54 protein-coding genes and 1 tRNA gene (2 of these 55 only partly in view) are annotated in these 55,754 nt (G+C 71.2%); 31 read left to right on the top strand and 24 right to left on the bottom strand.

Annotation, left to right across the window (positions count from 1 at the left end):
• On the bottom strand, positions 1–511 hold the start of the coding sequence (locus G3I54_RS29385) for a histidine kinase (protein ID WP_164618830.1). 809 nt of this gene lie to the left of the window's left edge; 511 of the gene's 1,320 nt are visible here — the first part of the coding sequence; the start codon lies at positions 509–511; the stop codon falls past the left edge of the window.
• A gap of 264 nt (positions 512–775) precedes the next feature.
• Here G3I54_RS29385 and G3I54_RS29380 point away from each other — a divergent pair.
• The 6 genes from G3I54_RS29380 (at position 776) to G3I54_RS29355 (ending at position 5,638) form a co-directional block, all read left to right on the top strand.
• Positions 776–846 (top strand) — tRNA-Gln (locus tag G3I54_RS29380).
• A 108-nt stretch (positions 847–954) separates the two neighbouring features.
• Complete coding sequence (glmU, locus tag G3I54_RS29375; RefSeq protein ID WP_164618828.1) at positions 955–2,403, top strand: bifunctional UDP-N-acetylglucosamine diphosphorylase/glucosamine-1-phosphate N-acetyltransferase GlmU; 1,449 nt, start codon at positions 955–957, stop codon at positions 2,401–2,403.
• Between the two features lie 119 nt (positions 2,404–2,522).
• Positions 2,523–3,500 carry a ribose-phosphate diphosphokinase gene (locus tag G3I54_RS29370; RefSeq protein ID WP_007455203.1) on the top strand — a complete coding sequence of 326 codons (978 nt, stop codon included), beginning with the start codon at positions 2,523–2,525 and terminating at the stop codon, positions 3,498–3,500.
• A gap of 207 nt (positions 3,501–3,707) precedes the next feature.
• Positions 3,708–4,298, top strand: a complete 591-nt coding sequence (locus tag G3I54_RS29365; RefSeq protein WP_164618826.1) for a 50S ribosomal protein L25/general stress protein Ctc — start codon at positions 3,708–3,710, stop codon at positions 4,296–4,298.
• 146 nt (positions 4,299–4,444) lie between these two features.
• The gene (pth, locus tag G3I54_RS29360; RefSeq protein WP_164618823.1) at positions 4,445–5,038 is read left to right on the top strand and encodes an aminoacyl-tRNA hydrolase; all 594 of its coding nucleotides are present in this window, start codon (positions 4,445–4,447) and stop codon (positions 5,036–5,038) included.
• Between the two features lie 129 nt (positions 5,039–5,167).
• Positions 5,168–5,638 carry a hypothetical protein gene (locus G3I54_RS29355; protein ID WP_164618821.1) on the top strand — a complete coding sequence of 157 codons (471 nt, stop codon included), beginning with the start codon at positions 5,168–5,170 and terminating at the stop codon, positions 5,636–5,638.
• A 28-nt stretch (positions 5,639–5,666) separates the two neighbouring features.
• Here G3I54_RS29355 and ppc read toward each other — a convergent pair whose 3' ends face one another.
• Entirely contained in the window at positions 5,667–8,396 is a 2,730-nt protein-coding gene (gene ppc, locus G3I54_RS29350; protein ID WP_030086285.1) for a phosphoenolpyruvate carboxylase, read from the bottom strand.
• Positions 8,397–8,796: 400 nt separating this feature from the next.
• Here ppc and G3I54_RS29345 point away from each other — a divergent pair, with 400 nt between their 5' ends.
• From G3I54_RS29345 to G3I54_RS29335, 3 genes are all read left to right on the top strand, one after another.
• A complete protein-coding gene (locus tag G3I54_RS29345) occupies positions 8,797–9,792 on the top strand; it encodes a fatty acid desaturase (protein ID WP_164618819.1) in 996 nt (331 codons plus the stop codon).
• Positions 9,789–10,475: a TetR/AcrR family transcriptional regulator gene (locus G3I54_RS29340; RefSeq protein ID WP_030086289.1), complete on the top strand. Its 687-nt coding sequence runs from the start codon at positions 9,789–9,791 to the stop codon at positions 10,473–10,475. Before G3I54_RS29345 ends, G3I54_RS29340 begins: the two co-directional genes overlap by 4 nt.
• Before the next feature lie 103 nt (positions 10,476–10,578).
• A complete protein-coding gene (locus tag G3I54_RS29335; RefSeq protein ID WP_164618869.1) occupies positions 10,579–11,181 on the top strand; it encodes a Uma2 family endonuclease in 603 nt (200 codons plus the stop codon).
• An 11-nt stretch (positions 11,182–11,192) separates the two neighbouring features.
• On the opposite strand, the gene G3I54_RS29330 is transcribed toward G3I54_RS29335, so the two are convergent.
• On the bottom strand, positions 11,193–11,576 hold the full coding sequence (locus G3I54_RS29330) for a VOC family protein (RefSeq protein ID WP_164618817.1): 384 nt from the start codon (positions 11,574–11,576) through the stop codon (positions 11,193–11,195).
• Entirely contained in the window at positions 11,576–12,385 is an 810-nt protein-coding gene (locus G3I54_RS29325) for a trans-aconitate 2-methyltransferase (protein WP_164618815.1), read from the bottom strand. Before G3I54_RS29325 ends, G3I54_RS29330 begins: the two co-directional genes overlap by 1 nt.
• Before the next feature lie 89 nt (positions 12,386–12,474).
• Here G3I54_RS29325 and G3I54_RS29320 point away from each other — a divergent pair, with 89 nt between their 5' ends.
• Complete coding sequence (locus G3I54_RS29320) at positions 12,475–12,972, top strand: MarR family transcriptional regulator (protein ID WP_164618813.1); 498 nt, start codon at positions 12,475–12,477, stop codon at positions 12,970–12,972.
• On the opposite strand, the gene G3I54_RS29315 is transcribed toward G3I54_RS29320, so the two are convergent.
• Positions 12,928–13,713, bottom strand: a complete 786-nt coding sequence (locus G3I54_RS29315; protein ID WP_164618810.1) for a response regulator transcription factor — start codon at positions 13,711–13,713, stop codon at positions 12,928–12,930. The two genes, G3I54_RS29320 and G3I54_RS29315, sit on opposite strands and share 45 nt — an antisense overlap.
• A gap of 246 nt (positions 13,714–13,959) precedes the next feature.
• Here G3I54_RS29315 and G3I54_RS29310 point away from each other — a divergent pair, with 246 nt between their 5' ends.
• Entirely contained in the window at positions 13,960–14,400 is a 441-nt protein-coding gene (locus G3I54_RS29310) for a GNAT family N-acetyltransferase (RefSeq protein ID WP_164618808.1), read from the top strand.
• 36 nt (positions 14,401–14,436) lie between these two features.
• Here the strand turns inward: G3I54_RS29310 and galK are convergent, their stop codons facing one another.
• Genes galK through galT form a run of 3 tightly spaced genes read right to left on the bottom strand, consistent with a single transcriptional unit; the run spans position 14,437 to position 17,650 of the window.
• The gene (gene galK / locus G3I54_RS29305; RefSeq protein WP_164618806.1) at positions 14,437–15,618 is read right to left on the bottom strand and encodes a galactokinase; all 1,182 of its coding nucleotides are present in this window, start codon (positions 15,616–15,618) and stop codon (positions 14,437–14,439) included.
• Entirely contained in the window at positions 15,615–16,592 is a 978-nt protein-coding gene (gene galE, locus G3I54_RS29300) for a UDP-glucose 4-epimerase GalE (protein WP_164618867.1), read from the bottom strand. The genes galK and galE overlap by 4 nt, the downstream gene beginning before the upstream one ends.
• A 14-nt stretch (positions 16,593–16,606) precedes the next feature.
• Entirely contained in the window at positions 16,607–17,650 is a 1,044-nt protein-coding gene (galT, locus tag G3I54_RS29295) for a galactose-1-phosphate uridylyltransferase (protein WP_164618804.1), read from the bottom strand.
• A gap of 235 nt (positions 17,651–17,885) precedes the next feature.
• Here galT and G3I54_RS29290 point away from each other — a divergent pair, with 235 nt between their 5' ends.
• Both G3I54_RS29290 and G3I54_RS29285 read left to right on the top strand, forming a co-directional pair.
• Positions 17,886–19,556: a sodium:solute symporter family protein gene (locus tag G3I54_RS29290; protein ID WP_164618802.1), complete on the top strand. Its 1,671-nt coding sequence runs from the start codon at positions 17,886–17,888 to the stop codon at positions 19,554–19,556.
• 15 nt (positions 19,557–19,571) lie between these two features.
• On the top strand, positions 19,572–19,880 hold the full coding sequence (locus G3I54_RS29285) for a hypothetical protein (RefSeq protein ID WP_164618800.1): 309 nt from the start codon (positions 19,572–19,574) through the stop codon (positions 19,878–19,880).
• A gap of 42 nt (positions 19,881–19,922) precedes the next feature.
• Here the strand turns inward: G3I54_RS29285 and G3I54_RS29280 are convergent, their stop codons facing one another.
• The 5 genes from G3I54_RS29280 to G3I54_RS29260 all read right to left on the bottom strand — a co-directional run bounded on the left by G3I54_RS29280 (position 19,923) and on the right by G3I54_RS29260 (position 28,741).
• Positions 19,923–20,642 (bottom strand): LuxR C-terminal-related transcriptional regulator, encoded by a 720-nt coding sequence (locus tag G3I54_RS29280; RefSeq protein ID WP_164618799.1) that lies wholly within the window; start codon positions 20,640–20,642, stop codon positions 19,923–19,925.
• 250 nt (positions 20,643–20,892) lie between these two features.
• Positions 20,893–22,809, bottom strand: a complete 1,917-nt coding sequence (locus G3I54_RS29275) for a PQQ-binding-like beta-propeller repeat protein (protein ID WP_164618797.1) — start codon at positions 22,807–22,809, stop codon at positions 20,893–20,895.
• A 130-nt stretch (positions 22,810–22,939) separates the two neighbouring features.
• Positions 22,940–24,868 (bottom strand): PQQ-binding-like beta-propeller repeat protein, encoded by a 1,929-nt coding sequence (locus G3I54_RS29270; RefSeq protein ID WP_164618795.1) that lies wholly within the window; start codon positions 24,866–24,868, stop codon positions 22,940–22,942.
• A gap of 236 nt (positions 24,869–25,104) precedes the next feature.
• On the bottom strand, positions 25,105–26,841 hold the full coding sequence (locus G3I54_RS29265; protein WP_164618793.1) for a PQQ-binding-like beta-propeller repeat protein: 1,737 nt from the start codon (positions 26,839–26,841) through the stop codon (positions 25,105–25,107).
• 76 nt (positions 26,842–26,917) lie between these two features.
• The gene (locus G3I54_RS29260) at positions 26,918–28,741 is read right to left on the bottom strand and encodes an ABC-F family ATP-binding cassette domain-containing protein (RefSeq protein ID WP_164618791.1); all 1,824 of its coding nucleotides are present in this window, start codon (positions 28,739–28,741) and stop codon (positions 26,918–26,920) included.
• Positions 28,742–28,939: 198 nt separating this feature from the next.
• Between G3I54_RS29260 and G3I54_RS29255 the strand changes: the two genes are divergently transcribed.
• From G3I54_RS29255 to G3I54_RS29235, 5 genes are all read left to right on the top strand, one after another.
• A complete protein-coding gene (locus G3I54_RS29255) occupies positions 28,940–29,275 on the top strand; it encodes a hypothetical protein (RefSeq protein WP_343240458.1) in 336 nt (111 codons plus the stop codon).
• A 127-nt stretch (positions 29,276–29,402) separates the two neighbouring features.
• Entirely contained in the window at positions 29,403–30,503 is a 1,101-nt protein-coding gene (locus G3I54_RS29250) for a hypothetical protein (protein ID WP_343240457.1), read from the top strand.
• Positions 30,500–31,582 (top strand): hypothetical protein, encoded by a 1,083-nt coding sequence (locus G3I54_RS29245; RefSeq protein ID WP_164618785.1) that lies wholly within the window; start codon positions 30,500–30,502, stop codon positions 31,580–31,582. Before G3I54_RS29250 ends, G3I54_RS29245 begins: the two co-directional genes overlap by 4 nt.
• Before the next feature lie 104 nt (positions 31,583–31,686).
• Positions 31,687–31,938 (top strand): type II toxin-antitoxin system prevent-host-death family antitoxin, encoded by a 252-nt coding sequence (locus tag G3I54_RS29240; RefSeq protein ID WP_006125193.1) that lies wholly within the window; start codon positions 31,687–31,689, stop codon positions 31,936–31,938.
• Complete coding sequence (locus G3I54_RS29235; RefSeq protein ID WP_164618783.1) at positions 31,935–32,195, top strand: Txe/YoeB family addiction module toxin; 261 nt, start codon at positions 31,935–31,937, stop codon at positions 32,193–32,195. Before G3I54_RS29240 ends, G3I54_RS29235 begins: the two co-directional genes overlap by 4 nt.
• A gap of 3 nt (positions 32,196–32,198) precedes the next feature.
• Here the strand turns inward: G3I54_RS29235 and G3I54_RS29230 are convergent, their stop codons facing one another.
• On the bottom strand, positions 32,199–33,536 hold the full coding sequence (locus G3I54_RS29230; RefSeq protein ID WP_164618780.1) for an acyltransferase: 1,338 nt from the start codon (positions 33,534–33,536) through the stop codon (positions 32,199–32,201).
• A 335-nt stretch (positions 33,537–33,871) separates the two neighbouring features.
• On the opposite strand from G3I54_RS29230, the gene G3I54_RS29225 reads away from it, so the two are divergent.
• On the top strand, positions 33,872–34,603 hold the full coding sequence (locus G3I54_RS29225; protein ID WP_164618778.1) for a hypothetical protein: 732 nt from the start codon (positions 33,872–33,874) through the stop codon (positions 34,601–34,603).
• A gap of 19 nt (positions 34,604–34,622) precedes the next feature.
• On the opposite strand, the gene G3I54_RS29220 is transcribed toward G3I54_RS29225, so the two are convergent.
• From G3I54_RS29220 to G3I54_RS29200, 5 genes are all read right to left on the bottom strand, one after another.
• Positions 34,623–35,519, bottom strand: a complete 897-nt coding sequence (locus tag G3I54_RS29220; RefSeq protein WP_164618776.1) for a 4-(cytidine 5'-diphospho)-2-C-methyl-D-erythritol kinase — start codon at positions 35,517–35,519, stop codon at positions 34,623–34,625.
• A complete protein-coding gene (rsmA, locus tag G3I54_RS29215) occupies positions 35,516–36,406 on the bottom strand; it encodes a 16S rRNA (adenine(1518)-N(6)/adenine(1519)-N(6))-dimethyltransferase RsmA (protein ID WP_164618774.1) in 891 nt (296 codons plus the stop codon). Before rsmA ends, G3I54_RS29220 begins: the two co-directional genes overlap by 4 nt.
• Positions 36,403–37,701 carry a resuscitation-promoting factor gene (locus G3I54_RS29210; protein WP_164618772.1) on the bottom strand — a complete coding sequence of 433 codons (1,299 nt, stop codon included), beginning with the start codon at positions 37,699–37,701 and terminating at the stop codon, positions 36,403–36,405. Before G3I54_RS29210 ends, rsmA begins: the two co-directional genes overlap by 4 nt.
• Positions 37,702–37,876: 175 nt before the next feature.
• A complete protein-coding gene (locus G3I54_RS29205) occupies positions 37,877–38,743 on the bottom strand; it encodes a TatD family hydrolase (RefSeq protein WP_164618770.1) in 867 nt (288 codons plus the stop codon).
• A 102-nt stretch (positions 38,744–38,845) separates the two neighbouring features.
• Positions 38,846–39,217 (bottom strand): hypothetical protein, encoded by a 372-nt coding sequence (locus tag G3I54_RS29200; RefSeq protein ID WP_164618768.1) that lies wholly within the window; start codon positions 39,215–39,217, stop codon positions 38,846–38,848.
• Between the two features lie 452 nt (positions 39,218–39,669).
• On the opposite strand from G3I54_RS29200, the gene G3I54_RS39105 reads away from it, so the two are divergent.
• From G3I54_RS39105 to G3I54_RS29180, 5 genes are all read left to right on the top strand, one after another.
• Positions 39,670–39,846: a hypothetical protein gene (locus tag G3I54_RS39105; RefSeq protein ID WP_007455151.1), complete on the top strand. Its 177-nt coding sequence runs from the start codon at positions 39,670–39,672 to the stop codon at positions 39,844–39,846.
• A 10-nt stretch (positions 39,847–39,856) separates the two neighbouring features.
• Positions 39,857–40,633 (top strand): hypothetical protein, encoded by a 777-nt coding sequence (locus G3I54_RS29195; RefSeq protein ID WP_164618766.1) that lies wholly within the window; start codon positions 39,857–39,859, stop codon positions 40,631–40,633.
• 101 nt (positions 40,634–40,734) lie between these two features.
• Positions 40,735–41,670 (top strand): hypothetical protein, encoded by a 936-nt coding sequence (locus G3I54_RS29190; protein WP_203687343.1) that lies wholly within the window; start codon positions 40,735–40,737, stop codon positions 41,668–41,670.
• Positions 41,667–42,596 (top strand): hypothetical protein, encoded by a 930-nt coding sequence (locus G3I54_RS29185; RefSeq protein WP_164618762.1) that lies wholly within the window; start codon positions 41,667–41,669, stop codon positions 42,594–42,596. Before G3I54_RS29190 ends, G3I54_RS29185 begins: the two co-directional genes overlap by 4 nt.
• Positions 42,593–43,666, top strand: coding sequence for a serine hydrolase domain-containing protein (locus G3I54_RS29180; RefSeq protein ID WP_164618760.1), 1,074 nt, complete (start codon positions 42,593–42,595; stop codon positions 43,664–43,666). Before G3I54_RS29185 ends, G3I54_RS29180 begins: the two co-directional genes overlap by 4 nt.
• A gap of 14 nt (positions 43,667–43,680) precedes the next feature.
• Here the strand turns inward: G3I54_RS29180 and rsmI are convergent, their stop codons facing one another.
• Entirely contained in the window at positions 43,681–44,562 is an 882-nt protein-coding gene (rsmI, locus tag G3I54_RS29175) for a 16S rRNA (cytidine(1402)-2'-O)-methyltransferase (RefSeq protein ID WP_203687326.1), read from the bottom strand.
• A 53-nt stretch (positions 44,563–44,615) separates the two neighbouring features.
• Between rsmI and G3I54_RS29170 the strand changes: the two genes are divergently transcribed.
• Positions 44,616–46,382: a phospholipid carrier-dependent glycosyltransferase gene (locus G3I54_RS29170; protein ID WP_164618755.1), complete on the top strand. Its 1,767-nt coding sequence runs from the start codon at positions 44,616–44,618 to the stop codon at positions 46,380–46,382.
• 67 nt (positions 46,383–46,449) lie between these two features.
• Positions 46,450–47,295, top strand: a complete 846-nt coding sequence (locus G3I54_RS29165; protein ID WP_164618744.1) for a hypothetical protein — start codon at positions 46,450–46,452, stop codon at positions 47,293–47,295.
• Positions 47,296–47,381: 86 nt separating this feature from the next.
• Here G3I54_RS29165 and G3I54_RS29160 read toward each other — a convergent pair whose 3' ends face one another.
• A complete protein-coding gene (locus G3I54_RS29160; protein ID WP_164618742.1) occupies positions 47,382–48,782 on the bottom strand; it encodes a hypothetical protein in 1,401 nt (466 codons plus the stop codon).
• Positions 48,783–49,021: 239 nt separating this feature from the next.
• On the opposite strand from G3I54_RS29160, the gene G3I54_RS29155 reads away from it, so the two are divergent.
• The 3 genes from G3I54_RS29155 to G3I54_RS29145 all read left to right on the top strand — a co-directional run bounded on the left by G3I54_RS29155 (position 49,022) and on the right by G3I54_RS29145 (position 52,464).
• Positions 49,022–50,659, top strand: a complete 1,638-nt coding sequence (locus G3I54_RS29155) for a penicillin-binding transpeptidase domain-containing protein (protein ID WP_164618740.1) — start codon at positions 49,022–49,024, stop codon at positions 50,657–50,659.
• A 342-nt stretch (positions 50,660–51,001) separates the two neighbouring features.
• A complete protein-coding gene (locus G3I54_RS29150) occupies positions 51,002–51,493 on the top strand; it encodes a hypothetical protein (RefSeq protein ID WP_164618738.1) in 492 nt (163 codons plus the stop codon).
• A 2-nt stretch (positions 51,494–51,495) separates the two neighbouring features.
• Positions 51,496–52,464, top strand: a complete 969-nt coding sequence (locus tag G3I54_RS29145) for a hypothetical protein (protein ID WP_164618736.1) — start codon at positions 51,496–51,498, stop codon at positions 52,462–52,464.
• On the opposite strand, the gene G3I54_RS29140 is transcribed toward G3I54_RS29145, so the two are convergent.
• Positions 52,424–53,071 carry a 3'-5' exonuclease gene (locus G3I54_RS29140; protein WP_239144635.1) on the bottom strand — a complete coding sequence of 216 codons (648 nt, stop codon included), beginning with the start codon at positions 53,069–53,071 and terminating at the stop codon, positions 52,424–52,426. The genes G3I54_RS29145 and G3I54_RS29140 overlap by 41 nt on opposite strands.
• Positions 53,072–53,123: 52 nt before the next feature.
• On the bottom strand, positions 53,124–53,585 hold the full coding sequence (locus G3I54_RS29135) for a LuxR C-terminal-related transcriptional regulator (protein WP_203687325.1): 462 nt from the start codon (positions 53,583–53,585) through the stop codon (positions 53,124–53,126).
• A gap of 500 nt (positions 53,586–54,085) precedes the next feature.
• Here G3I54_RS29135 and G3I54_RS29130 point away from each other — a divergent pair, with 500 nt between their 5' ends.
• Positions 54,086–54,250 (top strand): hypothetical protein, encoded by a 165-nt coding sequence (locus G3I54_RS29130; RefSeq protein ID WP_164618734.1) that lies wholly within the window; start codon positions 54,086–54,088, stop codon positions 54,248–54,250.
• Positions 54,247–54,795, top strand: a complete 549-nt coding sequence (locus tag G3I54_RS29125) for a hypothetical protein (RefSeq protein WP_164618732.1) — start codon at positions 54,247–54,249, stop codon at positions 54,793–54,795. Before G3I54_RS29130 ends, G3I54_RS29125 begins: the two co-directional genes overlap by 4 nt.
• Positions 54,796–54,850: 55 nt before the next feature.
• On the opposite strand, the gene G3I54_RS29120 is transcribed toward G3I54_RS29125, so the two are convergent.
• Positions 54,851–55,754 carry the 3' portion of an MFS transporter gene (locus G3I54_RS29120; RefSeq protein WP_164618730.1) on the bottom strand. It continues 299 nt past the right edge of the window, so 904 of the gene's 1,203 nt are visible here — the last part of the coding sequence; the start codon falls outside the window, past its right edge; it ends in the stop codon at positions 54,851–54,853.

The raw sequence follows: 55,754 nt of genomic DNA, 5'->3' as shown, positions 1-55,754 counted from the left end.
AGAGGCCGAACAGCACGGACGGGGCCGTCAGCCCCACCGCCATGAAGACGGACATCAGCGGGACATACCAGTCCCCCGGCCCGAAGTCGGCCTGCTCGGCCACGCTCTGCCGCAGCCGTACGTACGTGACGATGAACGTCCCCACCAGCGCCATCCCCGCCAGGACGACGGTGATCCGGCGCGGCACCTCGGACGCGGCCAGCGTGTAGAGGCCCACGAGGGCCATCAGGAAGCCCATCTCGGCGGGCGTCATCGCGATGGTCACGAGCACCACGGCGATCGGCCACCGCCGACGTACCAGCAGCACCGAACCCGCCAACAGCCCGAACACCACGCCCACCGGCACCGGCACCCCGGTGTTCCGGGCGAACTCCACCCCCTCCAGGCCACACTCCAGCGCCGACACCAGCGCCAGTCCCACGTCCAGGGCGACACTGCGTCGCCGCTCCCACCACCAGTAGCCGCGGGTGGTCGATCCCGCCGCTTCCCGGTCTGCCCCCGTTGCGGTCATGGCATCCAGCCTACGGGCGGACGCATCTCAATTTCGGGTGACCGGCAACAGCACGTTCCGCGTTCGAACAAGCACGAAACGCATGCCGATCGCGGCAGCGGAGCAGCACTGGATCACTCTCACCGGGCGCCGCCCCCCACGGCGTTCGGCAAGACGTCCCTCAAAGGTGCCGACCTGTACCGTCGCGTCGAGGGCTCCTGGTGCGGCATAGTAGGGGCTGCAAAACGAGCCGATCAAGAGAATCGGACATAAACGGCGATACTATCCCGGGTCGTCTAATGGCAGGACAAATGGTTTTGGTCCATTGAATGAGGGTTCGATTCCTTCCCCGGGAGCAGCGCATGCGGGCCCCGACCACACCGGTCGGGGCCCGCCCCCGTTTCCACCGGAAACACCCCCGGTATCCTGCGGATGACCACCACCCGAAGCCGAAGGGCACATCCGTGAGCGCAACCAGCCCGGCAGCCGTCGTCGTCCTCGCAGCGGGTGAGGGCACCCGCATGAAGTCGAAGACTCCCAAGGTTCTGCACGAGATCTCCGGGCGCTCGCTCGTCGGACATGTCGTCGCCGCCGCCCGTGAGCTGGACCCCCAGCACCTCGTCGTGGTCGTCGGACACGCCAGTGAGCAGGTCACCGCGCATCTGAACGCCGGCGACGCCCCCGTGCGCACCGCCTTCCAGGCCGAGCAGAACGGCACCGGGCACGCCGTCCGCATGGGGCTCGAAGAGCTCGGCGGGGGCGTCGACGGCACCGTGATCGTCGTCTGCGGCGACACCCCGCTGCTGTCCGGCGAGACGCTCGGCGCGCTCGCCGCCACCCATGCCGCCGACGCCAACGCGGTCACCGTCCTGAGCGCCGAGGTCCCGGACTCCACCGGTTACGGGCGCATCGTGCGCGACCCCGCCACCGGTGCGGTCACCGAGATCGTCGAGCACAAGGACGCCACCGACGAGCAGCGGGCGATCTCAGAGATCAACTCCGGGGTGTTCGCGTTCGACGGGCGGCTGCTGGGCGACGCGCTGGGCAAGGTGCGTACCGACAACAGCCAGGGCGAGGAGTACCTCACCGATGTGCTCTCCATCCTGCGCGAGGCCGGGCACCGGGTCGGGGCGTCCGTGGCGGGCGACCACCGCGAGATCCTCGGCATCAACAACCGGCTCCAGCTGGCCGAGGCGCGCCGGCTGCTGAACGAGCGGCTGTTGGAGCGGGCGATGCTCGCGGGCGTGACGATCGTCGACCCGGCGTCCACGCTGATCGACGCGACCGTCACGTACGAGCGGGACGCGATCGTGCACCCGGGGACCCAGCTGCTGGGGACCACGCATCTCGCGGAGGACAGCGAGGTGGGACCGAACTCGCGGATCGAGGACACCGTCGTCGGCGCCGGCGCCCGGGTGGACAACTCCGTGACGCTCTCGGCCGAGGTCGGGCCCGGGGCGTCGGTCGGGCCGTACGCCTACCTGCGGCCGGGCACCCGGCTGGGCACGAAGGCCAAGGCCGGTACGTACGTGGAGATGAAGAACGCGACGATCGGAGAAGGGACGAAGGTCCCGCACCTCAGCTACGTCGGTGACGCGACGATCGGCGATCACACCAACATCGGCGCGGCGAGCGTCTTCGTGAACTACGACGGCGTCGCCAAGCACCACACGACGATCGGTTCTCACTGCCGTACCGGTTCCGACAATATGTTTGTGGCGCCTGTCACGGTCGGGGACGGGGTCTACACCGCCGCCGGGTCGGTCATCACGAAGGACGTGCCCGCCGGTTCGCTGGCCGTGGCGCGGGGCCAGCAGCGGAATATCGAGGGTTGGGTGGCCCGGAAGCGTCCGGGCAGCGCCGCCGCTCAGGCCGCTCAGGCCTCCTCGCAGGAGACCGACGGCCAAAGCTGACCGGAAACAGGTGCGCCGGTGACGGCGTACCGTGATAGATGCTCACCCATTTCGGCTGGCTCGTTGCACATCGGGACCTATGCGTGCAGCGCCAGATACACGTCTGAGGAGACTGTGCTGTGACCGGGATCAAGACGACCGGCGAGAAGAAACTGATGCTCTTCTCCGGCCGCGCCCACCCCGAGCTGGCCGAGGAGGTCGCACATCAACTGGGTGTCGGCCTCGTGCCGACGAAGGCCTTCGATTTCGCCAACGGTGAGATCTACGTGCGCTTCCAGGAGTCGGCACGTGGCGCGGACTGCTTCCTGATCCAGAGCCACACGGCTCCGATCAACAAGTGGATCATGGAGCAGCTGATCATGCTGGACGCGCTGAAGCGCGCTTCGGCCCGTTCCATCACGGTGATCGTGCCGTTCTACGGGTACGCCCGCCAGGACAAGAAGCACCGTGGCCGTGAGCCGATCTCGGCCCGTCTGGTGGCGGACCTGATGAAGACGGCGGGTGCGGACCGGATCCTCACCGTCGATCTGCACACGGACCAGATCCAGGGCTTCTTCGACGGCCCGGTGGACCACCTGTTCGCGCTGCCGATCCTGGCGGACTACGTCGGCGCGAAGGTCGACCGTTCCAAGCTGACGATCGTGTCGCCGGACGCGGGCCGTGTGCGGGTCGCCGACCGCTGGTGCGACCGGCTGGACGCGCCGCTGGCGATCGTGCACAAGCGCCGTGACAAGGACGTTCCGAACCAGGTCTCCGTCCACGAGGTCGTCGGCAACGTCGAGGGCCGCGTCTGTGTGCTGGTCGACGACATGATCGACACCGGTGGCACGATCTGCGCCGCGGCGGACGCCCTGTTCGCGCACGGTGCGGAGGACGTCATCGTGACGGCGACGCACGGTGTGCTGTCGGGTCCGGCGGCGGACCGGCTGAAGAACTCGAAGGTGAGCGAGTTCGTGTTCACGGACACGCTGCCGACCCCGGGTGAGCTGGAGCTGGACAAGATCACGGTGCTCTCGATCGCGCCGACGATCGCGCGTGCGGTGCGTGAGGTGTTCGAGGACGGTTCGGTGACGAGCCTCTTCGAGGAGCAGGGCTGACAGCGGTGCTGATCACCGCCTGGTGATCCACTTTGGGGTGCGGCCTCCCCGCCGGGTAGACTCAGCGAGTTGCTCGGCGAGGGAGGCCGTACCTGTGTGTACGGCGGTCCGTTATCGACGCGCTCTTCGTAGCAGGCCTGTCGTGGGCCGGGTGACCGTTCGTGTTCCGTCTCCCGACGGCTCACCCACCTGACGAGGAGTGCAACCATGGCTGAGATCAAGCTCGCCACCGAGGTCCGTACCGAGTTCGGCAAGGGCGCCGCCCGCCGTGTGCGTCGTGCCAACCGTGTTCCCGCGGTCGTCTACGGCCACGGCGCCGAGCCGGTCCACGTCACGCTGCCGGGTCACGACCTGCTGCTCGCGCTGCGTACGGCCAACGTGCTGATCGGTCTGGAGATCGACGGCAAGGACGCGCTGGTCATCCCGAAGGCCGTGCAGCGTCACCCCCTCAAGGGCACCATCGAGCACGTCGACCTGCTGACCGTGAAGCGCGGCGAGAAGGTCAACGTCGAGATCGCGGTGCACGCCGAGGGCGACCTGGCGCCGGGCGCCAACCTGCTCGAGTTCGTGCTGAACACGCTGCTCGTCGAGGCCGAGGCCACCCACATCCCCGAGTCCGTGACGGTCTCCGTCGCGGGCCTGGACGCCGGTGACTCGATCCTGGCGAAGGACATCGCGCTGCCGAAGGGCTCCGTGCTCGCCGGTGACGAGGACGCCATCGTGATCCAGGTCGTCGCCGCGCAGGCCGAGGAGCCGTCCGCGGACGAGGCTGCCGAGACCGCCGCCGCCGAGGCCTGAGCCTCACCGCTCACGGTTTCACCCGCACAACCCGCATCACTTGTTCCACCTGCTTGACTGACGGGGTGGTGGTTCCCTTCCGGGAGCCACCGCCCCGTTTGCCTGTGCCGCAAGCCGCAAGCCGTACGTGAGGAGACCGAGCGCTGATGTCCGACGCCACCGACCCCTGGCTCATCGTGGGCCTGGGCAATCCGGGTCCCGACTATGCGGCGAACCGGCACAATGTCGGGTTCATGGTCGCCGATCTGCTGGCGACACGGATCGGCGCGAAGTTCAAGCGGGCGCAGAAGGCGCAGGCGCAGGTCCTGGAGGGGCGGATCGGTCCGCCGGGGCCGGCGAGCCGTCGGGTGGTCCTGGCGAAGCCGATGTCGTACATGAATCTGTCGGGCGGTCCGGTGACGGCGCTGCGGGACTTCTACAAGGTGCCGACGGATCATGTGGTGGCGGTCCATGACGAGCTGGACGTCGACTACGGGGCGCTGCGGCTGAAGCTGGGCGGCGGGGACAACGGGCACAACGGGCTGAAGTCGATGACGAAGGCGATGGGTCCGGACTATCACCGGGTGCGGTTCGGGATCGGGCGGCCGCCGGGGCGGATGCAGGTCGCGGATTTCGTGTTGAAGGACTTCTCGTCGACCGAGCGCAAGGAGCTGGCGTTCCTGGTGGACCGGTCGGCGGACGCGGTGGAGTGTCTGCTGGCGGAGGGTCTGGAGCGGGCGCAGAGCGCGTACAACTCCTGAGGGCCTGTGAGCTGTCGCGTGTGCGTACCCCGTCCCGCCGCGTACAACTCCTGACATTCCTGGTGCTGGTGGGGCGTTTTTCGGCCATAGGTTGACCGGGGGTGCGGGTCTGGCCAAGGATCGGCCCCCATGAAGCGGAGCTCTTCCCAGCGTGCGGCGGTCGCGGGGCGTCGGGCGGCCATGGGGCTGGTCGTCCTGGTGCTGCTGGTCGCGGGTGCCTGGTCGTCGTGGAACACCGCGCACCACATCGTTCTGGCCAAGGGCCGCGAGCACGGGACCGTGACGGTGACGGGGTGCGGCGAGGACACGTGCACCGGGTCGTACGAGCCGGACTCGGTGTCGCGGGAGCGTCCGCGGGTGACGCTGGACGCGTCCGTCGCGGCGCGGAAGGGGGATCGTTTCCCCGTGGTGGTGAAGCCCGGTACCGATGCGGTGGTCCGCACGGGGCTGCCGGGCTTTCTGCATGCCTGGGTGCCGTTGGGCGGGGCGCTGGTGCTGGCCGCGTTCGTGATCGGCGGCGGGCTGCGGCTGACGCGTACGGCGTGGGGTGCGGGAACGGCGGGGGCGGCCCTGCTGGTGGCGACGTTCGTCGCGCTGTAGCAGGACCGCCCCGGGGTCTTCCGTACGGTCAGCCGGTGTTGCGCAGGCCTGCCGCTACGCCGTTGACGGTGAGCAGCAGGGCGCGGGAGAGCAGCGGGTCGGGTTCCTCGCCGCGTTCGGCGGCCTGGCGCTGGCGGGCCAGCAGCGAGACCTGGAGGTAGGAGATCGGGTCCAGGTAGGCGTCGCGGATGGCGAAGGTCTGCTGGAGCACCGGGCTGGTGCCGAGCAGTTCGGTGGAGCCGGTGACCTTGAGGACTTCGCTCACGGTCAGCGCGTGCTCGGCCTCGATGGCGTCGAAGACGTGCTTCAGCTCGTCGGGGACGAGCGTGTCGACGTAGTGCCGGGCGATGCGCAGGTCGGTCTTGGCGAGCGTCATCTCCACGTTGGAGAGGAAGTTCCGGAAGAAGTGCCAGTGCTCGTGCATCTCTTCGAGGACGGTGTCGAGTCCGGCTTCGCGCAGGGCCTTGAGGCCGGAGCCGACGCCGTACCAGCCGGGCACGATCTGGCGGGACTGGGTCCAGCCGAAGACCCACGGGATGGCGCGGAGTCCGTCGAGCGAGACGCCCGAGCCGGGGCGGCGGGAGGGCCGCGAGCCCAGGTGCAGGTCGGCGAGCTGGTCCACCGGGGTGGAGGCGAGGAAGTACGCGGGCAGGTCCGGGTCCTCGACGAGCTTGCGGTAGGCGCCGTGGGCCGCGTCGGAGACGGTGTCCATGGCCGCGTCCCAGCGGGCGAGGGCCTCGTCGGACTGGCGGGGTGCGGTGTGCAGGGCGGAGGCCTGGAGGGTGGCCGCGACGGTCAGTTCCAGGTTCTCGCGGGCGAGGGCGGGGATGAGGTACTTGTCGGAGATGACCTCGCCCTGCTCGGTCACCTTGATCTCGCCCTCCAGCGTGCCCCAGGGCTGGGCGAGGATCGCGTCGTGGGAGGGGCCGCCGCCGCGGCCGACGGTGCCGCCGCGGCCGTGGAAGAGGCGCAGGCGTACGCCGTAGCGGTGGGCGACGTCGCGGAGGCGTCGCTGGGCGCGGTGGATCTCCCACTGGGAGGTGGTGATGCCGCCGAACTTGGAGGAGTCGCTGTAGCCGAGCATGACCTCCTGGACGTCGCCGCGCAGTGAGACGAGGCGGCGGTAGGAGGGGTCGGCGAGCATCGCGTCGAGGATGACGTCGGCGGCCTTGAGCTCGTCGGTGGTCTCCAGGAGCGGGACGATGCCGATCTTGGCCCAGCCGGCGTGGAGGTCGATGAGTCCGGCCTCGCGGGCGAGGACGGCGGCGGCGAAGACGTCGTCGGCGCCCTGGCACATGGAGATGATGTAGGACTCGATGACTTCGGGGCCGAAGCGTTCGAAGGCCTGCTTGATGGTGTGGAAGACGCCGAGGGTCTTCTCGCCGGCCGCGTCGAGCGGGGCCGGGGTGGGGGCCAGCGGGCGGCGCGAGCGGAGTTCCTTGGCGAGGAGCTTCTGCCGGTAGTCGCGGGGCATGTCGGCGTAGCGCCAGGATTCCTCGCCGAGCCGGTCGAAGAGCTGGCCGAGGGCGTGGTGGTGGGCGTCGGCGTGTTCGCGTACGTCCATGGTGGCGAGCTGGAGGCCGAAGGCGGCCAGGGTGCGGATGGTGCGGTCCATCCGGCCGTCGGCGAAGAGGCCGCCGCGGTGCTCGCGCAGGGAGGTCTGGATGAGCTCCAGGTCGGCGAGGAGTTCGGCGGTGCCGAGGTAGTCGCAGCCGGGGCGGTGGGGGGTGCCTTCGGCGAGGCGCTCGCGGGTGTTGACGAGCTTCTGCCGGATGCAGGTGGCCTTGAGGCGGTAGGGCTCCTCGGCGTTCAGCCGCTTGTAGCGGGGGCTGATGCCGGGGAGGCGTTCCAGGTCGGCCTGGAGGGAGGTGAGGAGTTCCTCGGTGGCTCCGGCGTAGCGGATGGAGTTGGAGAGGAGGCCGCGGAGGTGGTCGATCATCTCCAGGGCGTCGGTGATGCCGTGCTCGTGCTGGAGGATCAGGACGTCCCAGGTGACGGCGGGCGTCACGTTGGGGTTGCCGTCGCGGTCGCCGCCGATCCAGGTGCCGAAGGTGAGGGGGCGGGTGCCGGCGGGGAGTTCGACGCCGACGCGGTCCAGTTCGGCGGCGAGGTCTTCGAGGACATCGCCGACGGCGTTGGCGTGCAGCTCGTCGAGGTAGTAGATGGCGTTGCGGGCCTCGTCGGCGGGCTCCGGGCGGACGACGCGGAGTTCGTCGGTCTGCCAGATGAGGTCGATGTTCTCGGCGAGGCGGAGGTCCAGGCGGCGGCGGTCGGCCTCGATGGCCGGGGTCTCCAGGAGGGCCGCGATGCGGCGCAGCTTGTTGAGGACGGACCGGCGGGCGGCCTCGGTGGGGTGTGCGGTGAAGACGGGGCGGACGTTGAGGTTCTTGACCGTCTCGCGCAGGTGCTCGGGGTCGGCGTCCTTGAGCCGGTCGGCGGTGCGGGCCAGCAGGCCGCCCTCGGCCGAGCGGCGGTCGCGCATCTCGTGGGCGCGGTGGACCTGCTCGGTGACGTTGGCGAGGTGGAAGTAGGTGGAGAAGGCGCGCACGAGCTGGGCGGCGGTCTCCAGGTCCGTGTCGCCGAGGAGCTCGGCGGCGGCTTCGCCGTCGGTGCGGGTCAGGGCGCGGACCCGCTCGACGAGGTCGAGGAGCTCCTGGCCCTCCTGGCGTACGAGGGTCTCGCCGAGGAGGTCGCCGAGGCGGCGGATGTCGGCGCGCAGCGCGGGGCTGGCGGCAGGGGTCTGGTCGGCACTGCTCACAGTGTGCGGCTCCTTGCAGTGAATGAGGAGGTGCGTTCGCTTCGCCGTCCCCGTGTGTCCGGTGGTGGGGGCGGGTGGCGGGGTCCGGGGCCCTGCGGCTGGCAGCGGTGCTGTCACCACGCCCCGACGAGCGGGTGCGGACCGCGCTGTCCGACGCTCCCAGGATAGGTGTCGTCGCAGGCGGCGTGTCCGTTGCCCCGGCGGGGGCCGCGGTCGCCGCCCGGGACACCCGGGCCTCTAGCCCCTTACCCCGTGGGTGGGTCGGTTACCGCGTGGGACGGGTTGGAGCGGCCTCTCGTGTTGTGGGGCCCGTCACTGCCATACTTACCAAGCCGTAGGTTACGGAACCGTAGCCACGGCCGTCCTGGTACCGCTCCCTCACCTTCCGAGGTATTCCCCTATGCCGAGCACTCCCCATGCTCCCCAAGTGATCGACGAGACCGAGCCGCCCGGGGCCGCCGAGGCCTCGCTGCCGCCCGCCACGCTGGGCGGCGACAAGAAGCGGTCGATCGAGCAGTTCGCGCTGCTGGCGTTCATCGTGGTGCCGTTCGTGGCGCTGGTCGCGGCGGTGCCTCTGGCGTGGGGCTGGGGGGTGAGCTGGCTGGATGTGGGGCTGCTGGTGGCGATGTACTTCATCGGATGCCACGGGATCACGATCGGCTTCCACCGGTACTTCACGCACGGTTCGTTCAAGGCGAAGCGGCCGTTGCGGATCGCGCTGGCCGTGATGGGCTCGCTGGCGGTGGAGGGGCCCCTGGTGCGGTGGGTGGCCGATCACCGCAAGCACCACCGGTTCTCGGACGCGGAGGGCGATCCGCATTCGCCGTGGCGGTTCGGGGAGACGCTGCCGGCCCTGATGAAGGGGCTGTGGTGGGCACACATCGCATGGATGTTCGACGAGGAGCAGACGCCGCAGCAGAAGTACGCGCCGGATCTGATCAAGGACCCGGCGATCCGGGGCATCTCGCGCCACTTCCTGTCCTTCACGATCGTCTCGCTGGCGATTCCGCCGCTGGTCGGCGGTCTGGTGACGATGTCGTGGTGGGGTGCGGCGACGGCGTTCTTCTGGGGTTCGCTGGTGCGGGTGGCGCTGCTGCACCATGTGACCTGGTCGATCAACTCGATCTGTCACGCGGTGGGCAAGCGGCCCTTCAAGTCCCGTGACCGGTCGGGGAACGTGTGGTGGCTGGCGGTGCTGTCGTGCGGCGAGTCGTGGCACAACCTGCACCACGCGGATCCGACGAGCGCGCGGCACGGGGTGATGCGGGGGCAGATCGACTCCAGCGCCCGGCTGATCCGCTGGTTCGAGAAGCTGGGCTGGGCCACGGACGTACGGTGGCCCGATGCCGCGCGTATCGGCTCCCGGCGCACGTCCGTACCGGCCGACGCGGCATGATTGACGACGTGGCGACCGACTCCAGCACGAGCAGCGAGAAGAGCAGGCCTTCCCCCTCCCGCCGGGCCAGGCGGGTCCGGATGACGGGCAAGGAGCGCCGCGAGCAGCTGCTGGACATCGGGCGCGCCCTGTTCGCCGACAAGGGCTTCGAGGGCACGTCGGTGGAGGAGATCGCGGCGCGCGCCGGGGTGTCCAAGCCGGTGGTGTACGAGCACTTCGGCGGCAAGGAGGGCCTGTACGCCGTGGTGGTCGACCGCGAGATGCGTCAGTTGCTGGACATGGTGACGGGGGCGCTCACGGCGGGCCATCCGCGTGAGCTGCTGGAGCAGGCGGCGTTCGCGCTGCTGGACTACATCGAGTCGTACACGGACGGTTTCCGGATCCTGGTGCGGGATTCGCCGGTGGCGCAGTCGACGGGCACGTTCGCTTCGCTGATCAGCGATATCGCCACGCAGGTGGAGGACATCCTGGGCCTGGAGTTCAAGGCCCGGGGCTTCGACCCGAAGCTGGCCCCGCTGTACGCGCAGGCGCTGGTGGGCATGGTGGCGCTGACGGGCCAGTGGTGGCTGGACGTCCGCAAGCCGAAGAAGGCGGAGGTCGCCGCCCATCTGGTGAATCTGTGCTGGCACGGGCTGGAGAACCTGGAGTCGAAGCCGCGGCTGATAGGGCACCGGAAGAGCTGATCTTCGAACCTGTTCGTACTTGGTCACCCGTCGTGCGGACGGGTCCGGTTTTCCCGCCGTAGTGTGGTCGGCAGGGCACAGAATCCCGTCCATGGGAGGAACCATGACCCCGGAGCCGACCACCGCGCACAGCTCCCGCTGGCCGGTGCCCCCGCAGGACGGATACACCGTGGACGATCTGTTCACGCTGCCCGATCTCCCGCCGCACACCGAGCTGATCGACGGGAGCCTGGTTTTCGTGAGTCCGCAGCGAGACTTTCACAGCACGATGATCGATCTGCTGACGACAGGACTGCGCAGTACGGCGCCCCCGGAGGTGAAGGTGCGCCGGGAGATGACCGTGGTACTGGATCGGCGGAACGCTCCCGAGCCGGATGTCTCCGTGGTACGGACCGAGGCGATCACCGGGCTCGACGTGACGCGGTACCAGGCCGCCGACGTCCTCCTCGCCGTCGAGGTCGTCTCCCCCGACTCCGAGGCCCGCGACCGTGAAGCCAAGCCGCACAAGTACGCGACGGCCGGGATCCCGCACTTCTGGCTGGTCGAGATGACCGGCACCGACCAGCACCCCGTCGTCCGGGTCTACGAGCTGGACCCGGTGACGAAGGCGTACGCGCTGACGGGCATCCACCACGACCGGCTGAAGACGGGTGTGCCGTTCCCGGTGGACATCGACGTCTCGGCGGAGGCGCTCGCAGCGCTGTAGAGCGGGCCGGGTTACGCATCCGGCTCCAGGAACTCCAGCCGGTTGCCGACCGGGTCGTGGGCGTAGCAGCGGCGGTGGCCGGGGAGGTCGTCGTCCCATACGACGTGGACGCCGTGGGCCTCCAGGCGGGCCGCGTACTCCACGATTCCCGTCACGCGCAGGCCCGGGTGGGCCTTCTTGGCGGGGCGGAAGTTCTCCTCGACGCCCAGGTGGAGCTGGACGGGTCCGGCGGCGAACCAGCAGCCGCCGCGGGCGGCGAGCACCGGGGGTTTCGGGATCTCGGTCATGCCCAGGGCTTCGGTGTAGAAGGCGCGCAGGGCGTCCTCGGAGCCGGGCGGGGCGGCGAGCTGTACGTGGTCGACGGCGGCGAGGCCGGCAGGGGCGGAGGCGGTCATCACTTCTCCTTGCGGGCGACGGCGAAGATGCGGCGGAACGGGAAGACCGTGCCGTACGGGCCGGGCGGGTAGGCCTCGCGGAGCAGGTCGCGGTATTCGGCGAGGAACGCGTCGCGGGCCTCGGGGTCGTCGGCCAGGGCGGTGAGGACGGGGCGCAGGGCGGTGCCCTTGACCCAGTCGAGGACCGCGTCGTCGCCGTGCAGGGTCTGGAGGTAGGTGGTCTCCCAGACGTCGGCCGCGCAGCCCAGGTCGCGGAGGCGGGTGAGGTAGTCGGCGGGGTCCAGGACGGATGCGGTGCGGTCGCCGATGCCGTGGAGGCGGGGGCGCCAGCGGTCGGATTCGCGGAGGCCGGCCAGGAGGGTGTGGCTGGGGGCGGTGAAGTTGCCGGGGACCTGGAAGGCGAGGGTGCCGCCGGGGGCGAGGGCGTCGAGCCAGCGGGGGAAGTGTTCGGCGTGGCCGGGGATCCACTGGAGCGCGGAGGTGGAGACGATCAGGCCGTACGTCTCGGTGGGCCGCCAGGCCGCGGCGTCGGCCTCGGCGAAGTCGAGCAGGGGCGGGCGGGCGTGGGCGGCGGCTTCGGCGAGCATCTCGCGGGAGGTGTCGTAGCCGGTGATCCGGGCGTTCGGCCAGCGGTCCGCGAGGAGGGCGGTGACGTTGCCCGCGCCGCAGCCGAGGTCGGCGATGCGGGGCGCGGGGTGGCCGGGGAGGTCGCCGATGCGAGCCAGGAGGTCCTGGAAGGGGCGGGTGCGATGGTCCGCGTGGCGCAAGTACTGCCGCGGATCCCAGGTGGGTTCGGGAGTGGGTGTCATGGGCATCAGGATCACGCCGAGACTATCTTGATGTCAAGACACTTGAATTCAAGAGACTTCATGTCGAGGGACCCTCTACACTGATCGACATGGAGGACGAGGTCGACCGTTTGGTCGCTGCATGGCGCCGAGAGCGCCCCGACCTCGACGTGGAACCACTCGAGGTGCTCAGTCGCGTCTCCCGCCTGGCTCGCCACCTCGACCGGGCCCGCCGCATAGCCTTCGCCGAGCACAACCTGGAGCCGTGGGAGTTCGACGTGCTGACGTCGCTGCGCCGGGCCGGCGCCCCCTACCAGCTCTCCCCCGGACAGCTCCTCACCCAGACCCTGGTCACCTCGGGCACGATGACCAACCGCATCGACCGCCTGACCAAGAAGAACCTCGTCGAGCGGCTGCCCGACCCGAGCGACCGACGCGGCGTCCTCGTCCGGCTCACGGCCGAGGGCCGCGACAAGGCCGACCAGTCGCTGGCCGGACTGCTCGCCCAGGAGCGCGCCATCCTCGCCGAGCTCTCCCGCCACCAGCGGGGCGAACTGGCCGGGCTACTGCGCCAGTTGACCGCCCCGTTCGACAACATCCCCACCTAGCGGACGCATCGCCGGCTCCGCCGGGCCGACCCCCGCCCGGCGGGCCAGCGCCACCGCGGCCAGCGTCGAGTGCACCCCGAGCTTGCCCAGCACGTTCTGCATATGGGTGCGCACCGTGTGCGGGGACAGGAACAGCCGCTCGGCGACCGCCTTGCGGCCGAGCCCCGCCACCATGCAGCGCAGCACCTCGCGCTCCCGGGGCGTCAGCGACTCCACCAGCCGCTCGCTCTCGGTGCGGTGCTTGCGGGCGGCGGTCAGCTCCCGCAGTACGCCGGTGAGCAGGGCGGGCGGCAGATGCGTCTCGTCGCGCAGCACACCCCGGATCACCGACAGCAGCCGTTGCAGCGAGCAGTCCTTGGCCACCCAGCCCGACGCCCCCGCCTGGAGCGCCCGCGCGGCGGCCCGCGGGTCGTCCTTCTCGGCCAGCACCACCGACCGTACGGCGGGCCGGTTCGAGCGGACCCCGGCGACCAGCGAGATGCCGTCGACGACGCCCGGCTCCTCCGGCCGGGGCGCGGGCACGGCGGGCGCACCGCCGGTCGCCAGGGCGCCCAACTCGGCGTCCACCAGCAGCACGTCGTAACCGCGCCCCTCGGCGGCCGCGCGCTCCAGGGCGCGCAGCGCGGCAGGGCCGCTGCCCGCGGCGGAGACGTCGACGTCCGGCTCGGCCGCGAGGGCAGCCGCGAGCGACTCGGCGAAGATGCGGTGGTCGTCGACCACCAGAACCCGGATACGCGCCACAGAACCCCCATCGGTGGGGGCGGACAGCTGCGGGTACGGCGTCCGGGGCTTCACTGCGGCCTGCCGCGCCCGACGACCGCCGTCGTCGAACCGCCTGCCGCCCTGCCCCGGACGCCGTACCCGGCTCTCTCGCTCCCCTGAATCGGCACCGGCCCCCACCGGTGCTGAGCATCAGCGTACGGGCGGGGGCCACGGGGGGAAGGCGATTCGGCGAACTGGTGGCCTCAGGTGTTTAGGGTGTGCTTCATGTTCCGTCTTGAGACAGAAGTAGACAGAGAACGTCGCATTCTGCTGAGCGGGCGTCTGCACCAGGACAACGTCGCGGCCTCGGCCGGTCTGCGGGCCCTGCTCGCCACCTCCGCGGAGCACGAAGTGCCGCTGGAGGTCTGGGCGTTGGACGAGCACGGGGCCCTGGCCGGCGGGCTGACCGGGCGGACCTGGGCGTACTGGCTGCATGTGGATCTGCTCTGGGTGGACGCCCCGCACCGGGGCATCGGCCTCGGTGCGCGCCTGCTCGCCGAGGCCGAACGGACCGCCCGCACCGAGCGCGCCTGCACCCGCTCACGGCTGGAGACCTGGGACTTCCAGGCCCCCGGCTTCTACCGCGGGCAGGGGTACGAGGAGATCGGCCGGGTCGAGGACTACCCGCCGGGCGTCACCGAGTTCATCCTGGTCAAGGAGTTGTGAGCCCGGCCCTCCGGGGCGGACCCGGAGGCCCCGGGCTCAGCGCAGCCGGCGCGCCCCGGCCGACGGGACGGCGTCGAAGATGCCCGGGGCCGCGTGTCCGGCCGCCGCGAACGCCTCGCTGACCGCCTTGGCCACGGTGTCGGCCGCCGACGCCTCCACCAGGACGACCGCCGAGCCGCCGAAGCCGCCGCCGGTCATCCGCGCACCGAGCGCCCCGGCCGCGTTCGCCGCCTCGACCACCAGGTCCAACTCGGGGCAGGAGACCCGCAGATCGTCGCGGAGCGAGCGGTGGCCCTCGTTCAGGACGGGGCCCGCCGCCCGGACGTCGCCCGCGTCGAGCAGGGCGATGACCTGCTCGACCCGGCGGTTGTCGCCGACGACATGGCGTACGTAACGGATCACGGACTCGTCCGCCCCGGCGTCGGCGAGGGTGGCGAGCGCCGCTTCGAGACCGGCGTACGGCAGGTCGCGGAGCATCGGTATGCCGAGCAGCCGGGCGCCCTCCTCGCAGCCGGCCCGGCGCTCCGCGTACGCGCCGTCGCCGAGCGCGTGCTTGACCCGGGTGTCGACGACCAGGAGCGTCAGGCCCTGGGCGGCCAGGTCGAAGGGGATCTGGCGCAGTGAGAGGTCGCGGGTGTCCAGGTGGAGGGCGTGGCCCTCGGTGCAGCAGGCCGAGGCCATCTGGTCCATGATCCCGCAGGGCACGCCGACGAAGTCGTTCTCGGCGCGGCGGCCGATCACGGCGAGTTCGGCCGCGGTCAGCCCCAGGTCGAAGAGGTCGTTCAGGGCGAGCGCGGTGACGACTTCCAGGGCGGCGGAGGAGGAGAGTCCGGCGCCCGTGGGCACGGTGGAGGTCAGGGCGACGTCCGCGCCGGTGACCGGGTGCCCGGCCTCGCGCAGCGCCCAGAGGACTCCCGCCGGGTAGGCGGCCCAGCCGTGGCCGGAGTGCGGGACGAGCTCGTCGACGCGGAGGGAGACGACGCCGCCGGGGACGTCGGAGGAGTACAGCCGCAGGACGCCGTCGTCGCGGCGGGAGACGGCGGCGCGGGCGGTGTGCGGGAGGGCGAGCGGCATGACGAAGCCGTCGTTGAAGTCGGTGTATTCACCGATGAGGTTCACCCGTCCGGGTGCCGCCCAGATGCCGTCGGGCTCGGCCCCGTACAGCTCGGCGAAGGTGGCGGCGGGGTCGGCGCCGGACGGCTCGGCATGCTGGGTCATGAGGTGGTCGTTTCCTCTCGGCGGGCGAACTGCCAGGCGTCGGCGATGATTCCGGCGAGGTCGGCGCGGGACGGCTGCCAGCCGAGGCGCTCCACGGCGGTGGCGGCGGAGGCGACGAGGACGGCCGGGTCGCCGCCGCGCCGGGGGGCGGCGGTCTCGGGGACGGGGTGGCCGGTGACCTTGCGGACGGTCTCGATGACCTCGCGGACCGAGAAGCCGTTGCCGTTGCCGAGGTTGCAGATCAGGTGCTCGCCGGGGGCGGCGGCGGTCAGGGCCAGCAGGTGGGCCTCGGCGAGGTCGGCGACATGGATGTAGTCGCGGACGCAGGTGCCGTCCGGGGTGGGGTAGTCGTCGCCGTAGACGTTGATCGACTCGCGCTTTCCCAGGGCGACTTGAAGGACCAGCGGGATGAGGTGGGACTCGGGGTCGTGGCGCTCTCCGCAACTGCCGTACGCCCCGGCCACGTTGAAGTAGCGGAGCGAGACGGCGGCCAGGCCGTGGGCGGTGGCCTCGCCGCTGATCATGTGGTCGACGGCGAGCTTGGACGCGCCGTAGGGGCTGGTGGGGGCGGTGGGGTCGGCCTCGGTGATGGGGCTGGAGACCGGTTCGCCGTAGGTGGCGGCGGTGGAGGAGAAGACGAGGGTGCGCACGCCGTGTTCGCGCATGGCGGCGAGCAGGGCGGTGGTGCCGCCGACGTTGTTGACCCAGTACTTCTCGGGGTTCACCACGGACTCGCCGACCTGGGAGAACGCGGCGAAGTGCAGGACGCCGTCGTAGGACGGGTCCAGATGGCGGGCGGCGTCCTGGATGCGGCCCTCGATGAACGCGGCGCCGGCCGGGACGCCCTCGCGGAAGCCGGTGGAGAGGTCGTCCAGGACGGTCACCGTGTGCCCGGCCTCCAGAAGGTGCTGGGCGACGACGCTGCCGACGTATCCGGCGCCGCCGGTGACCAGGTACTTCTTCGGGTTGCTCACGTTCTGGGGGTTGCTCACTCGCTCGCTACCTCTCGCAGTCGCTCGGCCGCGGCCTCCGGCGGCACGTCGTTGATGAACACGCTCATGCCGGACTCGGATCCCGCGAGGAACTTCAGCTTGCCGGAGGTCCGGCGAATGGTGAAAAGCTCCAGGTGCAGGGCGAAGTCCTCCCGTCCGGGAACCCCGAACGGCGCCTGGTGCCAGGCGGAGATGTACGGGGTCGGCGGCTCGCCGGGTCCGAAGATCCGGTCGAAGCGCCTCAAGAGTTCCAGATAGACCTGTGGGAACTCCGTGCGCGCACCCTCGTCCAGTTCCCGCAGGTCGGGGACGCGGCGGCGGGGGTGGAGATGGACCTCGTAGGGCCAGTGCGCCGCGTAGGGGACGTAGGCGATCCAGTGGTCGGTGGCGAGGACGACGCGTGAGCCGTCCTTCTCCTCGCGGGCGACGACGTCGTCGAAGAGGTTGGAGCCGGTCTCCTCGCGGTGGCGGGCGGCCGAGCGGAGCATCAGCTCGGTGCGCGGGGTGACGAAGGGGTAGCCGTAGATCTGGCCGTGGGGGTGGCCGAGGGTGACGCCGATCTCGGCGCCGCGGTTCTCGAAGCAGAAGACCTGGGTGACCTGGTCGAGTCCGGCCAGCGCGGCGGTGCGGTCGGTCCAGGCGGCGAGGACGAGGGCGGCCTGCTCCTCGGTGAGGTCGGCGAAGGACGCGTCGTGGTCGGAGGTGAAGCAGACCACCTCGCAGCGGCCGGAGTCGCCGGCCAGGGAGGGGAAGCGGTTCTCGAAGACCGCGACGTCGTAGTGGTCGTCGGGGATCTCGCTCTGCCGTCCGTCCCGGGTGGGGCAGAGCGGGCAGGCGTCGGCCGGCGGGTGGTAGGTGCGGGCCTGGCGGTGCGAGGCGATGGCGACCGCGTCGCCGAGCAGCGGATCGCGGCGGATCTCGGAGGAGGTGGAGACGGGATCCAGGGGGCGGTGGTCGACGGCGTCGCGGACGGTGTCGTCCGCGGAGTCGTAATAGATCAGCTCACGGCCGTCGGCGAGAGTCGTAACCGTTTTCTTCACCAGGGTCCTCCACCAGATCCTCCCAACATAATCGCACATAACAAATCACAAGCGAACACCCTCGTCAATGCCGCGGCTCGCCGCGACTGCGACTGGCCTCAGGGGCCACATACCCGGACATTCACCCACACTCAATCACGATCGAACAAAGAACCCCAACGAGAGTGTTCATTTCTCGAACATGGAGGCGTAAGTTCCGTCGGGTTCAGTTCGCGCAACGAAGCGAGTACCCCCCATGCAGACACTGGCCGAAGGGCTTCGGCTCCCCACGAACGGGCTCGACTACGCCATCCTGGCGATCTACTTCGTCGTCGTACTCGGCATCGGCTTCGCGGCCCGTGCCAGCGTCAAGACGAGCCTCGACTTCTTCCTCTCCGGACGGTCGCTGCCCGCCTGGGTGACCGGGCTCGCCTTCGTCGCGGCGAACCTCGGCGCCACCGAGATCCTCGGCATGGCGGCCACCGGCGCGCAGTACGGCGTCGCGGTGGTGCACTGGTACTGGATCGGCGCGATCCCGGCCATGGTCTTCCTCGGCCTGGTGATGATGCCGTTCTACTACCGCTCCAAGGTGCGCTCCGTGCCGGAGTTCCTGCTCCAGCGTTTCGACAAGTCCGCCCATCTGCTGAGCTCCGTGCTCTTCGCCTTCGCGGCGATCCTCATCGCGGGCGTCAACCTCTACGCCCTCTCGATCGTCGTGGAGGCGCTCCTCGGCTGGCCGCAGTGGGTCGCGATCGTCGTCGCGGGCCTGTTCGTGCTGGTCTACATCACGATCGGCGGGCTCTCCTCGGCGATCTACAACGAGGTGCTCCAGTTCTTCGTCATCCTCGCCGCGCTGATCCCGCTCACCGTCCTCGGCCTGAAGCGGGTCGGCGGCTGGGACGCCATGAGCGACTCGCTGACCAAGCAGCACGGCGGCGACTTCATGACCGCCTGGGGCGGCACCGGCATCGGTGACGCCAACCCGCTGGGCGCCAACTGGCTGACGATCATCCTCGGCCTCGGCTTCGTGCTGTCCTTCGGCTACTGGACGACGAACTTCGCCGAGGTGCAGCGCGCGCTGTCCGCGAAGAACCTCTCCGCCGCCAAGCGCACCCCGCTGATCGCCGCCTTCCCGAAGATCTTCATCGTCTTCGCGGTGATGATCCCGGGCCTGGTCGCCGCCGTGATCGTGCCCAAGATCGGCACCCCGGGCTCCGACCTCACCTACAACGACGCGATACCCCTGCTGATGCAGGAGCTGCTGCCCAACGGGGTGCTCGGCATCGCGGTGACCGGTCTGCTCGCCGCCTTCATGGCGGGCATGGCGGCCAACGTGTCCTCGTTCAACACGGTGTTCACCACCGACATCTGGCAGCGGTACGTGGTGAAGGACAAGCCGGACACGTACTACCTGAGGTTCGGACGGCTGATCACGGCGATCGGGGTGCTGGCCTCGATCGGCACGGCGTTCATCGCCGCCAGCTTCTCGAACATCATGAGCTACCTCCAGACGCTGTTCTCGTTCTTCAACGTCCCGATGTTCGTCGTGTTCATCATCGGCATGTTCTGGAAGCGCGCCTCGATGAAGTCCGGTGTCTGGGGCCTGGTCGCGGGCACCGCCGCCGCGATGATCAACTACTTCTGGATCTACAAGGGCGGGATCATCGACATCCCGTCCGACCAGGGCGCCAACTTCGTCTCCGCGATCGTCGGATTCGTCGCCGGAGCCGTCGTCATGGTCGCCGTCACGCTCTTCACCGCACCGAAGCCCGACGCCGAACTGGCCGGTCTGGTGTACGGGACCGAGTCGCCGGACCCCGACGAGGCGCTCGACGAGGCCGACAGCGCCTGGTACCGCAAGCCCGCGCTGCTCGGCTGGGGCGCGGTCGTCCTCGCCGCCGCGTGCTACATCCCGTACTCGTTCTGATCGGAGGAACTCACCATGTCCGACCTGCACAAGGAAGTCTCCGAGCTGGAGCGCAAGTCCGCGACCGCGGCCCGTCTCTTCGACATCCGGCGGATCATCGGCGGCCTGTTCGTGGTCTACGGAGTGATCGTCACCATCGCCGGCATCAGCCCGTCCGACGCCGACCTGAAGAAGGCCGAGGGCGTCCACATCAACCTGTGGACGGGCCTGGCCATGCTGGCGCTCGGCCTGTTCTTCCTGGCCTGGATGAAGCTGCGCCCGGCCGAGGCCCCGGCGGCCCCGGAACCGGACGCCCCGGCCGACCGGGAGTCCGACGCGGGCTGAGCCCGAAAGCCCGTCCGTCCAGCGTCCCGCAGGGGCCGTACGTCACCCGCTCCGCCCGGGGACGTACGGCCCCTGCGGCGTGCCGCCGTGGTCGCCGTTGCCCGCGGCCCGCTCCAGCAGTCCCGTACGGGCGGCGAGCGCGGCGGCCTCCAGGCGGGAGCCGACGCCGAGCTTCATCAGGACCCGCTGGACATGGGTGCGGGCGGTGCTCGGGGCGATGTCCATACCGGCGGCGATCAGCCGGGTGTCCTCGCCCTCGGCGACCCGCACCAGCACCTCCGCCTCGCGCGGGGTGAGCATCCGCAGCAGCCGCCGGCCCTCGTCGTCGGGCTGGACCGCCGGGTTGAGCAGTTCCGCGAAGGCCCCCCGCAGCAGCTGCGGGGCGATGGCGCTCTCCCCCGCCCGCGCCTTGAGCATGGCCCGCTCGACGCCCTCGATGCGCTCGTCGTGCCGGACGTACCCCACGGCCCCGGCGGCGAACGCCGCGGCGATCCCGCGCGGGCTGGGCACCGGCCCGAGGACCACCACCGCGACCTGCGGGCGCTCCTGGCCGATGCGCACGATCGGGTCGAAGACCCCGGGGGCGGCGGGCGACGCCGTACCGAACAGGCAGACCTCCGGGGCCCTGCTGACCACCAGTTCCGCGGTCCCGGAGGTCGGCGCGGCCGCCGCGAGCACCCGGTGCCCGCGCAGTTTCAGCGCCGAGGCGAGTGCCTCGGCGAGCAGTCGGTGATCGTCGACCACCATGAGCCGCACGCCCATCGACCAAGCCTCCCAGCCCTGTACACCCGACCCCCCGGCCGCCTGACCCGGCAAGTTACACGCTTGTTCGACCTCGCGCCGCCCTTACGTGGGAGAAGCCCCCCAGAATGCCGAATTCTGCGTCATTCGGGGCTCGTCGACCGTTGCTCGGTGATCGCTTCGCGGGCGGAAAACGATCGGCCCTGCCGGTCGGTGATCGACCGGCAGGGCCTGGAGCGCGTCTCGCGCCGCTCGTGGCGGCGAGCGGTGGTCAGTCGGTGCGGTAACCGACGACGAGGTAGAGCTTGTCGTCGCCGTCGACGACGCTGCGCTTGCTGATCAGGCGCTTCGACTTGAAGAAGTGCCCTTCGGAGTACAGGAGTTCGGAGTGGTCGCCGGAGAACCGCCGCTCCGCCTCACGGACCGCCTCGTCGTTCGGGTTCTCCATCAGCAGGGTCTGCTTGAAGGTCTCGCCGTCGATGGAGACGATCTGGCCGCCCTTGTCGTAGGGGGGCTCCTTGTACGCGATGATGCTGGTGCCGTCCATCCGCAGCGGGACCAGGCTGTAGCGGTCGCCCGCGTCGGCCCGGGCGCCGAGGAGCTTCCCGGTGGTCAGGTCGAAGGCGACGATCTCGTTGGTGTCGCCGTACTCGCTGGTGCCGTCGTGGTTCTCGGTCGGCAGGTAGAGCCGGTTGTTGCCGACGGCCAGGTTCTGGCAGCGCTCGACCTCGGTGGAGCCGCAACGGGCCGCGTACTGCTCGGCGTCGGCGGGGATGCGCACGATCAGCTTGCCGGTCGCCGCGTCGATCGAGAAGAAGTCGGAGATGCCGCTGCCGTCGCCGGCGGTGTCGCCGACGTCGGCCGCGACCACCAGCGGCTTGGTGGAGACGATGCTCGCGTAGTCGACGCCGGCGGGCATCTGGAACGAGGACAGCGGTGCGCCGGTCGTCGGGTTCAGCGCCTGCACGGTGAGCTGCGGGCTGTCGGACGTACCGCACTTGCGGACCACGGCGAGGGCATCGCCGCCGCCGTAGCCGCGGTCGTAGCAGCCGTCCGCGCCGACCTTCGGCTTCCACAGCTCGGCGCCGGTCTCCAGCTTGAAGGCCGCGCCGCCCGAGGTGCCGCCCGCGGCGACGGTGGACCCGCTGAGCGTGACCTCGTCGAAGCGGACCTGCTGGTCACCGCCGGTGGCGGAGGTGACGCCCTTGCTCCACACCAGCTTGCCGGCGGCCATGTCGATCACGCCGACCTGGTTGCACGACGGGTACTTGTTCTCCTTGGTCGCCTTCGTCTCCTCGAAGACGACCGCGGTCTTGTAGTCCTTGCTCATGTGCCGGGAGGCGGAGCAGACCTCGCCGGGCAGCGGGACGGACCAGAGCTTGGTGCCCTTGTCGCGGTCGTAGGCGACGATCTCGGCGACGCCGGACTTCACGTACGCCTTGTCGGTGATCCAGGAGCCCATGACCGTGGTGACGTCGTCGACCTCCGGCTCCGGGAGCTGGAAGACGACCTTGGACTTGGTGTTGGCGGGCGGCTTCTCGTCGCCGCCGGCCAGGCCGCCCTCGCCGCCCTTGGCCTCGCCGCCGGTGGAGCCGGAGGAGGAGGCCTCGTTCTTGCCGCCCTTGTCGTCATCGCCGGTGGAGGCGTAGATGACCCCGGCGCCGATGATCAGCACCACGGCGACGGCCGCGGCGACGATGATCTGCATCTGGGTGGAGAACTTCTTGCCGCCGCCGGGCTGCTGCGGGGCAGCGTACTGCGGCTGCATCGGCTGGGTCGGGTAGCCGTACCCCTGCTGCGGCATCCCGGGCTGTCCGGCGGGCCCCTGCGGGTAGCCGTAGCCCGGCTGCGGGGCCTGGGGGTAGCCGTATCCGTTGGGCTGCGGCGCGGGCGGGGTGGGGTAGCTGCCCGGCGCCGGGGGCGGCGGGGTGCCGTAGCCCCCGGCGGGCGCGTCCTGCGGTGCGGGGGGCGGCTGCGGAGGCTGCTGCGGCTGCTGCGGCTGCTTGCCGAAGGGGTCCGCGGGCGGCGGGGTCGGCTGTCCGAACCCTCCGGGCGGCGGGTCCTGCGGCGCGCCGAAACCACCGGAGGGCGGGCCGGCGGGCGGCGCCGGGGGCGTGTTCGGCTCGCCCGGGGGCGTGTTCGGCGGCTCGTTGGGCGGCTGCTGCGGTGGCTGGGGCGGCTGGCTCATGGCGTGCGTACCTCGGGGGACGAGTGGGTGTGGGGGCGCGTGGGGCGGGGAAGGGCCGACCGGATGCCGGGAGCGGTCGTGCGGATCGTGCCGGGAGCGGTCGTTCGGATCGTGCCGGGCTCGCGGGCCGTCACTTCTCGAACACCAGCATCGTCGACTGCTCCAGCTCTTCCTTGTCGTTGCTCGCGCTCACGCGGTTGCTGAAGATGAAGGAACGGCCGCCCTGGTAGGCGACCTTGGCCGAGAAGAAGCCGTTCTCGATCCGGCCGGCCGCCTCCGGGTGCTGGAGCAGCGTCTTGGTGGCGCCGCCGGTCGGCGGGAGGGTCACGATGGCGCCGGCGGCGTCGTACTTCGGCCGCATGTAGAGCACCAGGTCACCGCCCTCCATGCCCAGCGGCTTCAGAACGCGCTCGGCCGGGGCGGGCGCTTCCCACTTGGGCTTTCCGGTGTTCAGGTCGAAGGCGATGACCTTGTTCGTCCGGGCGGTCCCGCTGCTGTCGTCCTCGGTCGCGATGTAGAAGGTGTTGGCGTCGGCGGCGACACCGCTGCACCCTTCGAGCTTCTGGCCGAAGATGGCGAAGCTGTTCCCGCAGTCGTGGGTGAGCTTGTCGCCCTTGGCGGGCGCGAGCTGGGAGCGGAGCTTGCCGTTGTCGGTGAGCGCGGCGATGGCGTACTGCTTCTTCTCCTCGTGCTCCAGCCGCACGACGAGCGGGGTGACCGAGTAGACCTTGCCGATCTCCCAGCCGCGCGGCGGCTGGTAGGTCCACTTGGGCTTGCCGGTGGTCGGGTTCAGCTCCTGGACCTGGTGCTGCGGGTTCTTGACGTCGTCGGTGCGGCAGCTGGCCGCGGCGATGAGCTTCGGGCCGCCGGCGAAGGCGAAGGGCTTGCAGTTGCCGTCGGGGTTGCCGAACAGCTCCTTGCCGTCGCTGACCCGGTAGGCGTTGGAGTTGCTGGTGCGTCCCACGGTGACGGTGTCTCCGCTGATCGCCAGACCGATGTCCGACAGGAAGTCCCAGGTGCCGTTCTTCTTGACCGCCTTCTTCCAGCCGGGCTTGCCGGTGTTGAGGTCGATCATCTGGAGGACGGAGCAGTTGGCCTTGTCGGTGGTGCCGTCCTTCACCCCGATGACGATCTTGCCATCGGCGGTGGGGGCGTTGGGCGCGGCGCACACGTCGGCGGGCAGCGGCACGGTCCACTTCTGCTTGCCGTCGGCGACCGAGTAGCCGGAGACGCCGCGATACATGGCCTTGGCGACCACGTCTCCGGCGAACCACGGGCCGTACACGGACGCGCCGCTGCGGGGCAGGTCGACGTCGTTCTTCTGGAGCCAGGCGACCTTCGCCTCGCCCGGCTTGCGCCCGGCGTTGAGGTCGTCGTTGCCCTCGCGGCCGTCGCCGCTGCCGTCGCCCTCGTCGACCGTGGGCGACGCGCTGGGGGGCTTGGGGTCGTTGCTGGTGTTGGCCAGCGGCTTCTTCGGGTCCTCGTCGCCGCTGTCGCTCACGAGGAACCAGGTGCCCGTACCGGCGACCAGGACCACGGCGACCGCCGCCGCGACGATGACGGCGGTCTTGTTCTTGAGGAACCCGCCGCCGCCGGAGCCCGGTCCGCCGGGGGCGCCGGGGTACTGCTGCTGCGGGTAGCCGTAACCGGGCTGGGTCGGCTGACCGTACGGTCCGGGAGCCTGCTGGCCGTACGGGCCCGGGGCCTGCTGACCGTAGGGGCCGGGCTGCTGGGCGTACGGGCCGGTGGGCTGGCCCGGCTGCTGACCGTACGGTCCGGGGGCCTGGCCGGGCTGCTGCGGGTAGCCGTAACCGGGCCCCGCCGGGGGCTGCTGCGGGTAGCCGTACGCCGGGGCGCCGGGCGGGGGCGTCTGCGGCGGACCGGCCGGGGGCGCGGGCGGCTGGGCGGGGGGCGGCCCCTGGGGCGGCTGACCGGGCGGCGTCTGCGGCGGCTTGGCCAGGTTCGGCTGGTCCTGGGGCGGCTGAGGAGCTCCGTTCGGCGGCTCCTGCGGAGCCCCGAAGCCTCCCTGCGGCGGTTGCTGGCTGGGCGGCTGGCTCATCAGCACGTCCCCCTTCGTGCGGTCCGGTGCCCGATCCGGTCTCCCCCGCGATTCCGAGAAGGGTCAATTCCCCTCGGAAAGGAGCGAATCAGGCATGGCTTCCGCGGTGTTACGACAGTCGGGCGGGGCTTCTTTGTACCACCCGTCCGCCACCCGGCACCGGATCGGTCCCGCCCCTGTTCCCAAGGGAGAACCGCCTTGTGATGCCCTCGTTACGCCCCGGACGGAGGTGATGGTCAGTCACCGAAGGTGATGATCGTCCGCACGTCCATCTCCTCCTCGTCGGACTCGCCGCCGATGCGGCCGATGGCGATCAGCGAGCGCCCGTCGGCATAGCGGATCGTGGGATCGAAGACGTGCTCGGTCTTCGCCGCCGACGTCGGATGGCGAAGGACCGTCTGCAGGGCGCCGCCCTGCGGTCCGAGCGCCATGATGCCGCCGCCGGTCGTGGCCTTCGATTCCGGAGCGGCGAGGTACAGCAGCACCTTGCCGTTCTCGACCCGCATCGGCTTCAGCGTCTGCCCGGGCGGCGCCGGCACCTTCCACTTGATCTTGCCGGTCTTCATGTCGAAGGCGACGACGGAGTTGTTGAACGCGCCGTTCACATAGGCGGGCTTCGTCGCGAGGTAGAACGTGTCGCCGCCGGCGGTCGCACCGAGGCAGTCGTCGAGGTTCTCGTCCCGCTGGCCGCACTCCATCTCGAACTCCTCCTTGCCGGGATCGGGCTGGGCGAGGAGGGTGCCGTCGTTGCTCAGGAGCGCGATGGCCCAGTTCGGCTTCGGCTCGTCCTGCCGCAGCGAGACGACCGGCGGGTCGACGGAGTAGAACTTGTCGATCCGCCAGCCCTTCTTGACCTTGTACGTCCACACGGTCTTGCCGGTGGCCGGGTCGATGCGCCGCACTTCCTCGTCGTACGTGTCACTCGGCGCCTTGAGGCAGTCGACCGCGGCGAGCGGGACGTCGCCGCTGGCGAATCCGTACGGCTGGCAGGTGCCCGGCAGCCGGTCCCACAGGTGCTTGCCGTCGCTGATCCGGTAGGCGTCGGTGCGGGTCGTCCGGCCGGCCGTCACGACGTCGCCGTTGACCGCCATGACGACGTCCGACAGCCCGTCCGACATCGAGGAGCGGTCGAGCGTGGCGGTCCAGCCCGCCTTGCCGGTGACCAGGTCGATCATCTGGAGCTTCTCGCAGTCCGCGCCTTCCTCGGTGCTTTCCCTGAGGGCGATGACGATCTTGCCGTCCGGGCTCGGCTGGGACGGCGCGGCGCAGACGTCGGCCGGCAGGCGCAGGCTCCACTTCTGCGAGCCGTCGTCGAGGGAGTAGCCGGACGCCGTGCGGTACATGGCTTTGGCCACGATGCCGTCCGTGATCCACGGGCCGCGCACGGGGACGCCGCCCGACGGCACGTCCACGTCGTTCTTCAGGATCCAGCGGACCTTGGCCTCGCCCTCCTTGAGCTTCTTGTTGAACTCCGCGGCGCCCGGGGCGGGCGTCGGCTTCGGGCTCGGATCGGCGCTGGGGTCCTTCGGGGCGGTGCTCTCCTTCGCGACGGGCTTCTTGTCGTCGGCGCCGTCGTCGCCGCCCACCGCGAACCAGACGCCCGTCCCGATGACGAGGACCCCGGCGAGCACGGCGGCGACGAGACCGGCGACCCGGCCGCGCGAACGCCCGCCGCCACCGGGCCCGCCGGACGGCTGCTGGGGCCGGCCGTACGGCACGGTGGGCGGCTGGGGCTGCGGCTGCGGCTGCGGGTAGCCGTACGGCCCCGTGGGCTGCTGCGGCTGCGGGTAGCCGTACGGCACGGTCGGCGGCTGCTGACCGTACGGTCCGGGCTGCGGTTGACCGTACGGTCCGGGCTGAGGCTGGTGCGGCGGCTGCCCGGGGGCTCCGTACGCACCGGGCTGTGGTTCGTACGGAGCGCCGAAGCCCTCCGGCTCTCCCGGCCTGCCCTGCTGCGGCGGCGGCTGCGACATCGGTGTTGGTCCCCCTCGAACGTACGGTCCCTGCCGCCCCGTTCTACCACCTGCCCCACCGGCCCCACGGGTCCGGTCAGGCGTCCTCGGCCAGTTCCAGCCAGCGCATTTCCAACTCGTCCCGCTCGGTGACCAGTTCGCGCAGTTCGGCGTCGAGCTTGGCGACCTTCTCGAAGTCGGTCGCGTGGTCCGCGATCTGCTTGTGCAGCGTGGTCTCGCGGGTGGAGAGCTTGTCGAGCTGCCGCTCGACCTTCTGCAGCTCCTTCTTCGCGGCGCGTGCCTCCTGCGCGGAGACGGCCGGTGCGGCGGCGGGGGCGGCGGCCCCGGACGAACGGGGGGCGGCGGCGGAGGGGGTGGACTCCTCCTCCATCCGCTGCCTGCGCTCCAGGTACTCGTCGATCCCGCGCGGCAGCATGCGCAGGGCGCGGTCGCCGAGGAGCGCCATGACCTTGTCCGTGGTCCGCTCGATGAAGAACCGGTCGTGGGAGATCACGATCATCGACCCGGGCCAGCCGTCGAGGAGGTCCTCCAGCTGGGTCAGGGTCTCGATGTCGAGGTCGTTGGTGGGCTCGTCGAGGAAGAGGACGTTGGGCTCGTCCATCAGCAGCCGCAGGATCTGGAGCCGGCGGCGCTCACCGCCGGAGAGGTCGCCGACGGGCGTCCACTGCTTCTCCTTGGTGAACCCGAACTGCTCGCAGAGCTGGCCCGCGGTCATCTCGCGGCCCTTGCCGAGGTCGACCCGGTCGCGCACCTGCTGGACGGCCTCCAGCACCCGGAGGTTCGGGTTCAGCTCGGAGACCTCCTGGGAGAGGTAGGCGAGCTTGACGGTCTTGCCGACGACGACCTTCCCGGCGGCGGGCTGCTCGTCGCCCTGCGTACGGGCGGCCTCGGCGAGGGCGCGCAGCAGCGAGGTCTTGCCCGCGCCGTTGACGCCGACCAGGCCGACGCGGTCGCCGGGGCCGAGCTGCCAGGTGAGGTGGGTGAGGAGGGTCTTGGGCCCGGCCTGGACGGTCACGTCCTCCAGGTCGAACACGGTCTTACCGAGGCGGGCGTTGGCGAACTTCATCAGCTCGCTGGTGTCGCGCGGCGGCGGCACGTCGGCGATGAGCTCGTTGGCGGCCTCGATGCGGTAGCGCGGCTTCGACGTACGGGCCGGGGCGCCGCGGCGCAGCCAGGCCAGCTCCTTGCGCATCAGGTTCTGCCGCTTGGACTCCTCGGTGGCGGCGATGCGCTCCCGCTCGGCGCGGGCGAACACGTAGTCGCTGTAGCCGCCCTCGTACTCGTGGACGGCGCCGCGCTGGACGTCCCACATGCGGGTGCAGACCTGGTCGAGGAACCACCGGTCGTGGGTGACGCAGACGAGGGCGGAGCGGCGGGCCCGCAGATGGCCGGCCAGCCAGGAGATGCCCTCGACGTCGAGGTGGTTGGTGGGCTCGTCGAGGACGATCAGGTCCTGCTCGTCGATGAGGAGCTTGGCCAGGGCGATACGGCGGCGCTCGCCGCCGGAGAGCGGGGCGATGACGGTGTCGAGCCCGTGCTCGAAGCCGGGGAGGGCCAGGCCGCCGAAGAGCCCGGTGAGCACGTCACGGATCTTGGCGCTGCCCGCCCACTCGTGGTCGGCGAGGTCGCCGATGACCTCCTGGCGGATGGTCTTCGCCGGGTCCAGGGAGTCGTGCTGGGTGAGGACGCCGAGACGCAGCCCGCCGTTGTGGGTGACGCGGCCGGTGTCCGCGTCCTCCAGCTTGGCGAGCATCCGGATGAGGGTGGTCTTGCCGTCGCCGTTGCGGCCCACGACACCGATCCGGTCGCCCTCGGACACCCCGAGGGACACACCGTCGAGCAGGGCACGGGTGCCGTACACCTTGCTGACCTGCTCGACATTGACCAGATTGACGGCCATTTCACTCCTGCCTAGGTGGTTGATCGACCTTCCCAGGGTACGGCGCGGCGGCGGGGAGCCGGTCGTGCGGCCTCGGCGTCCCGGCCGGAGGGTCGAATACCCTCGTCCGTGGCGTATTCCATGGCCTATGGCGACAGATGTGAAAACGGGGGCGTACGGGTGGTAGTCGTCGCGACGGTGCTGCGGTGGATCTTTCTCGTGGCCGGAGTGGGAATCCTGGTGGCTTTCCTCGTCACCGCCGTCCGGGCCCGCCGCGCGGGCGCCGGCTTCGGCGAGCTGGTCGACGTACTGGAGAACCGGTGGTTCGCCACGAACCAGGTGTTCCTCGCCGTGCTGGCGGGTCTCGCCGGGTCATGGGCCGCGGAGTGGGCGGGCGGAGCGCGCGGGGCCGTCGCCGAGTCCGTGCCCACCCTCGCCCCGCTGGGCATCGTCGCCGCGTTCGTCGTCTGCCGCGCTGCCGGGCCGTTCCGGGTGAAGCTGCTCTCGCTGGTCGCCGCGCCGCTGCTGCTGGGCGGAGTGATGACGGGCTGGTGAGCCCCGGGGCCGGGCCCGGCCCGCCCGGTGACGGTCCCGGGCCGTGCGGTAGCGTGCGCCGACTGATCATGGGGCCTGGGGGGTCGGAGTGGCGGCGACGGCGTGGGAACGGTTCATCGGTCATCGGGTGGCGCCGAGAGCGGCCCTGGTCGTGCTGGCCGCGGTGCTGGTGGCCGGTTTCCTGCTCGTACGGTCCGAGCGGCGCGACGCCCATAACGCCGAGGTCCTGGAAACGGCCTGCGGAGGTGTCCTCCCGCGCGAGACGGTGCGTGGTCTGCTGCCCGGGGACGAGACCTGGGAGCTGTACGACGACCTCGACCTGACCGGGCCGTCCGGGCACGGTCCGCGCACCCTGCTGCGGTGCTCGGTGGGGTGGGACGAATACTGGGGCAGCGCGTCCGGGAGTCTGCGACTCGCGGCGGTACCGGTGCTGGACGTTCCGCTGTCCGGCGTGCGGCTCGGGGACGTCCTCTCCGCGCGGAACGCGAAGGAGCCCGACCGGGCCACCGCGTACCGGACCGCCACCGCCCAGGTCACCGCCGCCTGCCCAGCCGGTCTGCCCGGTTACCCGCACCCGGTGACCCGCTTCCGGGTCCATGCCTCGTCCCTGTCCGACGAGCCGGAGCACGTCCGCACGGCGGAGGAGCTGAGCGACGCGGTGGCGGCCGTCGCCAACCACGTACGGGACCGGGGCGGCTGCGGAGGTCCGGCGGTGAAGCCCTCGGACGTCCAGCCGCCGCCGGAGCCCGTCGCGGACGCGGACGAGGAGTCCGACGAGGACCCGCCGTCCTGCCGCTGGTTCCGGCCGGAGCTGCTCGACGGCAAGCCCCGGGGGCGCGACGATCGGGAACCCGCCGGCGTCACGAGCGACGACGTGGACGCCTGCTCCCTGAGGGTGCCGCGTGTGAAGCCGGCGAATCGACTGGACCACTTCGCCGAAGTGGGTTCGGTGAGCTGGCGGGGGCCGCTGCTGCCCGAGGCGCGCACGGCGTACGGGGCCGAGCTGGCCGCCCTGTCCCCGGCCCCGCAAGCGGAGAGCGGCGAGACGTCGTACACGCTGGCCGTCTGGGCCGAGTCCTCGTGCTCGGGAGCCCGGACGCTGAGCCGGGTGACGGTGACGACGGCCGCGGCCTCCCTCGCCACCGACCGGGCCGACCGGATTCTCGACGCGTATCTGACCTCGTCCGGCTGCCGTGCGGTGAAGGTCCTCGGAAAGGTGTGGAAGTGAGCGACGTCCGTTTCTGGCGCAGGCTACGGGTGCGCCGCACGGCTGCCTGGACCGTGACCGCGGCGGTGCTGGCGGGCGGGCTCTTCTGGGTCTCCGGCGGCTACGACTCCTGGCGCGACGACCGGGCGCTGGACACGGCCTGCGACGGCGACCTGGCGGCCGGCGCGGTACGGGAGCTGTTCGACGGCATCTCCCTTACCTCGTCGGGCAGTTGGAGCGACCGACGGTACTGCACGGTCAGCGCGTCCGACGACGACACGGACACCGGCCTGTCGCTGTGGGCCGGGCACACGGAACGCATGACGAATCTGGAGAACTCCGACGGCTTCGACGCGCCTCTGGGGCACGGCTGGACCGGCTCCTTCCGGTTCGACCCGGACAGCGAGGACCCGGACGAGGCGGGGGCCGTCCTGCTGCTGAGCTGCGGCAAGGAGTCCGGTCACGGGCGGCTGATGACGGTGGACGCGGACCTCGGCCGGGGCGGATTCGACGATCCGGTGGCCCGGGAGCGGCTCGTCGCCGTCCTCACGGAGACGGCGACGGCGTACACCCGGCGCACCGGCTGCGAGGCTCCGGCCGGCGGGCGGGTGAAGGACGTCGGCGTCTCGACGAACCGCAGGGACTACAAACCCGTCGCGGCGGCCACGGGGAGCTGCGCGGGCGTGCTGGACGAGAAGACCGCCGCCCGGTGGGGCGTGAGCACGGTGCGGGAGGTCACGGCGGACCCGGCGCCCTTGGAGAACTGTGACCTGGGCGGTCTGCGCGGTGCGTTTCTGTACGGCTTGACCGCGTCCTACGGGCCGTCCGCCCGGTACGCCCGCATGCGGCTGGACGATTGGCGGGACAGCGACGCCGCCGCCCGCAGGGGCCCGGACGCGCTGAGCGGCTCCTACGCGCTGGCCGCCCGGTGCCCCGGAGCGGGCGGGACGGCCCTGTTCGAGGTGGACACCCTCGGCGACGAGGACAACCCGAAGCTCGCGGCGCCGCTCGTGGACCACCGCGGGCTGCGGGCGGCGCTCCAGCGCTTCGCCGAGCGCTCGGCGAAGAAGCACGGCTGCGAGGCGCCGCGGGCGGTGTAGGGGCGGGGAGGGTGCGGCGGGCGGGCACCTTGCCGCTCCCTCCCAGCTACCTGTACGCTTTTCCGTACGTACAGGATGATGTACATAGAGCACGGGAGGCGATCATGCGCACGATGACCTACACGGAGTCCCGCGCGAAGTACGCCGAGACCCTGAGTGCAGTCGTGGACGACCGTGAAGAGGTCGTGGTCACGCGTGCCGGACACGAGCCCGTGGTGATAGTGGCGCTCGACGAGTACGAGTCCCTCAAGGAGACCGCGTACCAGCTCCGGAGCCCGGAGAACGCCCGTCGGCTGCTGGCTTCGATCGACCGCCTGGAGAGCGGCGGCGGCACTGTGCAGGAGCTTGCGGAGTGAAGTTCGTGTGGGACCAGTCGTCGTGGGACGACTACGTCTGGTGGCAGAACCAGGATCGCAAGATCCTCAAGAGGATCAACACGCTGCTCCAGGACATCGCCCGGAACGGCAACGAAGGAATGGGCAAGCCGGAACCCCTGAAGCACGGCTTCCACGGGTACTGGTCCCGCCGCATCACCGACGAGCACCGGCTCATCTACAAGGTGGTCGACGACGAGGTCCGCATTGCCGCCTGCCGCTACCACTACGGCCACTGACCCCTACCGCACGCCCGCTCCCCGCCCCGCCCGTTCCACCAGCAGCCAGCCGCCCAGGGTCATCGCGACGGCGGCCGGGGCGCTGACCGGGATCGCGATCAGCAGGGCCGTGCGGCCGTCCAGCAGGCCGTTGAAGCCGACCATGGACAGGCCCAGCACGCCGAGCAGGCAGAGCGTCGCGCCGAGCGCCGCGAGGGGGCCGTGGCCCTGGGCGGGTGTGGCGGGGGCCGGGCGTTCGAAGGTGCGGAAGGCCGCGACGAGTCCGGCGGTGAGGGCCGCCGCGAGCGCGATCCGCAGCGGGACCTGGGCCCACCAGGCGGCCGACGCGGGCTCGGGCAGTGGGACGTCGAGGGCGAGCATGGCCCCGTACACGCCGAACATCGCCGTGAGGTGCCAGAGGAACGCGGTCATCGCCACCCCGTTGGCCGCCACCACCGTGCGCCAGACGCGGGGGCGCTCCAGCAGGCGGGCGGCCGGGGCGCGGAGCAGTTCGACCGCGCCGACGAGCCAGAGGCCGTGGGCCAGCAGGGCGAGGGTGGGCGGGGCCATGTTGCTGACCTTCTCGCCGGGCATCCCGACCATGGACAGCGGGTACGGCCCGAACGCCACCAGCGCGCAGGCGGTGACCAGGCCGCCGCCGGCGAGCAGGGCGGGGCGGCGCAGGCGGAGGTGACCGTCGGCACGCAGGAAGCCGAGCTGGTGGACCGCCAGCCAGACGAACGCGAAGTTCAGGAACTCGACGTACGGGACCCCGGCCGCGAAGCGCAGCACGTCCACGGCGGCGGCCGCGGCCACGAGGGCGGCGAACGCCCCCCAGCCGTACCGCTCGTGCAGCTTCAGCAGCGGCGGGGTGAACGCGACCATCGCCAGATAGATCCCGATGAACCACAGCGGCTGGGTCACCATGCGCAGGGTGACGCCGGTCAGCCCGCCGCCCCCGCCGAGGAGTTGGACCAGCAGCGCGGCCACGCCCCACACCAGGACGAAGACCATGGTCGGGCGCAGCAGCCGCTGGAGCCGGGCGCGCAGGAACGCGGAGTAGACGGAGTGGGTGGCGGCCCCTGACGTGGCCTCCGGGCGCTTGCGGAGCAGGGAGCGGTAGGACAGCGCGTGGGAGAAGCCGCCGACGAAGAAGAACACCGGCATGACCTGGAGCAGCCAGGTCAGCGGCTGGAGCGCCGGGACGACGGCGAGCAGATTGCCGACCCCGTCCGGGGTGACGGCGGCCATCAGCCAGTGGCCGAGCACGACCGCGGCGAGCGAGGCGACCCGCAGGAGGTCGACGTAGCGGTCCCGGGTGACGGGGGTGGTCCCGGCCAGTTCACGAACACTTGATCCCATGGGCGTACGGTCGCGCGAGCCGGGTGGGGCGCGGCAGGGTGCGCGTACTCAATTCGACGCCTGAGTAGCCGAGTCGGCGAACCGAAGAGGCCGGAAAGCGCCAGAAAGCGCCGAAACGATTCGGAAGCGTCCTACTGCGGAGTAGATCTGGACAGGCCGGTCATTGGCGAGTAAAACGAGCATAAAATCTGCTCTTCGGGGGAGACGGCGCAGGCCACCAGGGGTTTCGCCGCTCCGCGCGGCCCGGCATCGCGGCCCGCGGGGCAGGCACACCGGCGACCCCTCGGCGATCTGCCGCGGCGCCCGCCGTTCCCGAGAACCGGAGTACCGAAACCGTGCGGATTTCTCGTCACTTCGCCCCTGTCGTCCTGCTCGGCGTGCTCGCCCTGACAGGGTGCGAGGGCGGCACCCGGACCGACGACAGCGCCCCGGCGACCTCGCCCACCGCCACGCCGACCGCTTCGGCCACCCCCACGGCCACTCCCTCCCCCACGCCCACCGCGACCCTCGCGCCCGATCCGGTCGTGCCCGCCCTGCACAGCCGGACCTACGAGGAGGCGCGGGCGGAGTTCACCCGCCAGGACATATCCACCGCGCGCCTGAAGGCCGCCGCCCAGCACAAGGACGTCACCCTCCCCCGGGACCACGACGGCTGGTACATCTGCGACACCAGCCCCGGGCCCGGCGCCCGGCTCACCGCCGACGCCACGGTCACCGTCGGGCTCGCGAAAGACTTCAGCGACTGCACGACCAGCTTCCACGGCTATCTGCACCAGAAGAACGACCCGGCCTACGTCCCGCCCAGGACGGCCGCCCCGAAGCCGAAGCCCACCGCCACCCGCGCTCCCGCCCCGGCCCCCACGAAGGCCGTGCCGAAGCCCGCCGGCGGCTCGATGACCACCTGCTCCGACGGCAAGCCGGGCTACGCCTGCACGTCCAACGGCCACCCCGTCGTCGACGGCCAGTTCTGCGCGAAGGCCGACCGCGGCCGCACCCTCATGGCCACCAACCGGACGATGGTCACCTGCTCCTACGACCCCAGCATCACGCCGTACCGCTGGCAGTGACGCACGAAGCCGCCGTGGCTCACGAGGCCGCCGTGGCCCCCGGCGCCGGCGACACCGCCACGCGCGCCTCGCGGCACGTTCCGGAGGCCTTCAGCGCGTCGGCCACCTTGCGGGCCGCCGTCTCGTCCTCCACCAGAAACGCCGTCGTCGGCCCGGACCCGGAGACCAGCGCGGCCAGGGCCCCCGCCTCCGTGCCCGCGGCCAGGGTGTCGGCGAGGGAGGGGCGCAGGGAGAGCGCGGCGGGCTGGAGGTCGTTGCTCAGGGCGCCCGCGAGCGCGCCGGAGTCGCCGGTGCGCAGGGCGGTCAGCAGGGCGGCGGACGCGGTGGGTTCGGGAACGTCCGTCTCCGCCGTGAGGCGGTCGAACTCGCCGTAGACGGCGGGCGTGGAGAGGCCGCCGTCCGCCACGGCGAAGACCCAGTGGAAGGTCCCGCCGACCTCGATCGGAGTGAGGTTCTCACCGCGTCCGGTGCCGAGCGCCGCCCCGCCGACCAGGCTGAACGGCACGTCGCTGCCCAGGTCCGCACAGATAGCGAGGAGTTCGTCGCGGCTCGCGCCCGTACCCCACAGGGCGTCGCACGCGACCAGGGCGGCCGCCCCGTCGGCGCTGCCGCCGGCCATGCCGCCCGCGACCGGGATGTCCTTGGCGATGTGGAGGTGGACGGCGGGGTCGATGCCGTACCGCTCGGCCAGGGCCAGGGCGGCGCGGGCGGCGAGGTTGGTGGTGTCCAGCGGGACCTGGGCGGCGTCCGGGCCCGAGCAGGTGATGCGCAGTTCGTCGGCGGGGGTCGCGGTGACCTCGTCGTACAGGCCGACGGCGAGGAAGACGTTGGCCAGGTCGTGGAAGCCGTCGGGGCGGGCCGCGCCCACGGCGAGCTGGACGTTGACCTTGGCGGGAACGCGGACGGTGACGCTCACTTGTCGCCCCCGGAAAGCTCGGCCGCCTCCGGCTTGTTCTCCGCGATGGCGGCGAACTCCTCCACCGTCAGCGCCTCGCCGCGCGCCTGCGGGGAGATCCCGGCGGCGACCAGCGCGGCCTCGGCGGCGGGTGCGGAGCCGGCCCAGCCGGACAGCGCCGCGCGCAGCGTCTTGCGGCGCTGGGCGAAGGCCGCGTCCACGACCGCGAAGACCTCGGCGCGGCTCGCGGTGGTGGCGATGGGCTCGGTGCGCCGGACGAGCGAGACGAGGCCGGAGTCGACGTTCGGGGCGGGCCAGAAGACCGTGCGGCCGATGGACCCGGCGCGCTTGACGTCCGCGTACCAGTTGGCCTTCACCGACGGCACGCCGTAGACCTTGTTGCCCGGGCGGGCGGCGAGCCGGTCGGCGACCTCGGCCTGGACCATGACGAGCGTCCGCTCGATGCTGGGGAAGCGCTCCAGCATGGTGAGCAGGACGGGCACCGCCACGTTGTACGGGAGGTTCGCGACGAGCGCGGTGGGCGCGGGGCCGGGCAGTTCGGTGACCAGCATCGCGTCGGAGTGGACGAGGGCGAAGCGGTCGGCGCGCTCCGGCATCCGGGCGTTCACCGTGGCCGGCAGGGCGGCCGCGAGCACGTCGTCGATCTCGACCGCGATCACCCGGTCCGCCGCCTCCAGCAGCGCCAGGGTCAGCGAGCCGAGCCCGGGGCCGACCTCGACGACGGTGTCGTCCGGGCGGACCTCGGCCGTGCGCACGATCCGGCGGACGGTGTTGGCGTCGATGACGAAGTTCTGACCGCGCTGCTTGGTGGGGCGGACCCCCAGCTTGGCGGCCAGGTCGCGGATGTCTGCGGGGCCCAGGAGGGCGTCGGGCTCTGTGCTGCTCACCCGGTAAGCCTACGGCCGCAGTGGGGCCACGGGCTCGCCCCCCGTTGCACGTAGAGCTTCTTCGCCCGGTACGTCTGCTCGGCGGCGGGTGCGTCCTGGGGCCGGCCGCTGCCGCCGAGGGACTGCCAGGTCCCGGTGTCGAACTGGTACAGCCCGCCGTACGTCCCGCTCGGGTCGACCGCGCCGGGCCGCCCACCGGACTCGCAGGCGGCGAGCGCGCCCCAGTTCAGCCCGTCCGCCCCGGCGACCGACGCGGGGCGCTGCCGGGTGCCGGTGCGTACGACGCGGCTCACCGGCCGGTGGACCAGTTCCTCGGCGGCCCTGCGCGGCTTCTGCCGGACGCCGTTGACGGTCCGTACCGCGTACGTGACCCGGCGCACGCCGTTGCGGCCCGCCCGCTCGACGACCTCGGTGCCCCGGAACAAGGCGGGATCCTCGCTGCGCTCGACGGCGTACGGGACGGTCTCCTCGCGCACCTCGCGGGTGTCGGTGATCCGCATGACGGAGATCGTCTGGCCGTCGCGCGGGAAGTACTCGGGGTCGACGGAGGTGGTGTCGTGGCCGTGCAGGGTGATGCCCGCCTGGGCGAGGGCCTCGCGGACGGTGGCGGCGTTGGTGCGCAGGGTGCGTTCCTGGCCGTCGGCCATGAAGGTCACGGTGCGTTCGGTGCGGACGGTCAGGGTCAGGCCGGTGCGGGCGATCCGGGTGGAGCGGGCCGCGGAGAGGTGCGCCCCCTCGGCGCGGATCCCGAATTCGCGCAGCGCCCCCGCCACCGTGTCGGCGGTCGTCCAGACCTGGCGGCGGACGCCGTCGAGGGTGAGGGTGACCGGCCGCCCGTAGCGGATGTGGACCTCGTCGCCGTGGTCGAGGGCGGCGCCGGGGGCCGGGGCGACGACGTCGTGCGCGCCGACGGTGACGCCCTCCTCCGCCAGGAGCTCGGTGACGTCGTCGGCGAAGGTGTGCAAGGTCCGGGGCGCGCCGTCGACGCTCAGCCGGACGGCCTTGTCCTGGGCGACGAACGCGGTGGTGCCGCCCGCCAGGAACGCGACGACGAGGGCCTTCGGGACGAGACGCTTCAGGTTCTCCGGGTCGGCGACGAGCCTCCGGCGACGCTTGGCGGCCCGCCGGGCGTCGGCACGGGTGGGGCCCTGCCGGGGCACCACGGGCGGCGGCCCGGCGAGCGGGGTGTCGACGACCGTCGGGGCGTGGGCGGCGGGGCTCGCCGGCCACGCCCCGTCGGCCAGGGTCAGCTGTTCGTGGAACGCGCCGATGCGCCCGTCCCGCGCAGTACTCACGCCGCTGTCCTGCGAAATGCTCACGCCGCTCCCGAAGATCAGCCCACTGCCGGAGATCCGCCGGCTGCCACCCCGTCGTGCGCGGGGACGATAGCGGAGCTCCGGTCACTCTCCAAAGCGACACGGCTACGCAGCGTGCCCGGGAGGGTTCGGGCGGTGGTCGGGGAGCCGGCGGTCAGAAGTCGAAGGCCCGCGCGGTGTTGTCGTAGACCGCGGCGGCCAGCACGTCCTCGTCCAGGCCCTTCACCTCGGCCATGGCACGGAGCGTGACCGGAATGAGGTACGGCGCGTTGGGCCGTCCGCGGTAGGGGGCGGGGGTGAGGAAAGGGGCGTCCGTCTCGACGAGGACCAGCTCGGCCGGGGCGACGGCCAGCGCGTCCCGCAGCGGCTGGGCGTTCTTGAAGGTCACGTTGCCCGCGAAGGACATGAAGTACCCGGCGCGCGCGCAGATCCGGGCCATCTCGGCGTCGCCGGAGTAGCAGTGGAACACGGTCCGCTCGGGCGCGCCCGCGTCGCGCAGGACCCGCAGCACGTCCGCGTGCGCGTCCCGGTCGTGGATGACGAGGGCCTTGCCGTGCCGCTTGGCGATCTCGATGTGGGCCCGGAAGGACTCCTCCTGGGCCGCGACGCCCTCGGGGCCGGTGCGGAAGAAGTCCAGGCCCGTCTCGCCGACCCCGCGCACCTGGTCGAGGGCGGCCAGCGCGTCGATCTCCGCCAGCGCCTCGTCCAGGGCCGCCTTGCCGCCGGGCTCCCGCGCCCCCTGCCGCGCGGTGCCGTCCGGATCGCCGTGGACGATGCGCGGGGCCTCGTTGGGGTGCAGGGCGACCGAGGCGTGGACGGCGGGGTGGGCGGCGGCGGTGTCGGCGGCCCAGCGGGAGCCGGCCACGTCGCAGCCCACCTGGACGACGGTCGTCACGTTCACCGCGGCGGCCCGGGCGAGGGCCTCCTCGACGGTGGCGTCCTGCATGTCCAGGTGGGTGTGGGAGTCGGCGACCGGAACCCGCAGGGGCTCGGGCAGCGGCGGGGCTTCGGTACGGCTCATGCCGACGACTCTACGAGGGCTCGGCCCCCGTACGACGTCGGCGTCCGGCGTACCGGGAGAGGACGTACCGGGAGAGGGCATACCGGGAGAGGCGGAGAGGCATCACCTGCGCTGGAAGGGGTGGAGCAGGTCGGACAGCCGCCAGTGGCGGGCCGGGTCGGCGGCGGTCGACACCGTACGGTCCTCGGCGGCGGCCTCCGCGGCGCGCGGCGTCTGCTGCTTCCGCAGCAGCTCCTGGACGCCGGCGACCCGCCCCGCCCGCATGATGCGCACCACGTGTCCGCCGCAGTTGGTGCAGGTGGGCGTGGAGAGCGGGGACGGCACACGCTCACCGTCCGCCGTGTAGACGACGAACGCGTGCCCGTGGACGTCGACGTGGTGCTCTATCTCGTAGGACTGCTCCCAGCCGTACCCGCACTTCATGCAGGCGAAGGCATACGCCTCGTGGACAGTGGTCGCTGCGATCTCGCTCATGCCTGCTCCTCCTGGCCGCCGGTCAAGCGCTCCGGGGACGGCCGGCCCGCCCGAGGGGTTCGAACAGGTGGCCCGTCCCTTCCAGTGGACACCTGCACCCGGACGGACGCACCAGCTCAGGACCAATGTTGATGCGTTCTTGGCCTCCTTTTGCCGCCCTTTGCCGGTGCATGGCGCGGGACAGGTCCAGGGCAGGACAGCGCGTGACCGCCGGGCCACCGAGCGCCCCCGAGCGCGCCCGGCGCGGACCGCGAACGCGCCCGCGCACCACCCCCGCCTGAACCCCCCTTCTTCCCCGAATTCCCGGGCTTTCGCCCCGCCCGCGCCCCATGAATTCACCATTCAATTGAATGCGTGATTTACCCGGATGCCGCGCCCCGATTTGCGGCGCCTCCATTCCTCCTTTTCACTCATTACGTCCACCCCATTTCCCACAGGACGGGGAACAACCCATGTTCACCACGGACACCACTGCCACCGACATCGAGCTCGACCTCGACGCCGCTCTCAACCCCGGCGAGGTCGAAGGTCTGTACCGCGACTCCCGCGAGTGCGCCTACCTCGCGCTTCTCGCAGGCGGCGGCGCCCTGCTGCTCTCGCCGCCGACCCCGCGCCCGAAGAAGGGCTAGTCGCCGGCACATGGACCAGACACATGCTTCGTCGCCCCTGGCGGGTGCCGTGCATGACCTGGCAACAGAGGTGGTCCTCGCTCTTCGGAGCGGGGACCACCTCGCCACGGTGTGCGGCGCGGCGGGAATCGACGAGGAGAATCGGACCGGAATCGCTGCGGTACGGGTCATCGGGGCCGACCTGTTGCTGCCCAGTGTTCTTTACGGACGTCATCCGCATCCGGGTGATATCGCCGTACTCGACCGGGCGGTGCGGGAATTCCCGCCCAAGCCCGACGCCCCGGCCGCCACGGCCTGGAGCCACTGGCACATGATCTCCACGCTCCAGCGGATGGCACCGCCTCCACCGGGCATGACCGCTCCGGGCACAACCGATCCGGGCGCGACCGCGTCCGGCACAACCATGTCCGGCACGACCCCTTCCGGGCCCGGGACGGCGTACGCGGAGCCCGATGCCTCCTGGCTGGAGGAGGCTCCCTGGCAGGCGTTCACCCACCAGCTCTCGGTCCTCGCGCCGCTCGCCGTCCCGGCCGCCCCCTCGGCCGTACAGCGGGCCGCGGCGAACCGGGCCGTCGACCTGTCGCGCGGCTTCGTCCGCGCGGTCCGGCGGCGCGACTGGCTCCAGGCGGCGGGCGCGGGCCGCTGGCTCGCGGCCATCGGCGGCGAACCGGCGACGCTGGGCCTGGAGCGCGGCCTCGACTTCGTCGAGCTGATGGGCGGCCACGACCCCCGGGTCACCCTGCACATCCGGGCCGCCCGGCTGATGGCCGAGGCGAGGGCACGGTGACGGCGAGCGCGACCCAGGACCGCCCGGGGCCCGAAAGCCGCCCGAACCGCCCGGCGCACGACCGGACCCCCGGCGCCGCGCTCGCCGTCCTCCCCGACGTCCTGCGCGGGGCCCTCGCCTGGACCGACGCGCACCGGGGCGACTTCGCGCTCCCCGGCGACGTCCTGGAACCCCACACCCAGGTCAACGCCACGCTCAAACCGCTCGGCGAGCTGGCCCAGCTCGGCTCCACGATCCGCCGCACCACCACCCCCGGCACCCGGGAACACGAGCTGGCCGGCGACCTCGTCGCGTACGCCTGGGAGCAGGTGGCGGCAGGCGATCTCCTCCTGGAGCTGCTGCGCGCCGAGCCGTTCGCCGCGTACCCGTACGAGATCTACGCCGCCTTCGCCGGGTACGGGCTGCGCCACGAGGGGTTCGAGGCGCTGGCCCGCCCGCTGACCGCGACCCGCGCCTGGGCCCACACCGAGCAGCACGCCAACCGGCAGCTGGGCCTGGTCAACTCGGAGCGGCGGGTCGGCGTGGTGACCCACACCGACGCGGGCGCGGTCCTGTCCCGGACCTGGCTGGGCGGCCTGTCGGAGCCGTGGATGTTCGAGGGTCCGTCCGGCTACGCGCTGACCCACACCGTCTTCCACCTCACGGACTGGGGCCGGATGCCGGACCGGGTGCCCGGGAAGATCGACGGCTATCTGCGGACCTGGCTGCCCGCGTGGGCGGACGGCTGTCTGGAGAGCGGCCAGTGGGACCTGACGGGCGAACTGCTGGCGGTGGCGGCCTCGCTGCCGGGCCCGGCGCCGGAACCGCTGCTGGACGCGGTGTGGCCGGTGCTCGCCGACGTACAGCACCCGACCGGCTGCGTCCCGGAGACCGGCCCGCCGGCGCAGGACCCGACGGCGCCGGACCCGTACCCCTTCATCGACTGCTACCACTCCACGCTCGTCACGGCCTTCGCCGCGGCCCTGTCCCTGAGGTCGCTGCGGTCGCCGGGGCGGACGGACGGGTTCGCGCCCGGCCGGGAAAGGCGCACCGCATGAGCAGCGGCATCCAGCAGATCCACGACGTCGGGGCGAAGGCCCTGGGCTGGCTGTACGAACACCGGGAGGGGTTCCGGCTGGAGGCCGACCCGTCGCCGGAGGCGGGGATGCTGGACCGCTTCAAGCCGCTGGGCGAGCTGGCGCTGATCGGCAAGGTCATCTTCCGCGAGGGCGTGGCCGGCTCGCAGCAGTCCTCGCTCGCCCACAAGCTCCTGGACCACGGCTGGCACGAGCTGCTGGGCTCCGGGGCGCGCCTGCTGGAGGGCCAGCGGCGCGAACCGCTCTCACCGGTGCCGCTGGAGGTCTACGTACCGTTCCGGGAGCTGGGCTATCGGCAGCCGGACCTGGAATCCGCGATCCGCCTCAACCACCGCCTCGCGAGCTGGGCGGCGCTGGAGGTGCTGCCGGTGCGGCGGCTCGGACTGAGCGCGATCGAGCGGCGGTTCGGGGTGGAGCCGAGCCTTCCGGAGACGGCGGCGCTGGCGCACACCTGGCTGGCGCGGCGGCCCGAGCCGTGGACGGTCGAGGGCCATATCGGCTACGACATCACGCACACGGTGTTCCACCTCACCGACTGGGGCGAGAAGCCGGCCGGGCTGCCCTCCGACATCGCCGAGTACCTGGCGCTGTGGCTGCCGGTCTGGCTGGACGACTGGCTGGACCTGAAGCGCTGGGACCTGCTGGGCGAGCTGCTGGTGGTCGACGCCTGTCTGCCCGAACCGACGCTGGACCCGGCGGCCTGGCAGGGCTTCGCGCAGGCCCAGCAGCCGGACGGGGCGATGCCGGTGGTGGGCGCGATGCCGGAGGGCGACGAGGAGTCGGTGTTCGACCTCGTCTACCACCCGACGCTGGTCGCCGCGTTCGCCTCGGCGCTCGCGATGTCCCGCGCCCTGTCCGACCTCTCCGCCGCACCGGCCCCGGCATGACCGACACGACGGCGGCCCCGGTGACCGCCCCCGGCTCCTCGGCCACCGCCCGCCTCCTGGCCGAGGCGGCGCGGGCCGTCGACGCGCCGGACCTGGTACTCGCGGTCAGCCGCAGCGGGGTGCGCACCGTCCACACCGGCGGAAGCGCGGAGCCGGGCCCGGTGGACCGGGAGCATCTGGCGTACGAGCTGGGCTCGGCGTCGAAGCCGTACGCGGGGCTGCTGCTGGCCCGGCTGGTGGCGCAGGGCCGGGTGCGGTACGAGGACCGCGCGGCGGACCTGCTGGCCCCGGGCTTCCCGGTGCACCCGGCGGTGCGCCGGATCACCCTGCGCCATCTGCTCACCCACACCTCGGGGCTGCCGGGCCTGCCCGCCGACTTCTACCCGCAGGCGGTGCCCCGCTGGTCGACCGACCCGTACGGCGGCTACCCGGCCGACCGGGTGGTCCGGGCCTTCCTGCGGGCCCGCCCGCGCCACCGGCCCGGAACCCGCTGGCACTACTCGAACTTCGCCGTCTCGGTGCTCGGCCACACCCTGGCGGCGGCCACCGGGACGCCGTGGGAGGTCCTGCTGCACCAGCAGGTGCTGGCCCCGCTGCACCTGGAAGCGACCCGGGTGCGCCCGGGCCTGGAGGGCACGGAGGCGGTGGGCCACCGCCGCGACGGCACGCCGGTGCCCACGCTGGACACCGGGGGCTTCACGGCGGCGGGCGCGGTCCGGGCCACCCCGCTGGACCTGCTGACGTTCCTGGAGGCGCATGTGGGCCCGGCGGCGGATGCGGGCGGGTCCGACCCCCGCGACCCGGCGCTGAGCGCCGCGCTCGCCGACGTGTGCCGCCCGCTGCTGCGACGCGGCCTGCGGCACACGCACACCCACACCCTCACGTGGTTCCACCACCCGTCCCCGTACGGCCCGGTCCTCTTCCACGCCGGGGCGACGCTCGGCCAGCAGGCGTTCCTGGGCTTCCGCCCGGACACGGGTCTGGCGGTGGCGGCGACGGCGACGCGGCGGGTGCACCGGGCGGACACGTTCGTGGCGACGGCGTACGGACTCCTGACGGAAACGCCGTAGGCCAGGCGGTACGGCTACGGCTTCGGCGGGGCCTTCTCCGCGTTCTTGGCGGCGACCACCGCGTCGAACACCTCCCGCTTGGGCAGCCCGGCGGCGGCGGCGACAGCGGCGATGGCCTCCTTGCGCCGCTCCCCCGCCTCCTCGCGCACCCGCACACGCCGTACGAGCTCCTCGGCGTCCAGCCCCTCGTCGCCGGAGTCGGTGGCGCCTTCGACGACGACGGTGATCTCCCCGCGTACGCCCTCGGCGGCCCACACGGCCAGCTCGCCGAGCGGACCGCGCTTGACCTCCTCGTACGTCTTGGTCAGCTCGCGGCACACGGCGGCGCGGCGCTCGGAGCCGAAGACCTCGGCCATGGCGGCGAGGGTGTCGTCGAGCCGGTGCGGGGCCTCGAAGAAGACCATGGTGCGCCGCTCGTCCCCGACCTCACGGAGCTTGGAGAGCCGTTCACCGGCCTTGCGCGGCAGAAACCCCTCGAAGCAGAAACGGTCGACGGGCAGCCCGGACAGGGCCAGGGCCGTCAGTACGGCGCTGGGCCCCGGGACGGCGGTGACGCGAATGTCCCGCTCCACGGCGGCGGCGACGAGCCGGTACCCGGGATCGGAGACGGACGGCATGCCGGCGTCCGTGACGAGGAGCACCCGGGCGCCGCCGGCCAATGCCTCGACCAGCTCCGGCGTACGGGCGGACTCGTTGCCCTCGAAGTAGGAGACGACACGCCCCGAGGTGTGGATGCCGAGCGCCTGGGTGAGCCGGCGCAGCCGCCGGGTGTCCTCGGCGGCGACGACGTCGGCCCGCTCCAGTTCGGCGGCGAGGCGCGGCGGGGCGTCCGCCACGTCACCGATGGGGGTTCCTGCGAGCACGAGCGTTCCAGTCGTTCCAGTCACATCAGCCATCCTCGCAGCACGGGCAGCGCCCTCCGCACAGATGCGTTCCCTACGATGGCGCGGTGACGAGTACCGCACCCGAGACCCAGCGGGGCCAAGACGCCGGGGACCCGCTCGGCGAACAGCCGACCTCCTGGCAACGGCGGCTGCGCCGCTTCGGCCATGTTCCGCGCCCGGAGACCTCTCTCCGCGACCGGCTGGACCCGCCGTACACCCGGCCGGGGCGGCAGATGTGGTCGGTGCTCGCGATCCCGCCGCACCTGGCGGACCGCCTGGTGCGCTGGTCCGGCTGGGGCGGCCCCCTCCTGGTCACCCTGGTCGCGGGCCTGCTGCGCTTCTGGAAGCTGGACCAGCCGCACGCGGTGATATTCGACGAGACGTATTACGCGAAGGACGCGTGGGCGCTGGTCAACCAGGGGTACGAGGGGTCCTGGCCCAAGGACGTCGACAAGCAGATCCTGAACGACCCGTCCTCCGTGCCGATCCCGACCGACCCGGGCTATGTGGTGCATCCGCCGGTCGGCAAGTGGATCATCGGCTTCGGTGAGCAGCTGTTCGGCTTCACGCCGTTCGGCTGGCGGTTCATGGTGGCGGTGCTCGGCACGCTCTCCGTCCTGCTCCTGTGCCGGATCGGCCGACGCCTCTTCCGCTCGACGTTCCTGGGCTGTCTGGCGGGCCTGCTGCTCGCGGTGGACGGGCTGCACTTCGTGATGAGCCGGACCGCGCTGCTGGACCTGATCGTCATGTTCTTCGTGCTGGCCGCGTTCGGCTGCCTGGTGGTGGACCGGGACCACGCCCGGCGCAGACTCTCCGACGCGCTGCCGGAGGACGAGGAGGGCGTCCTGCGCCCGGACGCCCGGATCGCGGAGACCCTGCGCCTGGGGTGGCGGCCGTGGCGGCTGGCGGCGGGCGTGATGCTGGGCCTGGCCTTCGCCACGAAGTGGAACGGCCTCTACGTCCTGGCGGCGTTCGGCCTGATGACGGTGTTGTGGGACGTAGGGGCGCGGCGTACGGCAGGGGCTGTCCACCCGTATCAGGCGGTGCTGCGCCGCGACCTGATCCCCGCCTTCTTCTCCACGGTCCCGGTGGCGATCGTCACGTACGTCGTGTCCTGGACCGGCTGGATCGTCACGGACAAGGGCTACTACCGCAACTGGGCGGCCACCGAGGGCAAGGACTCCTCCTGGAGCTGGCTGCCGGACTGGCTGCGCAGCCTGTGGCACTACGAGAACCAGGTGTACGACTTCCACGTGGGCCTGACCTCGGGCCACACGTACGAGTCGAACCCCTGGAGCTGGCTCGTCCTCGGCCGCCCCGTCTCGTACTTCTACGAGGAGCAGACGGGCTGCAAGGAGTCGTCGACGGGCAAGTGCGCCGCCGAGGTCCTGGCCATCGGCACCCCGCTGCTGTGGTGGCTGGCGTGCTTCGCCCTCGCCTACGTGGTCTGGCGCTGGTTCTTCCGCCGCGACTGGCGGGCGGGCGCGATCGCCTGCGGTGTGGTGGCGGGCTGGCTGCCCTGGTTCTTCTACCAGGAGCGCACGATCTTCCTCTTCTACGCGGTGGTGTTCGTCCCGTTCCTCTGCCTGGCCGTGACGATGATGCTGGGCGCGATCCTGGGCCCGGCGACGGACACGGGCACCCGCGCCGAACTGGGCCTCACCACCCACGACCCCACCGGCGAACGCCGCCGCACGCTGGGGGCGATCGCGGTGGGCGTGCTGGTGCTCCTGATCATCTGGAACTTCATCTACTTCTGGCCGCTGTACACGGGGACGCAGATCCCGGAGGACCTGTGGCGGGACCGGATGTGGCTGGACACCTGGGTGTAGCGGGACGGCGGACCACGACCCCCCTCGCGTACCTTGAGCGCCGTCGCAGTCGAACGGGAGGAACAAGGTGAAGGCGTACGACCTGGGGTTCGGGGAATCCGCGGACGAGTTGTCGGTCCGGCCCGGCAAGACCATCGAGATCGATCTGCCCGGGGCCCGCGTCGCCGGGTGGTGCGGTGGTCGTGCGCCGGGTATCGGGACGGCCTCCTGGCCCCGGAGTCCCGTCACCGGGCTGCCGATGACCCACATCATCACGCTCGAACTGCCGGAGGACTACCGGCGCAAGGGCGCGGACCTGGTGGCCGTCGCCCTCTTCCACGCCGACGACCATGTCGCCGATGACATCGAGGGCGTCGCCGAGCTGCTGGCGGGTGCCGAGCCCACCGCGGAGCAGGCCGCCGATCCGTTCCTCGCCGAAGTGGCCGCGACGGCGGCGGCTCGCCATCCCCGGCAGCAGGACCTGGAGGACATGATCGGCGGCACGCACGCGCTCATCTGGCTCACCGCCGAGGAGTTCGCCGCGCCGCGCATCGGTCCCCCGGCCGACATCCGGCCGGACGGGCTCGGCGACAAGTACAGCCGCGGCCAGAACGCCTGGGACGACAGCGCACCCGAGACCACGGTGTGGATCGGCGAGCGCACCGGCGACCCGAACACCGGCATAGCCCCGGCGGAGGACGGCGCCGGCGGCTATGTGGAGGCCTGGTCCTCGGACGACGAGGAGCTCGAAGCGTTCTGGTCGTCCGTCGGCGGCATCTCGCACCTCGGCGGAACGGTGATGCCCTGCCAGGGGCTGCCGGAGGGGCTGACGCCGTACGTGTTCGAGCTGGAGGACGGCGTCGGTGGGTTCAACCTCGGCGGCGGCAACGCGCAGATCGACCTGGAGTCGGGCGTCTTCGACTGGGCGCAGTAGCGGGCGCGGTCGGGGGCGGGGGCGGCCCGGGCTCACTGACGGCGCTACGGGGATCGCCCGGGCTCGGTGGCCGGGCGCGCCCGGCCTCAGTCGCCCCCGCAGCCGCCGCAGCTCGACCCGCAGCCGGAGCCGCAGCGGTTCCTGCTCCGGTCGTCGTCGCGCCGGGTGCTACGGGTCGACGAGGTGCGCGGCGGGTTCTTGCGGCGGTCCTCCGCCTCGCGCCTCGCCCGCTCGTCCGCCGCCCGTCGGCGCGCCGCCTCTTCCTGGGCCTCGCGGAGCCGCTCGCGCTGCCGGGCGGGGCCGTCCGCCGGTTCCCAGGGGCTCAGCCCGTGGCGCCGGTCCGGGCGGAGCGGGGCGGTGGTCACCGTCGCGGACATCCGGCCCGTGTCCTGGTAGCGGTGATATTCGGCGCAGGCGTATTCGAGGACGACCTCGTCGCCCTCCGCGAGGGTTCCGTACAGCACCACTTCGAACGGCTCGTGCCTCGGGTCGATGTCGTGGTGCCCGTTTCCCACCCCGTACGCCGAACCGCTGCCGAGCAGCCGTGTCATGTTCCGGGTGTCGCGGTCGCGGGGGACGTACGCGATCAGCGGCCGCGCCGCGCGGGTGCGGGCGTCCGCGCAGATCCAGTGGCGTCCGTCCGCCCCGGCGCGCACGCCCACGATCAGGGCCGGCTGCTCCTTCTCGTACAGCCGTCGCGCCGCCAGGTAGGCGAGCTGGCCCCAGCCGCCGAAGGTCGTACCGGCCACGAGGAGCACCAGGCCGATGCGCTGCTGCCCGACGGCGTCGTACGCGATGCCGCCCGAGGTCAGGTCCTCGACCAGGCCGTCGGCGAGGATGCCCGCGGCGACGACGCAGAGCGCCAGCCCGAGGTACACCTGCGCGTGGCCTCGGTAGCCGTCCGATTCCGGGACGCGCTCGGGCAGCGGGAAGCGTCGCTTTCCGGCCGATGCGAGGGCCAGGGCCCGCTGTCGGCGGCGGGCCGACAGCCGCAGGCAGCTTCCCGTGAACGCCATGGCGCAGGCGGTGAGGACGACCAGCCGCCCGGCCGTCGCCGCGCCGCCGGAGGCTCCGGTCGAGGCCGTCGACAGGCCCGCCTCCACGGCCACGTACAGCGCCGCCAAAATGGCCGCGACCGGAACGTACCGGTACCAGAAGGGCAGCGCGGTCAGCAGGACCACGCCCGGATACCGCGACCAGTCCGTCCCGTTCCCGGGTCCGCCGCCCCAGACCCCGGCCCCGGCCGCGATCCCGAACAGGAGGACGTACGCCGCCACCACCAGGGCGGCGAGGATCCAGCCGCCCAGGACCGGGGCGAGCACGGCCGGAACTCCTGCCTTCCGCCACCGTTCGGCCTCGGCCACGGGCCAGACGGCGACCCCGCCGGACAGCCGGGAGACCGTGCCGTTTCCGGCCACGGACCAGGTGACGGAACCGCCGTCGGGCAGGATCTCCGGCGGCAGATGCTTGATGTGATACGCCGTCACCGGTCCACCGCCGCGCACCCGTGTATGCCCATGCCGCACGCCCCCCGACGCTCGCTCCCCCGTGCGTTTCCCCGCCAGTCTGCCCACGCCGGTCCTTCGCGACACCGCGGAGAGCGCTTTCCGGCCAAGCATTCCGGTCCGGTAACAACGCCCTCACCATCCGCCACAGCCCTTTAGTCTTCCTCACAGTTGCCCCTTGAACATGTTCAAGGGGCTCTCCTGGGGAGGGGGACTGCGAGATGCGCAGTGGAGCGAAGGTCGCCGTGATCGGCGGAGCGTTCGTCCTGGTGGCCGGCGGGATCGGCTACGGGGCGTACAGCGTGCTCGGGGACACGGGCGACGGGGGCGGCGGTACGCAGAGCGCGTCCGAGTCGTCGAAGGTGAAGTCAGGACCGCCGAGCGCGGAGGAGATAGCCGAGACGTCGAAGGGCTTCTTCGACGCGTGGGCGGCCGGGGACGCGTCGGCGGCGGCGGTCCTCACCAACAACGAGTCGGGCGCGGAGCCGGTGCTCGCCTCGTACGGCGAGGACGCCCACATCGGCAAGGTGAAGATCACCCCGGGCCCGGCGACCGGCACGAAGGTGCCCTACACGGTCAAGGCGACCATCTCGTACGAGGGCAGGTCGAAGCCCCTGTCGTACGCCTCGGAACTGACGGTCGTCCGCGGTCTGACGACGGGCAAGGCGCTGGTCGACTGGGCTCCGACGGTCGTGCACCCGCAGTTGACGGAGGGCGCGACGCTGAAGACGGGCGAGTCCTCGACGCCGACGATCGAGGCCGTCGACCGCAACGGAACGGTGCTGACCAAGGAGAAATACCCCTCGCTCGGGCCGATCCTGGACACGCTGCGCAAGAAGTACGGTGAGACGTCGGGCGGTTCGGCCGGCATCGAGACCTGGATCGAGCCCGCCGACGAGGCCCAGCCGGACATCAGCCTGGTGACGCTCGCCAAGGGCAGGCCCGGCAAGGTGCAGACGACGCTGGACGCGGGCGCCCAGGCGGCGGCCGAGCGGGCGGTGAAGAAGTTCGAGCAGGCCTCCGTGGTCGCGGTGAAGCCGTCCACCGGGGCGATCCGCGCGGTGGCCAACAATCCGGTGACCGAGTTCAACGTGGCACTGGAGGGCAAGCAGGCGCCCGGCTCGACGCTGAAGATCATGACGGCGGCGATGCTGCTGGAGAAGGGCCTCGTCACCGCGAACGGGGCAGCCGAGTGCCCGCCGGACGTCAGGTACTACACCCGCACGATCGAGAACCTGGGCCGCTTCTCGCTGCCGGACGGTTCGACCTTCACGCAGAGCTTCGCCAAGTCCTGCAACACCGCCTTCATCAAAATGATCGACGACGTCGACGACGACTCGGCACTCGCCAAGGAGGCCCGGGAGGTCTTCGGGATCGGCCTGGACTGGAAGACCGGTGTCGTGTCGTCCGACGGCAGCGTGCCGGAGGAGGTCGAGGGCGAAGCCGCCGCCCAGTACATCGGCCAGGGCACCGTCCAGATGAACGTCCTCAACATGGCGTCCATCACCGCGACCGCCCGCACCGGCACCTTCCGGCAGCCGATCATCGTCCCGCAGTCCCTGGACAACCGGGAGCTGGCGAAGGCCTCGCGCTCGTTGCCCGCGTCTGTCGTCCAGCAGCTGAACACGATGATGCGCGCCACGGCGGCCTGGGGCACCGGCGCGAAGGCGATGGGCGCGGTCGGCGGCGACAAGGGCGCCAAGACCGGTTCGGCAGAGGTCGACGGGCAGGACACCTCCAACAGCTGGTTCACCGGCTTCAGCAACGACCTCGCCGCGGCGGCGGTCGTCCAGGTCGGCGGCCACGGCGCCGACGCGGCGGGCCCGGTCGTGGCGGAGGTGCTGCAGGCGGGCGGCTGAGGCGTGGGTTCCGGGTGAGCAGGAGAAGCCGCCGGCGGCACGCCGCGGCGCTCACCCGGAACCAGCCCGCCTCACGGCTGCCATTTCGCAGCCATTGTTCACGGTGAAGCCTCTTCGGCTCCCGATATCGACTGCGCGAAACCACACACAGAAGTGGACGTGATGCATGTCACTGTCCACTTTGGGCAATTAACCACACAGTGGCCACCCGATGCGCAGCCCATAGGCCTGGACCTTTAACTCGGGGTCGAATTATGCTCCGCCCATAAAACGCCCCGGGGATCTCCCTCGCGGCGACTCGCTGCTTGACTTGCATCTCACCAAGAGAAAGTCCAGAGCATCATGAACAAAGCCTTCAGGATCATCGCTGTCACAGCAGGCGCCTTCGCGGCTTCCGTCTCCCTGTCGACACCCGCCAGCGCCCAGACCGTCTATACGAATGACGAATGCAGTTCGAGTACCAGATGCTTCGGCATCATGTACAACAGCCTCCAGAGCGGCGGATTCTTTCGCACCGGATGCTTCCTGACCAACAAGTCGGAGTATTCGCACACCGGCTACCAGTACTCACCCAACGGCAGTTCGGTGGTTACCGTCAGATACCAGTTCGCGAACAACGGAATAACACTCGTCAACGGAAGCGGCTGCGACAACAGTGGACTCGGCGACGGCGTGAAGAACAACGCCGCCGGCGGATCCAATGCCGACAGCCGATCCCATCGGGTCTTCTTCAACACGTCCTACGCGGGCCCGTACCAGACGATTGAGTCCGGAAACAACGAGAACCTGTCTGCGACCCTCAAGAACCAGAACGCAAGCAGCGAGAGGCTGTAGTCATGAAGATCATTCGCATTCTCTCGATCTCGTCGATCGCTCTGCTCTCCGCCTCCCTGGTCGGATGTGGCCAGCAAGGGGCACAGGAGCTTTCGGCAGCCCCGTCCACCGTTGGGGCGGCCGGCTCTCCGAGCTCGCCCGGTCCTCTCGTGCAGCGCCAGGGCTGGCCGGCGGAAGTGCCCACCAGCGGCCTGGTGAAAGGGAAGCAGCTTCCCCTGGAAAAGTTCATGATCTCGTATGCCGATGAAATGCTGATCCAGGAGGCGCGAGACACGGTCGAGCTCTCCTGTATGCAGCGGCTCGGATTTCCCGGCTGGAAGACCGAGACCATCGGCTCCAATCCCCCGCTGAGCAGCAACTCATCGAACATGCAACGTCGCTACGGTCTGAGCGACGCTTCGCAGGCGGCACAGAACGGATACCAGCTCCCGGCGCGCAGCCAGCGTAACGGCGCTCAGGACATAGCCGGCCAAGAAACTCCCGAGGCCGTGGTCGCCCTGACCGGAAAGTCGAACACGGGCGAGAGGGCGAAGGAGCTGAAGGGCAGGTCGCTGCCCGAGAACGGGTGTATCGGCGAGGTCCAGCGGACCGTCGGAAACTCCAACATGGACCTGGTCGAAGAACTGTCCATAAAGAGCTTCGAACAATCACAGGGATCGCCAGAAGTCCGCGAAGCGATGGCTCGATGGTCAACCTGCATGAAGGGCAAGGGGTACTCGGTCAAAACCATCTGGGAGGCGGGCGAGCTCATCGACCCCACCAAGGGTGAATCCGGTGTGGACGAAACCCACCTGGCAGCCTCGGAGGTGGAGTGCAAGGAGCAGACGAGCCTGATCGACATCTGGTTCACGTCGGAGAAGGCAGTTCAGGAGCAACTGATCAAGAAGCATTCCGCCGAGCTGGTTCAGGCCTCGGCCAAGAATGAGGAGATCATCCAGCAGGCTCGGGCCACGGTTCTTCCTTCCTCCTGAAACCGTGTGGGAGGTCTGTCCGGAAAGGACACGCCTGACCGGCCGCCCACTCACCCCGCCCCGCCAGGTCCAGCACCAGGGCGGCGATGTTCCACGCGTCGTCGTCGCCCCGGTGGTGGCGGCCCTCCAGCGGGAGGCCGGCCACCGTCAGGGCCTGGGCCATACCGGGCCGGCGGCTCAGCCCGTACGCGGCGGTGAAGGCGGCCTTGGCATTCGTATGCCGCTGCCCGAAGGGGTATTCCGCACCCGTCGCCCGGCACTGACGGGCGAACTGCTTACGGTCGTAGTCGCCCCAACTGGCCCAGGGCAGCAGCCCCGTACGGTGCTCGGCGGCCAACACCCGGCAGGCCTCGGCGAACGGCAGGCCGCCGTCCACCTCCGCCTGCGTCAGCCCGGTCAGCTCCGTGCAGAACGGGCTGACCGTCGAGCGCTCGGGCCGGACCAACAGGCGGTGCTTGGCGAGCCGTTCGCCCGCGCGCAGGTCGACGACGGTGAGACCGATCTCGATGATCTCGCTCACCTGCCCGGGCGGCGGCTGCCCCTCCCAGCAGGTCGCCTCGACATCGACGACGTTCAGCAGCTGTTCGCCCTGCTCCCCCATGTCCATGGGGCGAGCGTAGAAGCGCCGCCGCCCCGGGGCATCCGGGTTTCACAGCCTCTCAGAGGTCGTCCACGTCGACGAGCCCGTCCTGGACCGCCCGGGCCACCAGGCTCGCCTTGGTCCGTGCGGGGCGGCCGACGTTCGCGTACTTGATGCGCACGCGGTCCAGGTACGAGTTGACCGTCCGTACGGAGATGCCGAGGCGCTGCGCGACCAGCTCCTTCGACTCCGACTGGAACCACTCGATGAGCACGTTCTCCTCGCGCGTGGAGAGCTGCGGGCGGTCGGCGTCGACAAGCCTCCGGAGACTGCTGAAGGCGGGGACGGTCTCGCCCAGCTGCAGATCCAGGACGACCACATCGGCCGTACTGCCCGGGGCGGTCCAGGCCTCCCGCACGGAGGCGCCCGCCGCGACCACGGTGATGAGCCGCGGCGAAGCGCTGTACCACATCTCCACGCCCGAGAGGATAGCGGGATGATCGTCGATGACGACCACGCCGACCGGTGCGTCGATGCTCATGGCAGGTCAACTCCTGATGATGCCGGTCTGCTCCAACTCGCTTCTGCCCACACACTTTCACCGAGTCTGGTTCTTACCACGGATACGTCCGGGTCCCCGGGGCCGCTGTGCGACGGGACAGCCGCTGCCGTGCCGCGGTCGTCCGCGCAGTCCACGCCCACCACGCTCACCACGCTCACCCGGACGGTACGAGGGGTCCACACGACGGTCACCCGCGCCGTCGAGCGGGTACGGCCCAGAGTCACCGCCACCGGGTCGATCAGCTCCCTGCGTACCTCCACCGGCACCTCACCCGGCCGGCCGCGCACGGCCAGGCTCACCTTCACCCCCTGGTGTTCGGCCACGCAAACATTGGGCCGCCCCCGGAGAACAGTGCGACGCCGCGGCAGGGCCTCTGCACCGTGGAGTCCGATCCCGGAGAGATTCCATCGCTCATCTCCTGAGGGTGCGCCGCCTGGCCGGGACCCCGCAGAGCCCACCCCCTTCGACTCAGGAGAACGATGCTCAACTATCAGGACGTGCTTTCTGTCCGGTTGACCCACTTAACCTGGTCCCAGGCCAACCCACACTCCACCGAAAGTATCTACGTGATCACCGACAAGATGGATGACGCCGCCAGCCAGGGAAGCGCTACAGCTCGAGGACTGGCGGGCAAGGGATCATGATCAGGGTGAAGCGGGCCGTCACCACAGCCGCCGCATGCTTGCTGACCGCAGCTGTTGCCGGTTGCTCGGCAGGAGAACCGTACGGATATGAAACACCGCAAGACATTTGCGGAACTGCTGTCGAGCCTGACACCATCAAACCCTTCCTGCCGCCCGGGATGGAACTGAAGAACCTACCGCATGTACCTGGATCCGCCACGTCGTGGGGATGCAACATAAAAGTCGACGAAAATCTCGTCCTGCAGGTGGCGAGCGAACGGGTCGGCCAAGGAATCGATATATCCGACCTGGCGGATAATGGCTCTCTCCATCTCAGAAACCCGAAGTCTGAGACACTCGAGAGAACCTCTCAACTGCAAATCGCCGAAGATGGCGCTCTCATGGAAATCCCGTGCACGGGACACGGTGAGAGCTATCTCGTCACCAAGGTAGTCATCGGCAGTCCGGAACACCGTGCCAAGAGCACGGAGGACCAGAGCGCGGAGATCACCGCGTTCCTCCGTTCCTATGTACCGGAACTCGTCAAACAGAAATGCGACGCATAGCAGCCCTGGGCCCCAGCGCCCGAGGGGCGGCGGTAGAAGCACCCCGCCGCCCCGGTCACCCAGGTTTCGCCGCCCCGCCCCCGGAACCCGCGACGGCCGCGGCCCCCGGCAACTCCGCCCGCGGCACGCCCGGTTCGGGCAAGGTCCGGAAGAACAGCCAGCTCAGCAACGGCATCAGCACCAGCGGTGCCAGGGCCGTCCGCAGGGACGTGGCGTCGGCGAGGCCGCCGATGGCCGGGCTGGCCAGGCCGCCGATGCTGACGGTCAGGCCGAGCGTGATCCCGCTGGCGGTGCCGACCCGGGAGGGCAAGTAGTCCTGGCCGAGCGTCACTTGGAGCGAGAAGGGCACGTACAGGCCCGCCGAGGTCAGCGCCACGAACAGGTAGAAGGCCGGTCCCGGCACCCACACCACGCCCGCGACGGACACGGCCGTGATCAGGTACGACCAGCGCGCGACCACCACCCGGTCCCACCGGGCGGCCAGGGATCCGCCGAGCACCGAGCCGACCGTACTGCCCAGGTAGAGCACGGTCAGGGCCGCGGTGCCCACGGCCGTACCGCCGCCCAGGCGCTGGCGGGCGTACAGCGAGATGAAGGTGCTCAGGCCGATGAACGCGATCGACCGGAAGACCACGGCCAGCGACAGCTTCACGAAGGAGGCGACGTCGTCGCTCCCGGCCGGCGGCTTCGTAGCGGGTTCGGCGGCCTGCCGCTGTTGCAGGACGCGCACCACCGGCAGGCACAGCGCGGCTCCGGCGAGGGCCGGCAGCACGAGCAGGGGCGTCCAGCGCAGCCCACCGGCGGTCATCGCGGCGGCGACCATGAGCGGGGCCAGCGCGAAGCCGATCGTGCCGCCCATGGAGAACCAGCCCATCGCCCGGTGGCTGCCCCGGGCGGCGATACGGGCGACACGGGCCGATTCGGGGTGGTAGGCGGCTACCCCGATGCCCGACAACGCG

This window comes from Streptomyces sp. SID14515 (assembly GCF_010548505.1).
In the GTDB taxonomy this organism is placed as follows: Bacteria; Actinomycetota; Actinomycetes; order Streptomycetales; family Streptomycetaceae; genus Streptomyces; species Streptomyces caviscabies.
The sequence above is the reverse complement of the archived record's forward strand: the minus strand, read 5'-3'. Positions and strand labels throughout refer to the sequence as shown.

Bases quoted from the DNA above. Each gene is read 5' to 3' on its own strand.
- G3I54_RS29230 (WP_164618780.1), bottom strand. From the start codon at position 33,536: ATGGGATCAAGTGTTCGTGAACTGGCCGGGACCACCCCCGTCACCCGG.
- rsmI (WP_203687326.1), bottom strand. From the start codon at position 44,562: ATGGCTGATGTGACTGGAACGACTGGAACGCTCGTGCTCGCAGGAACC.
- G3I54_RS29270 (WP_164618795.1), bottom strand. From the start codon at position 24,868: ATGAGCCAGCCGCCCAGCCAGCAACCGCCGCAGGGAGGCTTCGGGGCT.
- G3I54_RS29290 (WP_164618802.1), top strand. From the start codon at position 17,886: ATGCAGACACTGGCCGAAGGGCTTCGGCTCCCCACGAACGGGCTCGAC.
- G3I54_RS29130 (WP_164618734.1), top strand. From the start codon at position 54,086: ATGCTCAACTATCAGGACGTGCTTTCTGTCCGGTTGACCCACTTAACC.
- G3I54_RS29365 (WP_164618826.1), top strand. From the start codon at position 3,708: ATGGCTGAGATCAAGCTCGCCACCGAGGTCCGTACCGAGTTCGGCAAG.
- galK (WP_164618806.1), bottom strand. From the start codon at position 15,618: ATGACCCAGCATGCCGAGCCGTCCGGCGCCGACCCCGCCGCCACCTTC.
- G3I54_RS29260 (WP_164618791.1), bottom strand. From the start codon at position 28,741: ATGGCCGTCAATCTGGTCAATGTCGAGCAGGTCAGCAAGGTGTACGGC.
- G3I54_RS29265 (WP_164618793.1), bottom strand. From the start codon at position 26,841: ATGTCGCAGCCGCCGCCGCAGCAGGGCAGGCCGGGAGAGCCGGAGGGC.
- G3I54_RS29150 (WP_164618738.1), top strand. From the start codon at position 51,002: ATGAACAAAGCCTTCAGGATCATCGCTGTCACAGCAGGCGCCTTCGCG.
- G3I54_RS29275 (WP_164618797.1), bottom strand. From the start codon at position 22,809: ATGAGCCAGCCGCCCCAGCCACCGCAGCAGCCGCCCAACGAGCCGCCG.
- G3I54_RS29200 (WP_164618768.1), bottom strand. From the start codon at position 39,217: ATGAGCGAGATCGCAGCGACCACTGTCCACGAGGCGTATGCCTTCGCC.
- G3I54_RS29335 (WP_164618869.1), top strand. From the start codon at position 10,579: ATGACCCCGGAGCCGACCACCGCGCACAGCTCCCGCTGGCCGGTGCCC.
- G3I54_RS29145 (WP_164618736.1), top strand. From the start codon at position 51,496: ATGAAGATCATTCGCATTCTCTCGATCTCGTCGATCGCTCTGCTCTCC.
- G3I54_RS29240 (WP_006125193.1), top strand. From the start codon at position 31,687: ATGCGCACGATGACCTACACGGAGTCCCGCGCGAAGTACGCCGAGACC.
- G3I54_RS29155 (WP_164618740.1), top strand. From the start codon at position 49,022: ATGCGCAGTGGAGCGAAGGTCGCCGTGATCGGCGGAGCGTTCGTCCTG.
- G3I54_RS29340 (WP_030086289.1), top strand. From the start codon at position 9,789: ATGATTGACGACGTGGCGACCGACTCCAGCACGAGCAGCGAGAAGAGC.
- G3I54_RS29280 (WP_164618799.1), bottom strand. From the start codon at position 20,642: ATGGGCGTGCGGCTCATGGTGGTCGACGATCACCGACTGCTCGCCGAG.
- G3I54_RS29325 (WP_164618815.1), bottom strand. From the start codon at position 12,385: ATGACACCCACTCCCGAACCCACCTGGGATCCGCGGCAGTACTTGCGC.
- G3I54_RS29345 (WP_164618819.1), top strand. From the start codon at position 8,797: ATGCCGAGCACTCCCCATGCTCCCCAAGTGATCGACGAGACCGAGCCG.
- G3I54_RS29135 (WP_203687325.1), bottom strand. From the start codon at position 53,585: ATGAGCATCGACGCACCGGTCGGCGTGGTCGTCATCGACGATCATCCC.
- G3I54_RS29355 (WP_164618821.1), top strand. From the start codon at position 5,168: ATGAAGCGGAGCTCTTCCCAGCGTGCGGCGGTCGCGGGGCGTCGGGCG.
- G3I54_RS29185 (WP_164618762.1), top strand. From the start codon at position 41,667: ATGAGCAGCGGCATCCAGCAGATCCACGACGTCGGGGCGAAGGCCCTG.
- G3I54_RS29125 (WP_164618732.1), top strand. From the start codon at position 54,247: ATGATCAGGGTGAAGCGGGCCGTCACCACAGCCGCCGCATGCTTGCTG.
- G3I54_RS39105 (WP_007455151.1), top strand. From the start codon at position 39,670: ATGTTCACCACGGACACCACTGCCACCGACATCGAGCTCGACCTCGAC.
- G3I54_RS29320 (WP_164618813.1), top strand. From the start codon at position 12,475: ATGGAGGACGAGGTCGACCGTTTGGTCGCTGCATGGCGCCGAGAGCGC.
- G3I54_RS29285 (WP_164618800.1), top strand. From the start codon at position 19,572: ATGTCCGACCTGCACAAGGAAGTCTCCGAGCTGGAGCGCAAGTCCGCG.
- G3I54_RS29205 (WP_164618770.1), bottom strand. From the start codon at position 38,743: ATGAGCCGTACCGAAGCCCCGCCGCTGCCCGAGCCCCTGCGGGTTCCG.
- G3I54_RS29330 (WP_164618817.1), bottom strand. From the start codon at position 11,576: ATGACCGCCTCCGCCCCTGCCGGCCTCGCCGCCGTCGACCACGTACAG.
- G3I54_RS29195 (WP_164618766.1), top strand. From the start codon at position 39,857: ATGGACCAGACACATGCTTCGTCGCCCCTGGCGGGTGCCGTGCATGAC.
- G3I54_RS29140 (WP_239144635.1), bottom strand. From the start codon at position 53,071: ATGGACATGGGGGAGCAGGGCGAACAGCTGCTGAACGTCGTCGATGTC.
- G3I54_RS29180 (WP_164618760.1), top strand. From the start codon at position 42,593: ATGACCGACACGACGGCGGCCCCGGTGACCGCCCCCGGCTCCTCGGCC.
- pth (WP_164618823.1), top strand. From the start codon at position 4,445: ATGTCCGACGCCACCGACCCCTGGCTCATCGTGGGCCTGGGCAATCCG.
- G3I54_RS29310 (WP_164618808.1), top strand. From the start codon at position 13,960: ATGTTCCGTCTTGAGACAGAAGTAGACAGAGAACGTCGCATTCTGCTG.